Genomic DNA, 54,025 nt, shown 5'->3' on the forward strand with positions numbered 1-54,025 from the left:
GCAGGTGCCACGGCGCCGTCATCCGACCGTCACCGCCCGGGGGCGCGCTGCGGGCTGGTCGTAGCGCGCCATCACCGCTGCGGCGCTCTCGGCGATCAGCGCTTCCGTCATCGCCAACCGACGCCGCAGGTGCCCCGGGTCGTCGAAGAGGTTGTGCTGCTCGTGCGGGTCGTTCACGAGGTCGAACAGCTCTCCGTATGCCTGGTCGCAGAAGATCGTCAGGCGCCACCCATCCGCAGTGATCAGGGTGCGAACCTGGTCTCGCTCCGGTGCGACGTAGGAGGTGTTCGTCTCCACGACCAACCGCTCTCGAGCGGTCGGATCGAGGAGCTCGGCCGTCCGCCGGGGCAGGGCCGAGCCCTCTCCGAGGCCCGCGTCGATGCCCGCTGCCTCCAGGATGGTCGGGCGCAGGTCGAGGTGGCTGGTCAGGGTCCCGACGACCGCTCCGACGGTGGTCTCAGCGCCTGCGACGATCATCGGGCACCGGATGGCCTTGTCGTAGTGCCACGGCCCCTTCATGAGCAGCCCGTGGTCGCCGATGAGGTCGCCGTGATCGGTCGTGAAGAGCACCAGGGTCTCCCGGCCCGACTCCTCGACGGCCTGCAGGATCCTGCCGATCTGGTCGTCGACGAACGCTGCGGACGCGTAGAAGGCGGCTCGCAGCCTGGCCCAGGTCTCGTCGTCGAAGGTGTCGAGCTCGAACTTCGAGTCCTGGAACGCGCCGTACTCCCACGCCGCCCCAGCGCGCGCCCACTCCTGCGGGACCGGCGCCGGCATCGCGCGCCAGTCGAACCGCGCCGCCCAGCTCGGCGGCGGGTCGTAGGGGTCGTGCGGGTCCACGAAGGAGACGTAGTGGAAGGCGGGCGTCGTCGGCGCGGCCTCGCAGGCGCGGATGTCCGCGATCGTGCGGTCCGCTATCCAGGTCGACTGGTGCACCTCCTCCGGGAGCGGCGAGGGGTGCGCGATCCGCCGGTGCGGCGGGCGCGTCAGCGGCTCCACGTGCCGTGCGCGGGCAGCGGCCCACTCCGGCCGGGCGTCCCGCCCGTCCGGAGGCAACGAGGCGAGGTACGGCGTCGGCCACGCCGTGGCGAAGGCGGCCTCGTAGTGCTGCGGGTGTTCGGCCGCCACCCAGTCCAGCCACGGGCCGTGCCGGGTGTCCTCGGTCACCTGGACGTCGTCGAAGCCCAGGTGGTCGAGGTCGCTCGGCGGGTAGTTCGTGTGCGGCGTGAAGTGGAACTTGCCCACGCCCGCGGTCCGGTAGCCGGCCTCGCGCAGCTCCTGGGTGAAGAACGGGATGTCTGCTCGTGGCTCGATGTCGTTGGCGACCACCCCGGTGACCGAGGGCGAGCGCCCGGTGAGCATCGCGTTGCGCGACGGGCCGCAGATGGGGGTCGGGGTGTAGTGCCGGTCGTACCGGACGCCCCGGGCGGCGAGCGCGTCGAGGTGCGGGGTGACGCCGTCGACGTCGCAGCCGTAGGCGCCCACGCTTGCGGCGCCCCATTGGTCGGCGAGGATCAGCAGGATGTCTGGTTGCTGGGTCATCCCTTGATCGACCCCGCGATGCCGTCCACGAAGTACTTCTGCAACCACAGGAACACCGCGATCACCGGCACGACCGCGATCACCGAGGCCGCGGCGAGCCCGCCCCAGTCGATCGAGTTCTCGCCGAAGAAGGCGTAGATCCCGACACCCAGCGTGCGCAGCTCCGGCGCACTGAGAGTGAACACCAGCGGGACGAGGAACGCGTTCCACGCGCCGATGAACGAGAAGATCGCCACGGTCGCGGTCACCGGGCGCGCCATCGGGAACATGACGGACCAGAACGTGCGCACGTAGCCGGCGCCGTCGACCGTGGCCGCCTCCTGCAGGTCCCGCGGGATCGAGGCGAAGTACCCGATGTACAGCAGGATCGGCATGATGTGGGCCGGCCCCGCCTCGGCGAGGATCACGGCCCAGAGCGAGTTGTTGATGCCGAGCGAGTCGATCAGCAGGAACACCGGGATGATCGTGAAGCCCTTGGGCAGGAACATCGTGACGATCAGCGTCCCGATGATGATCTTCTTCCCCGGCATGTTCCCGCGGCCCAGGGCGTAGCCCGCGAGCGCGGAGATCGCGATGGTGAGGATCACGACCGCGATCGTGACGATCACGGTGTTCGTGGTGTAGGTCTCGAACCTCGCCTGCTCCCACGCGCGCTCGAAGTTGCTGAAAGTCAGCTCGTCCGGGATCAGGCTGGCGCCGCCGAGCAGCGTCTCCGCCTGCGGCCGGATGCTCGAGACCATCGACCAGGCGTACGGGTAGACCCAGAGGAAGACCAGCGGCAGCAGGATCGCGTGGGTCACGGCTCGGCCGGCTCGACCCATCGAGCGCTGGCGGCGCAGGCCGCCACCGCGGCGGGGCGGCCGGGCCGCCGTCGGGGTGGTGTCAGCACTGGTGCGGGTGAGCGTCGCGGTCATCGCGCCGCCTCCAGCCCTGCGGCACGTCGCCGAGCGCGGCGCACCACGAGGATCTGGACGAGCGTGATGACCATGACCACCATCCCGAAGAGCAGGGCCGCCGCGGAGGCGAAGCCGAAGCGCGGTATGAACTGGGTGGGTGCGAACGCGTACCTGAAGATGTAGGTCTGCACGATGTCGCTGGCACCGTTCGGTCCGCCGGCGGTCATCGTCTGCACGATGTCGAAGGCATTGAAGCTGGTGATGAACGTCAGCAGCAGGATGATGGCCGCGAAAGGCGCGAGCAACGGCACCGTGATGGAGCGGAACATCCGCCACTTGCCGGCACCGTCGATCTTCGCCGCCTCGTAGAGCTCGGCCGGGATGGTCTGCAGCGCGGCGAGCCAGTAGATCATCGTGATGCCGAGGCCACGCCAGGTCTCGACGGCGATGACCGTCGCCAGGGCGGTCGTCGAGTCGCCGAGGAAGTTCACCGGGTCCAGCCCGAGCTGCGTCAGCACCACGTTGATGGGACCGCGGTTCGTGTCCAGCAGCACGGAGAAGACCAGTCCAACCACCGCCGTCGTGCTCACGACGGGGATGAAGATCAGCACCCGATAGACGTTGCGGCCGAACAGCCGCGGGTTGTTGAGCAGCAGCGCGAACAGCAGCGCCAGCGGCGCCTGCACGAACAAGGAGGCGGCAGCGAACCAGAACGTGTTGCCGAACGCGCGCCAGAAGGCGGGGTCACCCGCCGCTTCGCGGTAGTTGTCCAGACCGATGAAGTCCTCGAGCGGGCCGAAGCCGTCCCAGTCGAAGAACCCGTAGGCCCAGCTCGCCACGATCGGCCAGATGGTGAACATGACCAGCAGCACGACCATGGGCGCCACGAAGACGTAGTTCCACCGGTGCTTCTTGATCTGCGACCAGAGGCCGTCCTTGCCGCTCCGAGACGGTCCTGGGTCGCGCTGCTGCAGGGCCGCGTCCGGGTTCGCGATGACTGCCATGCGTCAGCCTGCGTACCCCTCGAGCGGGTCCCAGTCGGGGAACGCCAGATCGGCGCGGTCCACGTCGAGACCGTCGGCCTGGAGCTTCGTCACGGTCTCGTCGATGACCGTGTCGAAGGCCGCGTCGAACTCGGCCGCCGGGCCCGCGTAGTCCGCACCCTCGGTGATCGACCGGGTGTAGAGCTCCGTGGCGTTCGGGGTGGGGGCCGCACCGGTGGCAGCCGAGAGCAGCTGATCGGCGTCCAGGCCGTTCTCGAGCACGTTGGGCGCCGTGCGGATGGACTCGTCCATGATCTCCAGCAGCCGCTGGGTGTCCTCGGAGATCTCGACGCCGTCGAGCGCGTCCGTGAGCGCGGGGATCAGCGCCAGCGCCGAGTACGCGGCGCTCTGGAACTCGGGGGTGCTCATGAAGTCCATCAGGGCCCACGCAGCCTCGGGCGCCTGCGCCGTCTTGGCCATGCCCCAGTACGGCTGGTTCAGCCCGGTGACCCGCTGGTACCCACCGCGACCAGAGTCCGGGACCGGGATGATCGCCATGTCGAACTCGAGATCGGGGTTGGTCTCCCGGATCCGGGCCGCGTGAAAGTTGGCTCCCACGTACATGCCGAGGGTGCCGAGAGCGAACTCCTGGATCGGTCGCTGGGCGTCCCAAGACTCGAAGCCGGGCGTGATGTAGCCGTCGGCGTTGAGGCCACTGATCAGGTCGACGACGCTCACGTAGCTCTCGTGCGAAGCGCCTGCTGTGCCGTTGGTGTAGTTGATGGGTGCGATGCCGGCCATGCCGGGCCCGGCGACGTTCTGCATGGCGTCGACCGTCACCACGGTGTTCTGCCCGGAGATGCCGAAGCCGTACGCACCGTCGGCCGAGCCGGTGATCGCCGCTGCGGCCTCCCGCAGCTCGCCCCAGCTCGCAGGGGGCGCGTCGAACCCGGCGTCCGCGAGCAGCTGGCGGTTGCAGTAGAGGATCCGGAGCTGGGTGTAGCGCATCGACTCGAACGGCAGGCCGTAGACGTCCTCGCCGACGTACAGGCCGCTGATCGCAGGGTTGTCCCAGGTGCCGGGCTCGAAGGCGCGAGCCTTGAACTCGTCGGTGATGAACGGCGTCAGCGGCTGCAGCCAGTCGTTGCGGTAGGAGTTGACCATGTTCGTGGCCGGCGACGGTCCCGTGAGCCGGTACACGTCGGGCCCCTCACCCGAGGTGAACGCCAGGTTGATCGCGTTGGCGTACTCGGGCGGCGGGTAGAAGAGCAGCTCAACCTCGACATCGGGGTAGGACTGGTTGAAGATCCCAACCTGCTCGGTGAGGAACGCCTCGTAGTCCGGGTTCGGCGCCCCGAGAGCGAGCCGGACCGATCCCGCAGCTGACGACCCCGAGGTCGATCCGCCAGCCGTGGGCTCGTTGTCGGGACGTTCACGGCCGCACGCCGCCAGGGCAGTCGCGGTTGTCGCCGCCCCAAGCAGACCGAGCGCACGGCGGCGGGTGACTGGGTGGTTCTGGATCATGACTTCTCTCCTTCGAGACATCGACCGGCCCCAGTAGATCGCATCCCTAGGTCGAAAGTCAACCGGTTTCCTCCAACCCTGTGGCAGAGCCACACTCACTGCTCGTGAACGTTGTGAAAACAACGAAAGCGCTCCACGAAGTGCGCGCGCAACCGCTTAGCCGCGACTGCGCCACGATTCGTGTCGCGGGCCGCCGCCCGAGGCGCAGGGTCAGGGACTGTCAGCAGCGGCCTGCGGGTCTACGCCCAGCAGACGTCGCGGTTCTGCCGGACCGCTGCCTCGGCGACGTCGAGCAGCTGGACCAGCCGGTCGTCCGTGTCGGCGAGCGCGAGGGCGAGCAGCAGCGCCCCCTTGAACGCGGTGGCGTTCATGCTGCCGGTACTTGTATCGCGCTCTGCGGGCGAGACACCGATGGCCGCGAGGATGGCGGCTGCGCTGCTCGCGGGCATCGTGACCACGGTCGCGAGGTCGGGGTGCACGTAGGCCACCTCGCGAGCGGGACCTGCTGTGCGGCACCCGCTCTCGGTGCACGCGGCCCTGTGCACGACACTGATCAGGTTCGCCTCGCGATAGCTCACGGGGTTCCCGTTGAGGCGGCCCTCGGCTCCGCACACCAGGTGCCAGCCGGCCACATCCGCGTCCTGGGCGGCGAGGCTGAAGGCGACGCTCATGCTGGCCTCCCCGCTGCCGACGTGTCTCGGCCCAGGATACGACCGGGGCTCGTGTCGCGTCGGTGGCGAAAGCGTGGAACGATCGAGAGCGTCGCCAACGCTCCCACCACCCGACAGGTATGCGCTTCACGATCCAGGGCCGCTCGCACCACATCGACGCCGACCAGGTCCGCGCTGTGCTGACCGGCCGCCGACCCGAGCCGGTCCAGGCTCACTGGGTCGCCGTGCTCGGCCACCGCTGGCCGGTCAAGCAGGCTCTCGAGCTCTGTCTCGGCATCTATCGAGCCGAGTTCACCAGCGACACCGCTCGACGCATCTTCCAGCGGCTCGGCTTCGAGGTCTCACCCCCTCGGCAACGGCACGTGCCTCCGCTGCGGCATCCACCCGCGGCACCGACACAGCCGCAGGGCCTGGGCGCCGACACACCCGCCGACGACCCCGCCTACGCCGCGTGGCGGCAGATCGCGAACTTCCTCGTCAGCAGCTCCCCGACGCAAGCCATCCGCGACGTGCAGGAGGGCCTGCGCGGTGCCACCGGCGCCTCGCTCGGCGAGCTCCCCCCTGCCGACGTCGGCGAGGCGACGATCGGATGGACGGCGCTCCTGCACCAACGCGCTGATCGCGTGCACCTCCTCAACAACATCACCGCCGTCGTCCACATCGTGCGAACCGTGCTGGGACCGGACGAGAAGATCCTCGGTACGCCCAACATCTCGGGCAGACGGACCCACGGGGTGGACCTCGACACCACGCATCGGCACGCCCAGTTCGTGCTCGGCCGGCACTCGCCGGCCAACACGGTGCGACAACGGGCCGCTGCCGCCAGCCTCGTCCACCTCGTGCTGACGCCGCCGGTGACGAAGGTCAAGCAGCTCTGGGTCTCCGACCCCGCCCTGCTGACGTTCCTGCAGACCACGGACAAGACGATGCGGTGGGGGCTGTCACGGTCGGCGGAGGCGATCCGTGAGCGGTTCGAGGACACCCACGAGACCCTCGACCAGACGATCCGGTCGTTCCTGGCGCGCACCGACATCGAGCTGTGCGACATCGCCGACGTGCTCCCGCACCCTCAGTCGATCATCTAGACCGCGTAGGGCAACGGTTCGCCGAGGGGATGGCGCAACGGCCACCGCTCCTGGCCGAGGATCAGCTGCGACGCCCTCGCCGCGGTGCGGTGCAGCAGCACCGGAGCCATCAGGTTCACCGTCAGACCACCGTCGCCGGCCGGGTTCGCCACGACGAGCAGCTGCAGCTCCTCGGGTCGCTCCGCGCCCACGCGCGCACGATCCTGCGCCGACAGGCTCGGGGTGTAGTCGGCGAGATGCACCCCGGCGTCCACCAGGAACAGCCGCACCCCGGCACGCTCCAGCGAGGTGAGGGAGAGCAGCCCGTCAGCACCGTCGACCGGAGACAGGTCGAAGCTGACCAGGCCACCCAGACCCGGCATCGGCTCGACGAAGGTCACGGCGCTCATCGGATGAAGTCCATCAGAGAGCTCTGCAGAACGCGAGAGGTGACGCCGAGTGCCGACTGGTAGGCGACCTCCTGCGACTTGAGGTCGATGAGCATCCTCGCCAGGTCCACGTCCTCCACCTCGCTCAGGCTCCCCTCCAGTCGGCCCATCCGTTGCTCGCCCGCCACCTTCGCGGCCTCCAGCCTGTTGTACCTCACACCGACCTGGGACAGCTGACCCAGCATCGCTTCGCGGCGGTCGTCGATCGCGTTGATCGAGCCGGCGACGTCGGCGCCCGCGCGCAGGTCGGCTGCCAGCGTCTCCAGGACCGCGAACGCCGAGCCCGGCCCGGAACCGAACACCGCTGCGCCGTCGACATCGACGCGGATCTGCTCCCCGGGGCCGACGAGCCGCAGCACGCTGCTGCCAGGGATCCCCTGGGACACGCCGTCCTGATCGAACGCGATCCCGCCGTCGGAGGTGCCCGCGAACACCGAGCGCCCGTTGTAGGAGGCGTTCGCCTCCGTCAGCAACGCCTCGCGGATACCGTCGATCTCCTCGGCCAGCGCCTCGCGCGCCTGCGGGGATGCCGTCCCGGTCGCGCCTTGCAGCGCGAGGTCGCGCGCGCGCAGGAGCAGGTCCACCGAGGTCTGGACAGCGGAATCGGCGACCGTCAGCCAGCCCAGACCGTCCGTGGTGTTGCGTGCGTGCTGCTCGGACGCCCGGTGCTCGGACCGGAGTCGCAGCGAGTCGCCGGTGCCGACCGGGTCGTCGGAGGGCCGCAGGATGCGCGACTGCGTGGATGCCCGTTCCGTGAGGTCGTGCATGCGCTGCAGGTTCGACTGCAGGTTCGCACTCGCGGTGCGGGCCATCATCCCGCTGGTGACACGGCTGATCATGTCCTCACCGCCCGACGACGCCGGTGCGGTTGATCAGCACGTCCAGCATCTCGTCGATCGCGGTCATGACACGAGCGGCGCCCTCATAGGCGCGTTGGTAGGTCAGCATGGTCATCGTCTCCTCGTCCAGGTCGACACCCGCAGAGCTGAGCTGAAGGTCCTCGGCGCTCCGGGCGGACAAGCCCGCGAGCGCGGCCCGGTCGGCCGCGGTCCGTGCCGTCACGCCGGTGGTCGTCACGAACGAGGTCCAGCGGGCGGCGGGCGAGTCGGCCGCTGCACCGATGCTGCCGATCGCGTTCGCGACGGACCCGTCCAGGGCGCCGGCACCCGGTGCGCCGGTGGCCAGCCCACCCGCGGTGGCGAGCACCCGCAGTCCAGCCCCGGCAGAGACCCCCGGGGCAAGCTCGAAGAAGTTCCCTGCCGGCGTGCCCGAGGTGGTCACGCCGCCGCTGTGGACGGCGTTGACCGTGTCGGCCAGATCGGTCGCGATGGCGTCGTAGGTGGCGGCGGCCTCCGCGAGCGCACCGCCCGTTCCCGTCGGCTGGGCGGGAGCCAGCAACGACAGCTGGGCTGCGACCTCGCCGCCCCCGACACCGGCGGACCGACCGGGGCGGTGCGCCCACTCCACCCGCACCGGGTCGGTGCCGGCATCCTGCAGGCGTGCGCCACCGGCCACCTGGAGCGTGCTCGACGCGGTCCCCTGCACGAGCGGGTTGCCGCCGATGAGGACGTCGATGGTGCCGTCGTCGCGGTGGCGGACCTCCGCGCCGGTGAGAGCCGCCAGTGTGGCGGCGATGCCGGCACGCTGGTCGATCAGCTCGTTCACCGACCCACCTGCGGCCGCGCCGCTCCGGATCCGGGCATTGAGGTCGGCCACCTGGGCGGCGGCCGAGCCCACGTCGGCGACGAGTCCGTCGAGCTCCGCCCGAGCCTTCGCCCACTGGTCCACGACGTCCTGATGGCCGGTCGTGATCGCCGCCGCGACGGCATCGGCGCCCTCGAGGACGACGGCCTCGGCGGCCGGGTCGCGGGGGCGGTTCGCCAGGTCCTCCCAGCCCGCCCAGAACGCGTCGAGCTTGGCGGACAGACCACGCTCGCCCGGCTCGCGCAGTGACGTCTCGAGCGCCGTCAGGGCTGAGGAGCGGACCGCTGCGAAGCCATAGGAGGACGCCGTGGCGCGGACCCTGTTGTCGAGGTAGACATCCCCGAGCCGGGAGATGGCGTCCACGCTCACGCCGCGCCCGGGGGTCACCTGAGTCGTCGTGAACAGGCTCGCGCCCGCCGTCCCCGGCAGCGGCGACAGCTCCACGCGCTGCCGGGTGTACCCGGGGGTGTTGAGGTTGGCGATGTTCTGGCCGACGACGTCCAGGCCACGCCGTTGCGCGGCGACGCCGAGATAGGCGGTCTGCAGTCCAGCGAAGCTGCTCATCGGATCTCAGAGCTCCCTGTCGACGAGCTGGGCCGCCGGCGCACGGGGGGCGGTGGACGCGCCGCGGGCGTCGTAGGTGCCGCCCGAGGCGTCCAGGCCGGCCAGCGTCTCCTGCGTGGCGCGCAGACCTTCCCGCAAGAACGTCCCGTTCGCGTCCCGGACGGTCCGGATCTGGGTGGTCAGCGCCGTCAGCGCCTCCAGGTGCCCCCGGAGCACCTCGTCCCAGGGTGGCGGCGCGTGGGGGATGAGGTCCCGCAGAGTGGTCGCGTCGGCTGCGTCCCAGTCAGCCGCCACCTGCGCCGCCTGCACATCCCGCAGGAGCTCGACGTCGTATAGACGTGTGACTACCTCTTCAACCTCGCGTGTGGCATGTGAGAGCCACGCGGTGCGCCCTGAGGTCAGGAGGAGCTGCTCCTCGGTCAGCTTGAACACCAACAGCTCCAACAATTGTCGTTGGCGCCAGATGATGGTCGACAGCTCCTGCACTCCCATCGCTTTCCCACTCCCCATCCGGGTGTCCTCCCTGCTCACCTCACACTGTCGGCACGGTTCGCTCTTGTGTTAGGTCTAGGCGATCGTCTATACATTGCTCGAGCAGTGCATCGCTGGCCACATATCGTCTCGGGGGAGATAAACGTGGATCGTGCAACACGCAACGCCATCGTCGAGGAGAACCTCCCGTTGGTGGGCTACCTCGTCTCGGACGCCATCCGCAGAGCGACTCACCTCAGCCGTGAGGACCTGGTCTCCGTCGGGACGCTGGCTCTCATCTCCGCCGTCGAGGCGTTCAACCCCGACCTCGGGGTCCCGTTCGGCGCCTACGCACGCCAGCGGATCGTGGGAGCGCTGCTGGACGACATGCGAGCCTCCGACTGGGCCACCCGGGGCGTGCGCAGCCGGATCCGCCAGACCACCGCCGCACAGGACGCACTCGCCATGGATCTGGGCCGCACCCCGAGCCGCGCGGAGCTGGCCGCAGCGCTCGACGTCGACGCTGCCACGGTCGACGCCACGCTCGCCGAGGCGGCACGCAGCGTGCAGCCGCTCGACGACCTGCTGACCGACACCCTCGCCGATGGCTCGAGCTCCCCCCAGGAGCAGGTCCTGACCCGGGAGCAGTCCGAGTACGTCCGCGCGGGTGTCCGGCTGCTCCCGGAACGGATGCGTTACATCACCGAGCAGATCTACTTCCATGACCGCTCGGTCAACGACCTCGCCGCCGAGCTCGGGATCTCCCACTCCGCCGTCTCCCAGCAGCGTTCGGAGGCGGTCCAGATGCTCCGGCAGGCGATGGCGGTCCACTACGGCGACCAGCTCCCCACCGAGGCGCACGCCGCACCCGGGTCCGCGCGTCGGCGCGCATTCATGACCGAGTTCGCCGCGCTCACCGCCGGCGGGTTCACCCGCCCGGACACGGTGGTCGCAGCCTCCTGAGAGGGCACCTAACATCCGGGCCGTCGTCGCCGACAGGTACCGGTGAGCGGCCCACGGACGGGCCGTGACAGCACAAGCCCACTCACGGAGGAAAGATCATGGGTTTCGCCATCAACACGAACGTGTCGGCCAACAACACCTACCGGCAGCTCTCCATCACCCAGGACCAGCAGGCCAAGAGCCTGGAGAAGCTCTCCTCGGGCCTGCGCATCAACCGCGCGGGTGACGACGCGGCCGGCCTGTCGATCGCCGAGGGCCTCAAGGCCCAGGTGAACGGCTACAACGTCGCGGCGCGCAACGCGCAGGACGGCATCAGCGTCGCGCAGACGGCCGAGGGTGCTCTCGGCGAGGTGCAGTCGATCCTGCAGCGCATGCGTGACCTCGCGGTGCAGGGTGCGAACGACACCAACAACGCCGAGTCCCGCGCGGCGATCAAGGCCGAGGCCGACCAGCTCGGCAACGAGCTCTGGCGCATCCAGGAGTCGACCAACTTCAACGGCATCAACCTGCTCCAGGGCGGCACCGCGCTGAGCATCCAGGTCGGTGCGGACGGTGACGCCGCCCCGGGTGGCGCCAACACCATCAGCATCAACCTGGGGGATGTGGCCACCGCTGCGGGCACCCTCGCGTCCACCGACGGTGCCGACGGTGCCGCCGCGTTCGACGTGACGGATGCCACCACCGCAGCCACCACGATCGAGGCCATCGACACCGCACTGGTGGCGGTGTCCGAGCAGCGCTCCGACCTCGGCGCGGTGCAGAACCGCCTCGAGTACGCGGTGAAGAACATCAACGTCTCGATCGAGAACCTGACCGCGTCGGAGTCGCGCATCCGCGACGTCGACATGGCGGCGGAGATGGTGAAGTTCACCCGCTCGCAGGTGCTGTCGCAGGCGGGTACGGCCATGCTCGCCCAGGCCAACCAGTCCGGCCAGGGCGTGCTGCAGCTGCTGCGCTGATCGTGACGAGCGGCCGCCAGGCCGCACATCGTCACACCCGTCACGCCCGAGACCGGGCAGGGACCCACGGATCCCTCCCGGTCCCGGGCGTGACCCGCATCGATCACCGGAAGGAGCTCACGATGAGCTTCGGCATCGACGGCATCATCAGCGGCCTCGACACCACGTCACTGATCAACGCCCTCGTCAGCGCCGAGGGCGGCACCCAGCGGCAGCTGGTGGCGAAGCGGACCTCCGCCGAGAGCCTGATCGCCGCCTGGCAGTCGCTGAACAGCAAGGTGGCCGGGCTGACGAAGCAGGCGCAGGACCTCACCGGGTCCGCGCTCGAGCCACGGACCGCGACCGCGACCAGCACGGCCGTGACGGCTGTCGCCGCACCCGGTGCCGCCACCGGCGAGGTCAGCCTCACCGTCACCCGGCTCGCCCAGACCCAGTCCTCCGTCACCGCGGCGATGAGCGCCTGGCCCGCTGACCCACCGGTGCTGACCGTACGGGCCGCCGACGGCACCCTGACCGAGATCACCGCCGCCACCACCAGCCTCGACGACGTCCTGACGGCCGTGAACGAGGCCGACGCGGGCGTGGCCGCCTCGAAGATCGCCACCGGCACCGACCCCACGACCGGCGAACCGCTCTTCCGGCTGCAGCTCACCGCCGCCGACACCGGCGCGGCGGGTGCGTTCGACATCTTCACCGGGACCGCAGCCGAGGTGGCCGCGGGGACGGCCGCGGACCTCTTCACCCAGCCGGGCGCAGCACACGTGCGGACCGCGCAGGACGCCGCGGTGTCGCTGTGGGCCGGGACCGCGGCCGAGCAGCAGGTCACCTCCGCCACCAACACGTTCACCGACCTCATCACCGGTGTCGACATCACCGTCACCGCCACCGGTGACGAGCCGGTGACCGTCACCGTCGGCGACGACGCCGAGGCACTCGAGGAGTCCGCGAAGGGCCTGGTCGACTCCCTGTCGGCGATCTTCGCGGAGATCGCCGCCCGCTCCAGGTTGACGACGAGCACCGACGCGGAGGGCAAGACCGTGGTCAGTGGCGGCCTGTTCGCCGGCGACTCCGCATCACGTGACGTCTCGGCGCGGTTGATCGGTGCAGCCACGGCACCGGTCGAGGGCCGCTCACCGGCCGAGATCGGGATCGTCATCACCCGGTACGGCACGGTCGAGTTCGACGCCGAGAGGTTCCGGGAAGCGCTGGCTGCCGACCCGGGACACGTGTCCGCCACCCTCACCACCATCACCGGGCGCGTCGCCGCGGCCGGTGAGGTGATCTCCGACGCCCGCGACGGGACCCTGTCCCAGCGCATCACCGGCCATGAGCAGCAGGTCAAGGTCATCGGCACCCAGATCTCCGAGTGGGACAGCCGCCTGGAGACCAAGCGGACCACGCTGATGCGGCAGTTCACCGCCATGGAGGTCGCCCTCTCGAAGCTGCAGGCCCAGCAGTCGTACCTGACATCCCAGCTCGCCTCCCTTGCGGCACAGACGACGAGCTGACCCGGAAGGACCCGCACCCACCATGTCGACACTGACGAACGCCCGCGCCTCGTACCTGGCCGATCAGGTCATGTCCGCCTCCCCGCCGCGGCTGCTGACGATGCTGTACGACCGGTTGCTGCTCGACCTCGCGCGCGCCGCGAAGGCCCAGGCCGACCAGGACTGGCCAGCTGCCTCGGCGCAGCTCATCCACGCCCAGCAGATCGTGACCGAGCTCATGACCAGCCTCGACCTCGACGCCTGGGACGGCGCCCAGAACCTCCACGCGATCTACGCCTACGCACTCACCCAGCTCGTCGAGGCGAACACCGGCCGTGACCGTGCGATCACGTCCGCCCTCATCGAGATCCTGGAGCCGCTGCGGCAGACGTGGCACGAGGCCGCCCAGCTCGCCTCAGCAGGCGCCCCCGGATCGGCACCCACGGGCGCCCTCGGGATCGGCTGATGACCGACCCCGCGGGCCGCCACGACGCGTGGGTGAGGCTCCTCGACGACCTCGCCGCCGAGGCCTCCGGGCTGCGGGAGCAAGCCACCACCACCGACGCCGCGACGACGGTCGCGCCGTGGCAGGAGCCGGCGGCGCTCGGACCGCTGCCGGGCACCTTGGCGGCCCGGGCACAGGAGGTGCTCGCTGCGCAGGAGGACGCGATCACGGTCATCAGCGCCGCCATGGAGCGCGCCCGCCGCCACCACGACGCCGTGGCCGCCGTGCCTCGCCCGCACCCGGCAGGCCCGGTGTACATCGACCTGCGCGGCTGAGACCGTCTAGACAGCTGGCTCGGTTCGCTTACAGAAACCGCGGACCTGCCGACAGAGACTCTCGAGCACGGATCGCTCACGACGCAAGGCCACGGATGGGCTGACGACGACGCGAAGTGGACCTTGTCGTGCTCTCATCGGTGACCTCGCTGGCGATCGCCAGTGCACTCGACGGCCTGGCCGGGCGCCAGCGCGCCGTCGCCTCCAACATCGCCAACGTCAACACACCTGGCTATACCGCCCGCCGGGTCGCGTTCGAGGACGCCATCGTCCGCTCCGTGGCCACCGGCGATGGTCGCGCCACTGCGACCGAGTCCCGCTCGCTCGAGCCGACCCGGCTCGACGGCAACAACGTCAACCTCGACACCGAGACGATCTCCAGCATCGACACCGTGCTCCGGTTCCAGTTCGCGGCACGTGCCGCCGACGGGCCGTTCACCGCGCTCCGGACCGCGATGAGGACGAGCTGATGACCTTCGACGCGATCGGTGTCGCGGGCACGGGTCTGACCGTGCACCGCAAGTGGCTGGACGCCATCTCCGACAACATCGCCAACGTCAACACCGCCACCTCGACCGACGGCGAGGCGTTCCGTGCCCGGTACGTGATCGCCACCGAGGGCACCGATGGCGGCGTGTTCGTGCAGGGCGCGGCATGGGGCGACCCCGACGGTCGCCTGGTGCACGAGCCCGACCACCCGTTGGCCGACGAGGACGGGTACGTGCGCTATCCCGACGTCGACATGGGTGCGCAGATGTCCCAGCTCATCCTCGCCCAGCGTGGCTACCAGGCGAATGCTGCCGTGGTCGACCGCGCCAAGGACACCTACACCGCTGCCCTGCAGATCGGACGGAACTGATGCCCATCACCCCCATCGGCGGTGTGAGCGCCGTGACCGGCGCGAGCCCGACGGCCGCCGTCGCGAGCGCCCAGAGCACCGGCGAGTCGTTCGGTGCGTCACTGACCGGCGCCCTCGAGGAGCTGCAGGCGTTGCAGGGCACCTCCGACGACCTGGCGATCCGCGCCGTCACCGGTGACCTGACCGACATCCACCAGGCGACCCTGGCCGCCACCCGCGCCCAGGTGACCCTCGAGCTCGTCGCGACGCTGCGGAACAAGGGCGTCGACGCGTTCAACGAGATCATGAGGATGCAGGCCTGATGGCGGCGCGCCTCGGCTCGTGGTGGGGCCGGTTCAGCGAGTTCGTCGGCAGCTTCAGCCTGGCGCAGCGCACCCTCGCGCTCATCGGCGTCGCCGTGCTCGTGCTCGGGTCGGTGGCACTGTCGTCCTGGCTGGCGCGGCCCTCGTTCGCCCCGCTGTTCACCGGGCTGTCGGCAGCCGACGCCAACAGCATCGTCGACCAGCTCCGCACCAACGGGGTCGACTACGAGCTCACCGAAGGGGGCTCGACGGTGCTGGTGCCCGAAGCGGACGTCTACGATCAGCGGCTGCAGGCGGCCGCCTCGGGGCTGCCGTCGGCCACGACCAGCGGGTACTCCCTCCTGGACGACATGGGCGTGACCACGAGCGAGTTCCAGCAGCAGGTCACCTACCAGCGCGCGCTGGAGGGCGAGCTCGCCGCCACCATCAGCGCGATGTCCGGGGTACGGACCGCGTCCGTGCGGCTCGCGATCCCCGAGGAGACCGTGTTCGTCTCCGAGAAGGTGGCACCGACGGCGTCGGTCTTCATCGAGACCGAGAACGGGGTGTCGCTGTCGACCGACCAGGTCCAGGCCATCGTGCACCTGACCTCGGCAGCGATCGACGGCATGGCGCCGACCGGCGTGGCCGTCGTCGACGCCGGCGGCAACGTGCTGTCGGCGGTCGGGCAGGGGGCGGTGGGCACCCCGGACCAGCAGGCCACCGACTACGAGCAGCGGGTCGCCGCCCAGGTGCAGACGATGCTGGACCGGGTGCTCGGCCCGGGACACTCCACGGTGATCGTGAACGCGCAGGTCTCCACCGAGTCAGCCGAGCGTGTCGACGAGACGTTCGAGTCTCCCGAGGATGCGCCCGCGCACTCGTCCTCGACGACCACCGAGACCTACACGGGCGGCGGGGGTACGGCGGCCGGTGTGCTCGGCCCGGACAACATCGCCGTCCCCGACGAGGACCAGGAGGCCAGCGAGTACAGCTCGGAGACCGAGGTCCTCAACAACGCGGTCAACTCCTCGACCCAGACCACGGTGATCCCAGCCGGCTCGCTCACGCGGCAGTCGGTCTCTGTCGCCGTGGACGCCGCTGCCGCAGCCGGGCTGGACATGGGTGAGCTGACCACCCTCGTGGCGACCGCCGCCGGCGTCGACGCCGAGCGTGGCGACGTCGTCACGGTCAACGCCGTCCAGTTCGACACCTCCTCGGCCGAGGCCGCTCAGGAGGCGCTCGCGGCGGCAGCCGCGGCGGAGGAGGCCGCCCAGCAGGCCGAGCTCGTGCGCACCGCGCTCATCGTCGGCGCGGGCGTGCTGGTCGGCGTGCTCGGGCTCATCGTCTACGCCCGCCGCAATCGCCGTCAGGCCCGCGAAGAGCTTGATCTCGGTCCGGCTGTCATCGACAGCCTCGAGGACGACCCGGACCCCGAGCTCTCACCGGGCGAGAGCCTGCTGCAGCTCCCGCCACCGCCGTTCCTCGACTCCGCGCCGGAAGACCTCGATCGCAAGCGCACCGAGCTGGACGCGCTCGCCGTTCGTGAGCCCGACCGGATGACCGAGACGCTCCGTGGTCTGCTCAAGGAGCGGACACCGCTGTGACCGCCGCTGCCTCCCTGACCAAGGGACGCCTGACCGGCGTGCAGAAGGTCGCGCTGACCCTGATGCAGCTCGACAAGGAGAACGCCGCCGCCTTGCTGGCGAGGTTCACGGAGTCCGAAGCCGCCGAGATCACCGCTGCCATCCTGCAGATGCAGCGGGTCGACGCCGAGGTGGCCGACGACGCGATCTCCGAGGTCCACGACGCCGCCGTGACCGGCCGGTACCGCACCCGGGGTGGCAAGGATGTCGCGCTGGGGCTGCTCGAGGCATCGCTGGGATCCGAGCGCGCGGCCGGGGTGCTCTCCCGGGCCGAGACGACGATGGCGGGCCAGCAGTTCGACTTCCTGGATGCCGTCGAGAACCATCACATCGTCCAGATCCTCGAGGGGGAGCACCCGCAGACGGTCGCCCTGGTGCTGGCACACCTGCGGCCGGCGCGCGCCTCCCGCCTGCTGGCGGCTCTCCCGGAGCAGAGTCAGCCCGACATCGCTCGGCGGATCGCCACCACCCAGTCACCCTCGCCCGATGCGGTCGCGCTGGTCGCCGATGCGATCCAGCAGCGCAGCGGTGCCGCGCTGGCGGCCAAGGATCCCTCCGAGGTGGTGGGGGGTCTGCCGCCGCTGGTGGACATCATCAACCACAGCGACAAGCGCACCGAGACCTCGGTCCTCGAGGGCCTCGACCGGATCGACCCGGAGCTCGCCGAGCAGATCCGCGCCCAGCTGCTGACGTTCGTCGACGTCGTCTACGTCGACGACCTAGACCTGCAGCAGGTCCTGCGAGGCATCGACCCGACCGTGCTGGCGGTGGCGCTCAAGGGCGCCGCCCAGCCGGTGATCGACAAGGTCCGGCGCAACATCTCGGCGCGCAACGGCGAGGTGCTCGAGGAGGAGCTCGCCCGGTCGATCCGGCTGCGGACCTCCCAGGTCGAGGACGCGCGCGCCGAGATCGTCTCGCTGATGCGCGAGATGGAAGCGGCCGGGGAGCTCGTGGTGCATCGCGACGACGAGGACGGCTATGTCGAGTAGGGCGTTCGCCCCGGCGCTGCCGGTGATCGTCACCGGCGAAGCGGCTGCGGCCGCGGCCAACGCGACGCGACGGGGTCATGCAGCCGGCTACGCCGCCGGTCTGCGTGCGGCGTCCGAGAGCATCGCGGCGCAGCTGGCGCAGCACGACGCCGAGCACGCCCAGCTGCTGGAGCGCACCCGCGCCGAGGCGGCGCGCGCGCAGGCGGCGATGGCCGCGGCGGCGCGCGAGTTGCGAGCGCGCGAGGTCGGGGTCGTCGCCGATGCGCAGGACTGCCTCCTGGCGGCTGCGATCGACCTGGCCGAGGCGATCCTGGGGGTCGAGCTCACGGACGGACCGCTGTCGGCGCGGGCAGCGGTGACGCGCGCGCTGTCCACGGTCGGGGAGGCGTCGGTGCGGCTGATCCGCGTCAACCCGGCGGATCTCCGTCACCTGGACCTGGACACGACAGCCGGTGTGCAGGTCGTCGCCGACCAGGACGTGCCGGCAGGCGATGCCGTCGCCGAGCTCGACGACGGCTACCTCGACGCCGCGATCGGCAGCGCCCTGCACCGCGCGAGGGCGGCCCTCGAGAGCGGCGGGTCACGATGAGCACGACCACCGCGTTCCGCCCGCACCCGGAGCGGTTCGCCCGCGCCCTCCGGCTCGCCCGGCCCGAGCGCGTCGGCGTGGTCACCTCCGTCGTGGGGCTCGGCGTCGAGATCGCCGGGCTGAACGCCCCCGTCGGCGACCTCGTCACGGTCGGCGACGGGAACACCGCCGTCGACGTCGAGGTCATGGCGGCCACTGCCGGCGGGATCCGGTGCATGCCGTTGGCACCGACACCGGGGCTGCGGGCCGGTGCGCCCGCGCGCTCCCGGCATGCCGGGGTTCTCGTGCCCACAGGCAACGGCCTGCTCGGTCGCGTCCTCGACGGGATCGGCCGCCCGATCGACGGCGGTCCGCTGCCGCCGATCGCCGCTCGTGTGCCGATCGCGAACCGGCCGCCATCCGCCCTGGAACGGACCAGGATCAGCGAGCCGCTGCAGACGGGGGTGCGCGTCCTGGACACCCTGACCACCATCGGCCGCGGGCAACGGCTCGGCCTGTTCGCAGGCTCCGGCGTCGGCAAGTCCTCGCTGCTGTCGATGATCGCCCGAGGTACCGAGGCGCCCGTGTCGGTGATCGCGCTCGTGGGCGAGCGCGGCCGGGAGGTACGCGAGTTCCTCGAGGACGACCTGGGCGAGGCTGGTCTCGCGCGCTCCGTCGTCGTCGTCGCGACCGGTGACGAGCCGGCGCTGATGCGGCTGCGTGCGGCGTTCACGGCGACGCGCATCGCGGAGGCGTTCCGGGACGAGGGCGCCGACGTGGTGCTGATGATGGACTCACTGACCCGGGTGGCGATGGCTCAGCGTGAGATCGGGCTGTCGGTCGGTGAGCCGCCCGCGACCCGCGGCTACCCGCCGTCGACGTTCTCGCTGCTCGCCCAGCTGCTCGAGCGGGCCGGGACGGCGGCGCGCGGGTCGGTCACCGGCCTGTACACCGTGCTCGTCGAGGGCGACGACCACAACGAACCGGTCGCTGACGCGGCCCGGTCCATCCTCGACGGGCACGTCGTGCTGGATCGCAAGCTCGCAGTCGCCGGGCACTTCCCGGCGATCGATGCGCTCGGGTCGATCTCGCGGGTCGCGAACCGGGTGACCACGCCACAGCAGCTGGCGGTGGCGACGCTGCTGCGGCGGGCCCTGGCGGCACGCCACGCCGCTCAGGACCTCATCGACGTGGGCGCCTACAAGAGCGGCACCAACCCGCTGGTGGACGCCGCGCTCGAGCACGCGGATGCGATCACCACCTTCCTGACCCAGCCCATGGACGAGCAGGCATCCGCTCGCGAGTCCTGGGAGCTGCTGTCCGGCCTGAGCCAACGCCTCGGAGGCACCCCATGACCTCGTTCCCGCTCGCAGGACTGCTGCGGCTACGACACCTGGAAGAAGATCAGGCTGCCGCGAACCTCTCCCGCGCGCACTCACGCCGCCGCGAGCTCGCCGAGCGCGCGGACGCCGTCATGATGGACCTGACGGCGACCTCGCAGGCACCGGTGGGACGCAGCACCCTGCTCGCGCTCGCGGCCTCGCGAGCCTCGACCAGCGGGCTGCTCGGTGAGCTGGGCGCACTGCGCGACGTCGCCGATGCCGACCTGGACGCCGCGCAGGACGCGCACCGCGCGGCGAAGGCCGCGGCCACGTCCGTGGAGAAGCTCGAGGAGCGGCACGAGCTCCACGTCACCGGCGAGGCTCGACGGCGTGAGCAGCTCGTCCTCGACGAGTCCGCGACACGGGCCTGGTCGGTGCGTCACGAGGAGGCTGAGCGGTGAGCGTCGCGGCGATCACAGCGCGGATCGGGCAGATCGAGGCCGGCATCGCATCGCTGCAGTCGAGGTCCCTGCAGCACGTGGCCGCTCCCACGACGACGAGCACCAGCGGGAGCGGGGCGGTCGTCACCGCGGGCACCGATACGGCGACAACGTTCGCCTCGGCACTCACCGCAGCCAGCACCCCTGCAAGCGCCAGCAGCCTCGCGAGCGCCGTCAGCCCCGCCCCCAGCCCCGCGAGCCCCGGCACCGTGAGCGGCGGCAGCACCACGGGCGACGACGTCGTCACGGCCGCCAAGCGCTATCTCGGGGTGCCGTACGTCTGGGGTGGCGAGTCGCTGTCCGAGGGCGGGTTCGACTGCTCCGGCCTCGTGCAGCAGGTCTTCGGCGAGCTCGGCACCGACCTCCCGCGCACGGCGCGCCAGCAGATGACCGCCGGCGAACCGGTGGCCTCGCTGGCCGAGGCCCGCCCGGGCGACCTCATCGTCACCCGCGGTGGCGGCCACATCATGATCTACATCGGGAACGGCCAGGTGCTGCACGCACCGCGCCCCGGGGAGGACGTGCAGATCCGCGACCTGTTCGAGACCGATGCCGACATCACGGCCATCCGCCGCATCGTGCCCGCCGGCGGCAACGCCGATCTCGTCGCCGCCGCGGCGCGAACCGCGGTGACCGGAGCCTCCTCATGAGTATCCCGATGATGCTCCCAGCCGTGTCGGTGCCGACCCGCACCGCCGGCCAGGGGAGCGCCGGCGTGCCCGGATCCGCGGCGTTCGCATCGCTCCTGGAGACGCTGACCTCCCCGACCGGGCAGCCCGCCGCAGGCGACGGGCCGGTGGCCGATGACGGCGCGGCCGCGACGCCCCCGACGAGCCGCGAGGAAGACCCGACAGCTGTGCTGCTGCCTGCCCCGGAAGGGCTGCCGCGCATGGCTGGGCACCCGCTCGAGAGCGCGGCCGTCGCCGACCCCGGCGCTGCCGACCCCGCCGCGGAGGTGCCGGCCGCGGTGGCCACCGATGAGGTCGCCGACGGCCAGGGCGTCGACACAGCTGCTCTCGAGGCGGGCATCGACACGGCCGTCATCGGTCCTGCCCACGCGCCGGCTCGCGCAGGCAGCGAGCGGCCCGCAGCAGCGATGACCGCCGCCAGCCACGCTCCCACGCTTTCCCCGGCCGCCCTGCAACGCTCCGACGTCGAGGAGCGCGCTCCCGCCGCACACGGCACGGCCGCAGCACCCCTGGGCGGGATGGCGGCCCCAGCGTCCGCCCTCGGTCAAGCGGCACGAGCTCCGACGCCGGTCGACGAGACCGCCCAGCGCGTGCCGTCGACCCCCATCGCGGCGCTGACCGGCGACGGCCCCACGGCACCCAGCCAGCTGCAGCCCACGCCGGGCACCGCCGCAGCCGCTGCCCCGGCCGCGCCCGCACACCCGGCACCCGCAGCCCCGCTGGCTCGTCAGGTGGGCCCCGAGCTCACGGCGCTGCGCACCGCACCCGCCGGCGAGCACACCCTGACGCTCTCGATCACGCCGGACGAGCTGGGGCCGGTCACCGTGAAGGCGCACATCGGCAGCGACGGGATCCGCATCGAGCTGTTCGCGCCGGAGCTCGGCCGGGACGCCCTGCGTGCGATCCTCCCCGACCTTCGACGCGACCTCGCCGGCGGTGGCCTGCCCCACGCCACCCTCGATCTCGCGACCGACCAGCGCGAGCACGGGGGCGCGGGCGACCCGCGTGCGGGCCGGCGCCCGCACGACCAGCCGCCCGGCCGGGGCGGCACCGGCGACCGGTTCGCCGACGCCGGCGCCTCACCCCTGACCGGCCACGTGCCTGCCGGCGCGACCAGCCTCGACATCCTGCTCTGAGAGGACTCCAGCCATGCCCATCGACCCGATCGCCGGCGCGGACGCCGTCACCGGCGCCGGCGCCGTCACGCCACCCAAGCAGTCCCTGGACTCCGAGGTGTTCCTGCAGCTCCTCGTCACGCAGATGCGCAACCAGGACCCGTCGTCGCCCATGGACACGACGCAGATGATCTCCCAGACCACCCAGCTCGCGACGATGGAACAGCTCACCACGCTGACATCCCTGACCGAGGAGTCGTTCTCCCTGCAGATGCGCCAGGCCGCCGCCGAGCTCCTCGGCCGGCAGGTGACCTACACGGACGCCGACGGCCAGGAGCAGAGCGGCCTGGCCGAACGTGTCTCCTACGCCACCGCGGTACCGATGGTGACCATCGGTGCCGCCACCATCGCCCTCGACGCCGTCTCCGGCGTCACCACCACCCCCTGATCCCCAGAAAGGGACACTCTCATGCTGCGCTCACTCACCTCGGGCATCACCGGCCTGCGCGCCCACCAGCAGATGCTCGACGTCACCGGCAACAACATCGCGAACGTCAACACCACGGCGTTCAAGGCCGCCCAGACCCGGTTCCAGGACACCCTGTCCCAGCTGGTGGAGAACGCCAACAGCCCCCAGCAGCAGGCCGGTGGCACCAACCCCGCGCAGATCGGCCTGGGTGTGCAGGTCGCCGCGATCGCGACGAACTTCACCCAGGGAGCACCGCAGCCCACCGGGCGTGCCAGCGACATGATGATCAGCGGTGACGGATTCTTCGTGGTCCGCAGCGGCAACGAGACCCTGTACACGCGTGCCGGCGCCTTCGACTTCGACGCCCAGGGCAGGCTCGTCACCTCGGACGGCGCGTTCGTCCGGGGCTGGTCGGCTGTGAACGGCGTCGTGAACCCGAACGGGCCGCTGAGCGACCTCACGCTTCCCGTGGGGGCGCTCGCAGGTGCCGAGGCCACCACGAGCGTGATCCTGGGCGGAAACCTGCCCTCCGACGCCGAGGAGGGCGCGGAGGTCGTCCGCGACGTCGAGGTGTTCGACGACCTCGGCGTCGCCCGTCGCCTGACGCTGACCTTCACCCAGACGGCCGGTCAGTGGCTGGTCGAGGGCACCGACGGCGCCGCCACCGCCCCGGCGCAACCGCTCACCTTCACCGCAGGCGCGCTCACCGGCGGCGGGACGATGACCGTGGGTGGGGTGACGGTGGACCTCACGGCGTTGACCGGGTACGCGGACCTCAGCACGGTCGAGGTCACGGACTCGGACGGCCGCGCGGCCGGTGAGCTGGAGTCCTTCAGCCTCGCGCCGGACGGCACGCTCGTGGGTGCCTTCTCCAACGGCGTCAAGGAGCCGGTGGGCCGGATCGCGCTCGCGGGCTTCACCAACCCGGGCGGTCTGGAGAAGGCCGGCGGCTCCGGCTACCGGGCGTCCGCCAACTCGGGGGACGCCGTGCTCGGCGTCCCGGGCGACGGCGGGCTGGGCAGCCTGGTCGGCGGTGCGCTCGAGATGTCGAACGTGGACCTCTCGCAGGAGTTCACCAACCTCATCGTCGCCCAGCGCGGCTTCCAGGCGAACAGCCGCATCATCACGACCTCGGACCAAGTCCTCGACGAGCTGGTGAACCTCAAGCGCTGAGCAGGTGGCCGACCGCACCGCTGACCGGCTCTCCTGCCACCGAGAAGGTGGTTCTGCCCGGTTGCGGCCGTCGAGCAGGGGGTTCTGCCCGCTGACAAGCCTCTCAGCGGGCAGAACCCCCTGCTCGGCGCTGCTGAACACGGTGGTCGCACCGGGTCGCTGAGGTGGAACCGCCTTACACCGGGCGCGCGCCAGCCGACAGTGCCTGTCGAGGCAAACAGCAGACAGGACCGACGCATGATCCACCTCACGCGGCTGAACGCCACAGCATTCGTGATCAACCCGGATCTCGTAGAGCGCATCTACGCGAACCCGGACACGACGCTGACGATGGTCGACGGCACGACGTTCGTCGTCGCGGACTCCGTCGAGGAGGTCATCGAGCGCATCATCGACTTCCGTGCCGCCGTCGTCGCGCGTGCCCGGGATCTCCCGCCCACCGGTCCCGCACGCCTCGGACTGGTGACCGAACCTGGCGAGCCCGCCGCTCCCCGCGCCCTGCGCCCCCTCCCGAAGGACTCCTCGTGGACCCCGCATCCCTGATCGGCATCCTGCTGGCGTTCGGCGCGCTGTACGGGATGATCACCCTCGAGGGAACGCACCTGTCGGCGCTGCTGCTGCCGGCGCCGATCCTGCTGGTGCTGGGCGCCACCATCTTCGTCACCGTCGCCGGGGGCACCCTGCAGGATGCCAAGCGGGCGGTGCTGGGACTGGGGAAGGCGCTGAGGGGCAGGCCCACCCCGCCGCGGCGCACCATCGACTCCCTCGTGGATCTGGCGCACAAGGCGCGCGACCAAGGTCTGCTGTCGCTGGAGGCTGAGCTCGAGGACGTCGACGACCCGTTCTTGCGGGACGCGCTGCAGTCCATCGTCGACGGCGCCGACTCCGAGGACCTGCGCGTCACCCTGGAGGATCGCGTGGCGACCAAAGCCGCCCTGGACCGCCAGCAGGCCAAGTTCTACTCGGACATGGGCGGCTACGCGCCCACGATCGGCATCGTCGGCACCGTGGTGTCGCTGGTGCACGTGCTGGAGAACCTCGCCGACCCCGCCAGCCTCGGTCCTTCCATCGCTGCGGCCTTCGTGGCCACCCTCTGGGGTGTCATGACGGCCAACTTCATGTGGCTGCCGGTCGCCAACCGGCTCAAGCGGCTCTCCGGCCTGGAGGTGGACCAGATGAACCTCGTCATCGAGGGCGCGCTGGCGATGCAGTCCGGCTGCCAGCCACGGGTCCTCGACGAACGTCTCAGCGCCCTGGTGCCGGCCGAGAAGCCGAAGTCGGTCAAGGCGGCTGCATGAGCGCGCGGCGGGCCCGCTCCCGGAGCCGGAGCAGCCAGCACGGCGACGAGCACGCCGACGAACGCTGGTTGGTCTCGTACTCCGACATGATCACGGTCCTGATGGCGCTGTTCATCGTGATGTTCGCCATCTCGAGCGTCGACCAAGGCAAGTACGAAGAGCTGAGGAACGCGCTGCAGACCGGGTTCGGCACGGTCGACGAAGGCAAGATCGACACCGCCGCCGGGGTCGTCGTCGCCGCTGACGACGTCACCCAGGTGACGACGGGCGAGCCGACGAACCTGGAGCTCGCCGTGCTCGAGGTCGCCGAGCTGCGGACCCTGCAAGGGCAGATCGAGACCGCGCTGGAGGAGCACGGACTGCTGGAATCGGTCCGCGTCACCCTGAACGAGCGCGGCCTGACGATCGGGCTGGTGACCTCGGAGATGTTCTTCGAGCCGGTCGACGCCGAGCTGACCGAGCGTGCCGAGCAGGTCCTCGACGTCATCTCACCCTCCGTGGTGGCATCCCCGTTCGCGGTGTCGGTCGAAGGGCATGCCGATGCGATCACCCAGACCGCGCCCTTCCCGACGAACTGGGAGCTGTCCGCGGCGCGGGCCACGCAGGTCGTCCGGCACCTGATATCCAGTGGCGGGATCGCCCCGGAACGCATCCTCGCCATCGGGTACGGGTCGTCGCGCCCACTGGCCATGGGCACGGACGCCGATGCCTTGGCGATGAATCGGCGGGTGGACATCGTGGTGCTCTCCGACGCGCCGGACGCCGTGCGCGCGTTCATCCCGCACGTGCTCCAGTCCGAGCCCGACGTCTAGACAGCGGCCACTTACATCAGCCGACATCACGCCGATAGTGCGTGATGTGACCGCCACCATCGCCCATACGGACCTGGGCGCACGAGAAGCGGTGCCCTACGACTTCCGCCGGCCCACCGCCCTGGCGCGTGAGCAGTCCCGTGTCCTCGAGGTCGCGTTCGAGACGTTCGCTCGGCAGTGGGGTACCCAGCTCACCGCCAAGGTCCGGGTCCGCACCAGCGTCCAGCTGCGGGACGTCCGCCTGCTCACCTACGACGCCTACACCGCGGCGCTGCCGACGCTCACCACCATGGTGCTCGCCGAGCTTCCCGAGCAGGACGCCGGCGCCGTCGTGCAGTTCCCGGCGGCAGCCGCCCTCGCCTGGATCGGCCACATGCTCGGCTCCGCCCCCGAGAACGCGGACACTCCCGAACGAGAGCTCACGGGGATCGAGCAGACGCTCGTGCGCCGCCTCATGACCGACACCCTCATCGACCTGCAGTACTCGATGGGACCGACCCTGATGCCCTCGGCGCCGGTCGTGCAGGCGCTGCGGTTCAACGCCCAGTTCGCGCAGGCCGCCGGCCCAGCCGAGCAGATGATCGTCGCGAGCTTCACCGTGACCTATGGCGACCGGTCCTGCCCGGCGTCCCTCGCGCTGCCGGCGGACGCCGTGCTGCCGCTGCTCGGCGCGGACGGCGCGCTCGCGGCCGACGCCGGTACCGCCGACCGGATCACCTCGGCCGTGCTGGACGTCCCGGTCGACATCTCCGTGCGCCTCGCACCGCTCCCGGTCCTGCCGAGCGTGATCCTCGATCTTGCTGTGGGAGACACCATCCCGATCTCCCACGCCGCGACGCGTCCGCTGGACGTCGCCGTCGGCGACCAGGTCCTTGCCTCGGCAGCCCCCGGAACGGCTGGTTCCCGGCTCGCCTGCGTCATCGTCACCACCGAGGAGAAGCCATCATGACCGCCACCGCCACCGCCACGCTGATCCAGACCGCCGAAGCGGCGCTCGGGCTGCTGCCGGTCCGAGCGGCGGGCGTGCGCGAGCGCATGCCTGCGGACCCGGGCATCGACGGGACCAGCGCGTTCCTGGCCTCGTTCGTGGGGGCTCGCTCCGCCGACGTCGCGCTCGGGCTCCTCGCACCGCTGCCGACCGACGGCGCGGTCACGACGAGCGACATCCTGCGACCCGCCCTGGAGGCGGCGACCGGCGTCCTCGGCTCCGGGCTGCTGGGCGAGGTCACCGCAGGCGACGCGACCGGCCTTCTCACGGCGCCTGAGACCGTGGTCTACGACCTGCTCGATGCAGGTGGTGACGCCGTGGGCTGGTTCGCCATCTGTGTCCGACCCTCCGGAGGGCGTCGCGCGGCCGCAGGCGTGCCGCGCCTGTCCCGCATCTCCGACGTGGAGATGACGCTGACCGTAGAGATCGGCCGCACCCGGATGAGCGTGCGAGACGTGCTGAACCTGGAGCCCGGCGGCGTCATCGAGCTCGACAGGTCCGCCGGTGCGCCCGCGGACCTGCTGCTGAACGGCCGCCTGATCGCGCACGGTGAGGTCGTCGTGGTCGATCAGGACTACGCGATCCGGGTGACGCGGATCCTGGACATGAACGATGACGAGGACGACTGATGGATGGGCTGCTGCTCGGCCTGCGGGTGCTGCTGTCGCTCGCCTGCGTCCTGGGGCTGATGATGCTCGTGCATCGGCGCGTCAGCCGGGCCGGCGGCAAGCGCCGGTCGGCCGACCTGGCGGTCCTCGCCCGCCAGGGGGTCGGCGGCAAGGCGCAGATCGTGCTCCTGGAGGCCGCTGGGCAACGCTTCCTGCTCGGCGTCACCGAGCACCAGGTGAACGTGCTGCACACGAGCGAGGCCCCCGCCGTCGAGTTCGAGACCGCGCTGGCTGAAGCCGCCGGCAAGGACGAACCGGTCGATCTGCTCCCCTCCGCCTCGCCCCGCCACGAGGGGGCAGGCCCCTTGGCCGGCTCGCTGCTCGAGGTGGGCACCTGGAGGGCCGCGCTGCGCGCCGTCTCCGGTCGGAACGCATGATCCCAGCCCGGTCCACTCGCGGCGTCTGGATCCGTCGCGCGGTGCTGCTCCTGCTGGCGGTGCTGGCTGCCGCGGTGCTGCTGCTCGCGCTGACCTCCACCGGCGCGCACGCCGACACCACGGAGGGTCCCACCGACCCTGTCGTGCCCACCGACCCGGCGGCCCCGAGCGACCCTGCCGCCCCCGGCGTCTCGGTCTCGATCAACGGGCCCAACGACGCCCCCAACAACGCGATCGTCACGCTGCTGGCGGTCACAGCCCTGGCCGTCGCGCCGTCGCTGCTGCTGATGGTGACGTCCTTCACGAAGATCTTCGTCGTGCTGGCCCTGACCCGCAACGCGCTCGGCCTGACCACCGTGCCGCCGAACCAGGTGCTGGCCGGACTGGCGCTGTTCCTGTCGATCTTCATCATGGGGCCGGTGCTGGGCACCATCAACGACGTCGCGCTGCAACCGTTCCTCGCCGGCGAGGTCCCGCTCAGCGCGGCTGTCGAGCTCGGCTCGGGTCCGCTGCGCGAGTTCTTGCTCGCGCACACGCGCGAGGAGGACATCGCCCTGATGACCCGGGCGGCCGGTCTGGAGAACCCCGCCGAGGCTGCCCTGACACCGATGTCGACCCTGGTGCCGGCCTTCATGATCTCCGAGCTGCGGGCGGCGTTCGTGATCGGGTTCGTCATCTTCATCCCGTTCCTGATCATCGACCTCGTCACCTCCGCGGCGCTGATGAGCATGGGCATGATGATGCTGCCGCCGGTGATGGTGAGCCTGCCGTTCAAGATCCTGCTGTTCGTCCTGGTCGACGGCTGGGGGCTGATCATCACCGCCCTCGTGACCTCCTACCAGGGGACCTGACCGGTGGACACCACCGCCGTCCTCGACCTCGCCGTCTCCGGGCTGGTCCTCGCCGCGAAGCTGTGCCTGCCGATCCTGGTGACCGCGCTGGTGGTCGGTTTCGGGATCTCGCTGTTCCAGTCGATGACGCAGATCCAGGAGATCACGTTGTCGTTCGTGCCGAAGGCCGCCGCGGTGGCGGTGGCACTGCTGATCAGCGGGCACTGGATGGTGTCCGAGCTCATCACGTTCACGCACATGCTGTTCGCACGGCTCCCGGATCTCTTGAGCGGCGGCTGATGCCGCGTGGAGGTCTCGCTCGACCAGTCCTGGGTGGAGGCGGTGCTGCTGGCGTCGGTGCGGGTGGCGGCGTTCCTCTTCATCGCGCCGCCGTTCGCGCACACCGCCGTCCCCGCCCGGGTCAAGGCGATGCTCTCGGTCGGGCTGGGACTGGCCGTGGCACCCGTCGTCACCGCCGGCTACGCCACCTCCACCGATCTCGGCGGGTTCGTCCTCACACTCCTGGACCAGCTGTTCATCGGGGCCGCGCTGGGAGCGCTGGTGGCCGTGGTCTTCGCCGCCGTCCAGTCCGCGGGTGGGTTGATCGACCTGTTCGGCGGGTTCGCCATGGCGCAGGCGTTCGACCCGGGCATGCAGGTCTCCGGGGCCCAGTTCTCGCGTCTGTACCAGCTCACGGCCCTGGTGCTGCTGTTCGCCTCCGACGGCTACCAGCTGATCATCGCGGGCCTGACCCGGACGTTCGCCGTGCTGCCGCTGGGTGAGAGCCTGCCGGTCGTCGATCCCGCTGCGGCGCTGGTGGCCGGGGTGACCAGCATGTTCCTGGCGGCGCTGCAGATCGCCGGTCCGCTGCTCGTGGTGCTGTTTCTCGCCGATGTCGGGCTCGGTCTGCTCAATCGGGTCGCGCCCGCGCTGAACGCGTTCTCGCTGGGGTTCCCCCTGAAGATCCTGCTGACCGTCACGTTCGCCGCGACCGCGTTCCTGGCGCTGCCGCGGATCGTGGCGTCGCTGACCGATCAGGCCGCCACGATCCTGCTGGGGGTGGGCTGATGGGCGACAGCAGCAGCGAGGAGCGGTCCGAGCAGGCCACCGAAAGGCGGATGAAGAAGGTCCGCGAGGATGGCCAGCTCTCCCGATCGCAGGATCTCTCGGCCTGGTTGGGGATCGGAGCCGGGGCGCTCGCGCTGCCGCTCACGCTGCGCAACGGTTCCCAGGCCGCCCAGGACCAGCTCGTGACCGTGGAGCGCGTCATCAGCAGTCCTGAGCCGGGACTTGCGCTGGGCGCGCTCGAGAACGGGCTGACGTCGCTGATGGGCACCCTCGCACCGGTGCTGGTCGCGACCTGCGTGGCCGCGGTCGCGGGCACGGTGCTGCAGGGTCGGGTGCACCTGAAGAAGTTCAAGGTGTCCGCGGAGAGCCTCAACCTCGTGTCGGGGATGAAGCGGACCTTCGGGCCGCAGGCCCTGTGGAACGGCGCCAAGGCCGCCCTGAAGACGGCGGTCGTCGCGGCGGTGCTGGTGGCGGCGGTGCAGGCGCTGACCCCGATCCTGCTCTCCTCGGGGGGTTTGTCGGTCGCGGCGATGCTGTCCGCTGCCGGGGGTGGGGTCGCGTCCCTGCTGCAGTGGGCCGTGGTGGCCGGCCTCGGCCTCGCAGCGGTCGACGTGTTCGTCGTCGGCCGCCGCAACCGCAAGAAGACGCGCATGACGAAGAAGGAGGTGAAGGACGAGAACAAGACCAGCGAGGGCGATCCGCTGGTGAAGTCCCACCGCCGCGCTCGGCAGCTGGCGATGTCCCGCAACCGCATGATCGCTGCCATCAAGGACGCCGACGTCGTCCTCGTCAACCCCACGCATGTGGCGGTCGCCCTCAGGTACGAGCCAGGGCGATCCGCCCCCCGGGTGGTCGCGAAGGGTGCGGGGGCGATCGCCACCCGGATCCGTGAGCAAGCAGGAGACGACGGCGTCCCTCTGGTCGCTGACATCCCCCTCGCCCGGGCGCTGCACGCCGCGTGCGAGATCGGACAAGAGATCCCCGTCGAGCTGTACGACGCCGTCGCGAAGGTCCTCGCGTTCGTGATGGCGCTCGAGCGCCGCGGCGCCCGCACACCCGGCCGGACGTACACCGTGCCGACCGGTCCGACGGCGCCCCACCACCATCCCCGGACCGCCTAGGAGGCCGATGTGAACCGGAACTTCTCCCAGCTGCTCGTACCCATCGGCGTGGTGGCGATCATCATGCTGCTGGTCGTGCCCGTGCCGGCCGCCCTGCTGGACACGCTCTTCGTCGTCAACATCATCGGCGCGCTCGTGATCCTGCTGACCGCGATGTTCGCCAAGAAGCCCCTCGACTTCTCGGTGTTCCCCTCGCTGCTGCTGGTCGCGACGCTGCTGCGCCTCGGCCTGAACGTCGCCTCGACCCGGCTGGTCCTGCGTGACGGCTACGCCGGTGAGGTCATCGAGACCTTCGGTCACATCGTCGTCGGCGGGTCGATGATCATCGGTGCGGTGATCTTCCTGATCCTCGTCGTCATCCAGTTCGTCGTCATCACCAAGGGCGCGGAGCGGGTCGCGGAGGTCGGTGCCCGGTTCACCCTCGACGCGATGCCCGGCAAGCAGATGGCCATCGACGCCGATCTGAACGCGGGTCTGATCACCGATGAGGAGGCCCGTCGGCGCCGCGCCGACGTCGCCGCCGAGGCCGACTTCTACGGCGCGATGGACGGCGGGTCGAAGTTCGTCAAGGGTGACGCGATCGCGGGCGTGATCATCATCCTCATCAACCTCGTCGGCGGGTTCGCGATGGGGATGCTGCAGCGCGGCATGAGCGCGGGCGACGCACTGAGCACCTACTCGCTGCTGACCATCGGCGACGGCCTCGTCTCGCAGATCCCAGCGCTGCTGATGGCGGTGGCCACCGGTCTGATCGTCACCCGCTCCAACGCGGAGACGGACATGGGGAGCGCGGCCGGCGAACAGCTCGCCCAGTCCCGGGTCGCGCTCATGATCGCGGGCGGGACGGCGATCGCGATGGCGATCATCCCCGGCATGCCGAAGATCCCGTTCGTCCTCATCGGCGGGCTGCTGCTGCTGGCCTCGCAGCGCATCAAGGCGGGCGAGGCAGCCGCGGCGAAGGAGTCCGCGCGGGTCGCCGCGGCCGAGTCGCTGCCCATGGACGGCGACTCCCCGGAGGCGCTGATCGAGCAGATGCGGGTGCATGCCCTCGAGATCACGCTCGCCCCCGACGTCGTCGACCTGGTCGGTGACAGCGATGATCTGCTCGGTCGGGTCAAGGCGCTGCGCCGCAAGCTCGCGATGGAGCTGGGCATCGTGATCCCCCCGGTGCGCACCCGGGACAACATCGAGCTTCCCGCAGGGACCTACACGGTGCGGATCGCAGGCGTGGAGGCGGGCCGGGGCACCGCGCCGGCGGGCAAGGTGCTGGCATTGGGGGAGGACCTCGACGCCCTCCCCGGTGCAACGGTCGTCGAGCCCGTGTTCGGACTGGCCGGCAAGTGGATCCCGAGCGAGATGCGGCATGCCGCCGAGATGGCGGGCGCCACCGTGATCGATCGGGTGTCCGTCCTCGTCACCCACTTCTCCGCGATCGTGACGGACCAGGCCGACAGGTTGCTCACCCGCGAGGACGTGCGGGTACTGGTCGACGCCGTCAGGGCGGCCTCGCCTGCTGCCGTCGACGAGCTCATCCCCAACGTGCTGACGCTGGCGCAGGTGCAGCAGGTCCTGCAGGGGCTGCTCGCCGAGCGCGTCCCGATCAACGACCTCACCCGGATCCTTGAGTCCTTGAGCGTCCGGGCGAAGACCTCCACCGACATCGAAGGGCTCGTGGAGTCGGCCAGGCGAGGCATCGCACCCGCCGTGGTCGCCTCGCACGCCGACCAGGGCACGCTGCGGGTCGTCACGATCGACCCCGCTCTCGAGCAGGCGTTGCTGGAGGGCCTGCGGACCGCCGAGGGCACCTCCCAGCTGCTGCTGCCCCCGGCGCAGATCGACTCGGTGCTCACCGCGGTCACCGCACAGGTGACCGCGCTGCAGAACGAGGGCACCAGCGCCGTCCTGGTCTGCGCCCCGGCGCTGCGACCCGCGGTGACCAGGCTCATCGGCGCGCAGTCGGGTCGGATCGCCGTGCTCTCGTACGCGGAGGTGACCGCGGCCGACGTCGCCATCGAGACGGTGGGGGTGATCCGCGATGCCAAGGCGCTATCGGCTTGAGGGTGAGGACCTGGAGTCGTTGAAGGTGCTCGCCCGCGCGCGGTACCCCGAGGGGCGGATCGTGTCGGGGGATCGGGTGCGCACCGGTGGCATCGCCGGGTTCCTGGCCAGGGAGCACTACGAGCTGGTCGTCGAGGTGTCCGACCGCCGGGCCACCGTGCCGCAGGGGCCGCCGCCCGGCTCCGCGCCGACGGGCCTTGCCGCGCTGCTAGGGGCTGCCGAGGCGGCGGAGAACACCATGGCGGGAGCGTCTGCCCCGACCACCGTCTCCACGGAGTCACCGCGATTCGCCGATCTGCTCGACGCGATCACGGCAGGGACCGGGACCAGCGGAGACGACGCACCGGACCCGAGGGCTTCAGGCGTGCGGCCGCTCCACGGTGCCGGGGACCTGGTGATGGTCCTCGGCCCGCACGACGCGGCGCTCCGGGTCGTGCGGTCCATGGCCGACGCTGCCGGCGCCGCAGGTGCCGCGGTGCTCCTGGCGGGCACTCTCGACGACGGTGCGGCGCGGCCCCTGATGGAGGAGCGCAACCGCATCACCCAGGCACGCGCGCGAGGTGTCGAGCGGGGGCAGGTCACACTGGTCGCCTATGGGCTGGGCGTGTACGGGGACACGACGGCGGAGCACGCCGCCCGGGTGCAGGTGCTGGCTCCCGACCAGGTGTGGCTGGTGGTGGATGCGCGGATGAAGCCGCTGGATGTGGCGCGGTCGGTGCAGGAGATGCGGCGTCACGTGATGATCGATGCCATCGCGGTGGAGGCCGCGGCGATGACCAGCACACCGAGCACGGTGCACGACCTCGGGCTGCCCGTGGGCTGGATCGACGGCGAGGCAGCCAAGCACCAGCCCGCCTAGAAGCCTCTGCGTCTATACGCTGTAGGGTCGTTGTTGTGCTGGTACTGACACGCAAGGTGGGAGAGCGGATCGTCATCGGTGACGACATCACCCTCACGGTGCTCGAGGTCCGACCCGGCGGCGACATCCGCATCGGTGTCGACGCACCCTCTTCCGTGCGTGTCCATCGAGCCGAGGTCCTCGACGCGATCTCCGCCGCGAACACGGCGGCGGCCCAGGCGGGTGACGACACCGCTGCGATCCTCAGGGCCGCACTCGCGCCGCCGGCCCAGCAGCGAGAACAGGGTGGCGCGAGCGAGCCTCCTGCGACCGGGCCGAATCCCTAGCCTGATCGCCGCGGCGCCTTGTAGGTGACCGTGGCGCCGGGAGCGGAGGCGGCATAGGCCGTCAGCGCCTGCGAGACGACATCGGTGACGGTCACGCCCTCCATGTCGGCCTTGGCACGCACGAAGGCGAGCAGGCGTGGGGGTAGCCGGCAGGCCCACGGGACGAGCAGCTCATCGGTGCCAGGGAGGTGGTCGGGGATCTGGGCGTTCTTGCGGCCCTGAGCCACCTGGGCGCGAGCGATCCGGCGAGCGACCCCGAGCGCCTCCTCCGGTGTGATCGGCTCGCCGCCGTACCGCATCGGCAGCTGCTCCGACTCGCCCGGGAGCGTCACCTTCGTGCTCGTCATGTCACACCTCTCGGTCTGTGGGAGCCCGTGGCCCAACAGGCACGCTCGTCTTGACATGAGTCTACCTGTTGCGCGCGCCCAGGACCGGGCGGAGGACCGCCTGTGCCGGCCGGATCGTTGACAACGCTGGAAACGGGCGCGACCACGGACGCCGCCGCGGATCCTGACATCTACACGCCTGCGCTGACATGCGCTACTCTCCACGCGAAGGCCTGCCCGGCCTCATCAGCACCACGGTTCACACATCCTGCCGTGCCGCGATCGCGGTTCAGCAGGTGGGCGTCGTCGTCATCGGGGGGTGACAAGACGGCGCCTGCTGCCGCATCAACGACGACCTCCCCCGCCGCCCGGGAGAGGGCGCACGAATGCCGACTCGACGCGAACAGCTGCTGCGTGCGTATGCGCACATCGATGACGTCACCGAGGCCACGCTGCCCGACCCGCTCGCCGGGCAGCTCCAGCAACAGGCGCTCTACGACATGGCCGCGATCGAGCTCGAGCACGTAGCGGCGCGTCTGCCGGTGACCAGCCAGATCCCTTCGTGGGCCGCTGCCGTCGCGGACGAGCTGATCAGGCTCCGGGAGAAGCGGCCCGTGCTCGTCAGCCAGGCGATGCCGTGGTTCGCGACCTGGTTCGACAGCCCGCCGCAGAGCAGGAAGCCGTTCCTGACGGCCTTCGCCGAGCAGGTGGCGGCCATCTGGCGCACACGCAAGGCGTTGCGGTCGGCGCCACTCGGACTGTTCCTCAACGACTGCGTCGCGAGTGTGCTGCGGCGCCGCAGGGCGTTCTACTCGGTGTTCGTGGACGACACCCCAGCCGTGCTCAGCGCTCAAGCGGTCGCCACGCGCCTGCGGGTCGCGGTGCCGACGCTGGAGCCACTGACGATGGACCTGTTGTGGCACTGGCGTGACCAGGTGCAGCTCGAGGCGGCGCGCGCGGGCATCACCACCGTGCGCATGTTCCGGCTCGTGCACGTCAGCGGCTCCGCCGGGCAATGGGCCGCGACGGAGGGACAACGCCGGCTCGCCGAGGGAGACGACGGCCCCTTCACCCAGGCTCAGCAGTACCTGGTGTTTCATCCCCTGTCGCGATGGACGATGTCACGCTGGGACATCGCCAAGTCCGCGATGCGCCAACCGGGTTCCGCCCTGCTGCTCGAGGCAGACCTGCCCGTGCGCTCGCTCTGGGCCGGTGCGTCGGCCCAGCCGATCTCGTTCGTGGCGTCGCCGGTGCCGCCACGTCCGGCTGACCCGACCTTCCCGCTGGTCTCCACGCAGGAGACCTGGAGGCTGGTCGGGCTGGAAGCGCTCTGAGCCGCTCAGGCAGCCTCAGGCGCGTTCCACTGCAGCAGTGCCGCAGCGATGTCGCCACTCGGCTCGTCCATCTCGACAAGCTCAAGAGCGCTGAGACCGCCGGCGTGGATCGCGGCGACCATGGACTCGAGGAGCTCTCGCTCAAGGAGGTACTCCTCGACGACCGGGGTCATCACCGGCCCGCTCGGTGTGAGCGGTCGGTACGCCGGCGGGGCGACCGTGGCGATGGTGTCCTCGGCGGAGATGGTTGCGGTCATGTGGCTCCCCTGGTGTGCTCGCGACCGCCGTCGGCTGCGGGTCGTACCGGACGTCCCGCCCGCCGAGCCCCCATGTCGGGTGGGTGCTGGTGGTCGATGGTGGAACTCTGGCCTGCGGCCGGAGGGCCTCACAACCTCGCACAGTCCGTTCCGTGACCTTTCTGTTATCAAGGCGTCGACGACGGCGTGCCGGCGCCGGCGCCTCGCGCGATCGCTGGCAGTGGGACGCGCTGGTCAGCGCGCGTACCGCAGACCGTCCAGCAACAGCCCGATCATTCGGTCCGTGTAACCCTCGTCGAGGCCGTAGGCGTTCATGCTCAGCTGGGCGACGGCGCTGAGGAGCTCGGCGGCATCGACGTCGGAGCGGATCTCGCCGGCGGCCGCTGCGTTCTCGAGCAGCGTGCTGAGCGCGGCCACGAACCGGGTCCGGAAGTAGTCGGGCAGCTTCTCGTAGGCGCTGTCGCCGGAGTGCAGCGCGGCCGAGAGCCCACGCTTGGTAGCGAAGAAACCCTGCAGGCGCTCGAGCCAGCGGCTCAGTGCCGCCATCGGTGGGTGCTCCTCGATCAGCGCTGGGGCTGCGTCGGCACAGGCGTCGATCTCGTTGCGGAACACGGCAGCGACCAGATCGGCGCGCAGCGGGTAGTGGCGGTAGAGCGTCCCTGTCCCCACCCCGGCCTTGGCCGTGATCTCGCGTACGGGGGCGTCGACACCCGAGGTCGCGAACACCTCGGCCGCGGCCGTCAGCAGCGCGTCGACGTTGCGCTGCGCGTCGGCTCGCATGCGGCGATCGGTCCCGGTGGGTGCATCGGGAGCCCGCTCGGCGGACGTTCCTGACGTTGCCACTGACACACACCCCTTGCGTAATCGGAACCATGTTCCGTATAGTCCTACCCGGAACGTTGTTCCGGTAATCATGGTAGCGCTGATGCGTCGCAGTGTCAGCCTACGGAAGGACTCACACTCATGCCTCACCGTCAGCACCCCGTCGGCACCGGGTTCACCGCCTTCTCCACCGCCGCCGACGTCATGGCCGGCATCGACCTCACCGACATGAACGCCGTCGTCACCGGCGGCCATTCCGGCCTTGGACTCGTCACCACCCGCGCGCTCAGCGCGGCCGGCGCCTGGGTCACGGTCCTCGCTCGCGACCCCCAGCGGGCCAAGCGCGCGCTGCAAGGGATCAGGCGGGTGGAGGTCGAGCAGCTCGACCTCCTCGTGCCCGAGTCGATCGAGGCGTACACCGCCCGGTCCCTCCGAGAGGGTCGCCCCCTCGACATCCTCGTCAACAACGCCGGGCTGCCCTCCGCTGGCGGGCTCCAGCACGATGCCCGCGGCTACGAGGCTCAGCTCGCCGCCAACCACCTCGGTCACTTCCAGCTGACGCTCGGGCTGATGCCCGTGCTGCTCGCGGCCGGTCACGCCCGGGTGGTCACCACGAGCTCCGGCGCGCACCGGATGTCCGACATCCTGTGGGACGACCCGCACTTCCGGAGCGGCCACCACCACCCGGACCTCGCCTATTCGCAGTCGAAGACGGCGAACGTGCTGTTCACCGTCGAGCTCGACCGGCGGTGGGCCGATGCCGGCATCCGCGCCTATGCACCGCATCCAGGCATCATCGCGGCGACGGGGTTCAACCGGAGCGCCGGTGAGGATGCCCGCCGGGCCATGGGGCTCATCGACGAGCGGGGCGAGCCGATCATCGACCCGACGCGGGGCCTCAAGACCCCTGAGCAAGGAGCCGCCACGATTCTCGTGGCAGCGGCGCACCCGCTGCTCGCGAGCACCGGCGGCGTCTATCTCAACAACGGCGATGTAGCCCCGCTCGATCCCAGCTCCGGCCCGATCGACATGTCCAACCCACCGGCCGACGCCGCTCCGCACGCGATCGACCCCGACTCCGCGCGCCGGCTCTGGGAGCTCAGCGCGCGGCTCATCACCGCCTCGCGGCACGAGACCTTCTCGCTCGCCGTCTGACCTGCACGACCACCCTCGAAGGAGAACACCCCATGACCACCACCACCCTGTCCGCCCAGTCCGCCGGAACCTGGCAGCTCGGCGACCGCACGGTCAACCGCATCGGGTTCGGCGCGATGCGACTGACCGGCATGCCGTGGGACCCGGCCCCACGCAGCCGCGAGAGCGCCATCGCGGTGCTGCGCCGCGCCGTCGAGCTGGGCGTCAACCACATCGACACCGCAGCGTTCTACTTCCTCCCGACCCGCTCCTCCAACGAGCTCATCGCCACCGCATTGCAGCCGTACCCGGACGATCTGGTGATCGCCACCAAGGTCGGCGCGAGCCGGTCCCGCGCGGGCGAGTTCGAGTCCTATGCGCGCCCGGAGCAGCTCCGCGCCCAGGTCGAGCAGAACATTCGCGAGCTCGGGCGCGACCACATGGACGTCGTCAACCTCCGCTGGGGTTCCGGCCTCGGGAAGGAGGGCGGTTCGGTCGCCGAGCACGTCGGCGCGCTCGTCGAGCTCCGCGAGGCCGGCCTGCTCAGGCATATCGGCATCTCCAACGTGAACGCCGATCAGCTGCTCGAGGCGCTGGCGATCACCCCGATCGTCGAGGTCCAGAACCGGTACGGGCTCACCGAGCGCACGGACGACGACGTGCTGGCCATCACCGCCGAGCGCGGGATCGCGTTCGTGCCGTTCTTCGCGATGGGTGCGGCGATCGCCGGCGCGGTGCCGGGCGGCTCGGTCGACACCACCGGTGCGGACGTGGTCGCCCGGATCGCCGCGGCGCACGACGCCTCGCCGTCGCAGGTGCGGCTGGCCTGGACCCTGCACCGTGGGCCGCACGTGCTCGCGATCCCGGGGACCGGCAGCCTCGACCACCTCGAGGAGAACATCGCCGCCGGCTCGCTGCAGCTCTCCGAGGAAGAGCTCGCTCAGCTCGACGGCATCGCGGCCGGCTGACGGGCGCATGCTCGGGACAGATGCGGAGCTGGTGCACGGCACAGACCAGTTCCGCGTCTGTCCCTCACGGGTGGCTCAGACCCTCGGTACCCAGGGGTGGGGCCTCGGCGCTCTCACGTGGCGGCTCGCCGCGCGGCAGATCGAGGGCCTGGAGGAGGCTGGGAACGCGACGGACCAGCGCTGTCCACATCAGGTCGTGGTTGACCTTGTCATAGTGGTGCGCCACCAAGTTGCGCATCCTCATGATGGCGACCCAGTCGACATCGGCATGTGCGGCTCGGTAGTCCTCGCTGAGCCGCTCCACGACCGTCGCGATCTTGATCAGCACTCGCTCGCCGGCATTGCGCAGCAACGCACCGGCGGGGGTGTCGGCCACATAGGCAGCGCGCCCATGGTCGGTGATGTACCGCGCCTCTGCTGCGAAGCCGACCAGATCCTGCAGCCGACGCTCGGTGCGCTCGTCGGTCACAGCGGTACCGCCGTCAGGCGTGCGCTCTCGATCACGCGACCGTCGGACCCGGTCGACACCACATCCACCGGAATGGTCAGCATCTGAGAAAGCTCCTCTTCCAGCGCGAGCAGATCCAAGATGTCCCGGTCGGGGCCGAACTGGACCAACAGATCGAGGTCGGAGCCGGGACCGTCCGTCCCCAGCGCCGTCGAGCCCATCACCATCACGGAGAGGCCGCCGTGCCGGCGAACGGCTTGGGCGATGTCGTCCCGTCGCCGCCGCAGGGCCGCCGACGGTTGGAGTGCCAGTGCCTGCTCGATCGCAACCCGAAGCTGCGGCGTCGGAGCTCGACGACCCGCCTCGATCGCCGAGATCATCGGTTGTGTGACCCCGACGCGAGCGGCCAGCTCACGTTGTGACAGGTCGAGCAGCTCGCGTCGGTTTCGCACCCACTCGCCCAGGCCTCGGTTCATCGACCCAGGATATAACTGATGGGTTATCACGTGGAAGCGTCGTCCGTCCCGGATGCGTCGGTGCGGTTCCCGCAGGATCACTCGGCGGCCGATCGCCACCCCGCGCCTCGCTCAGCTCACCAACCCCCGGATCTCGTCAGCGGTGAGGTTCCAGGCTGAGCCGAGCCTGCAGCGCCGCCGTCGAGCACATTGGCGAACAACGTCCCCTTGCGGGCCGACAGACCGAGGACCTCGGCCTCGATGGTGTGGGCGGCGACGAGCCGGTAGACCATCACCGATCTCGTCTGGCCGATGCGGTGCGTGCGGCGATCGCTGGCGCGGTGCCGGGTGCGAACATTCACAGCTGCCGCCGTGCTGGCTCACCACGGCGCGACGCGTGCCGCGGTCCGGTCCTCGTGCCACATCTGCAGATCGAGCACGGCCGCGCACATGTCCGCCCGCAGCTGTGCATGCTCGGGGTCGTCCCACAGGTTGACGAGCTCACGCGGGTCGGCGTTGAGGTCGTACAGCTCACCGGTCTGGGCGGTACCGGTGTCCGGGTTGCCGTGCCAGACGACGACCTTGGCGTCGGAACGACGAAGCATCGTCGTCATCGCAGGCGGGTCGAACGCGTACCCAGAGTCGCGGTACTCCGACCAGGCGTAGCTGCGCCCGCCTCGATCACCGCGGGCGACCTCGGCGAGGTCGATCCCCTGATCCCGGGCGTAGGGCGCTTCCGCGGAAGCGCCTGTCGTGAGCAGCCCGGCCGTTCGGGCGTGATCACGATCCAGCCCCGCGCCGAGCGTCGGCGCACGATGCTGTCATGGACCAAGAAGTGCTGCCGGAATGACGGCGATCCCGTCCCCTCTCCGATAGGCGGCTTCGCCCGTGGTGATGACGGCGGCATCGAGCAGGTCGTCCCCGAGCCGCTCGCGAAGCCACAGCAGATTCCGGACGTCGCTCTCGCGCACGGTTCGAGCGAGCTTGACCTCGAGCGCGAGGATGCGCCCGTCGTCGCGCACCACGATCAGGTCCACCTCTCGCTGGCCACCCCGCATCCGCAGGTGTGCGAGCGAGGCGCTCGCAGCACCGGCGTACACCCTGACGCTCAGCGTCACCAATGACTCGAACAGCGCTCCGAGGAGCGTGCCGTCGCGTGGTGTCTCGCCGGCCGGCCACGGCGAGTCGACAAGCGCGCCAGCGCTGACGCCCAGCAAGCGAGCGGCGAGCGCTGGGTCGGCCAGGTGATGCTTGGGTGCCTGCGTGAGACTCGCGAGATGACGGCGGGGTCCTCCCCAGGCGGGCAGCTCGTCGAGGATCCACAGCCGCTCCAGGGTGTCGCGGTACCCGATCGTGGTGGTCTTCGCCGGCTTGTTCGCGAGACCTGGGGTCGCCGCGTCCAACAGTCCGCTGTATGCCGTGGTGCTCGACGTCGCAGCACCGAAGGCCCGCAGCCATGCGCGCAGGGCGGCAGGCCGCCGAACCACATGACCGAGCTCAGCAAACTCATGCTCCACGATCGCGTCGATGTAGCCGTCGAGGAGGTCGACCCGATCACGCGGCGCCCGATCGCGGATACCCGGGAAGCCGGACCGCACCACCTCGTCGGCATAGTCACCCAGGGTCACCGAGGCGGTGCCCTCGATCGCTGGCCGCCTGCCTGTCAGCAATGAGCCGAGCGAGACCGTCGGCGGGACGAGGGCGCGTTCAGCGATCGACATGGGGCGCATCCGAAGCCGGACGATGCGCCCGGCTCCTGTGTGGATGTCTGCCCGGGGCGTGGCCGACCCTGTGAGCACAAAGCTGCCGGATGGAGCGCCACCATCGACGGCCCGACGAACCAGATCCCACGCAGGCGGGTACTTCTGCCACTCATCGAGAAGAACCGGGGACTGCATCTTTCCCAGCCGCTGTGGATCCGCCCGGAGCAGCTCGATCTCCGCCTCGTCGTCGAGCAAGATCGACGACCGCGCGAGCCGCTGGGCCGATGCTGTCTTGCCGACAGCCTTGGCGCCGTCGACAGCGACGGCCGGCAGTCGCTCGAGCAGGTCAGCCAGCAGCGAGTCGGCCACTCTGGAGCGATATCCCACCACCGAACGCTACCAAGCGTAATAATCAAACGCTACCATTCGTACTCCTCAAACACTACCTTCGCGGGGCGAAGCACCTTGCCACCTGTCAGCTCACCAACCCCCGGATCTCGTCAGCGGTGAGGTTCCCGGCCGAGCCGGCCGCACCGCCGTCGAGCACATCGGCGAACAGCTTCGCCTTACGGGCCGACAGCCCGAGGACCTTGGCCTCGATGGTGTCGGCGGCGACGAGCCGGTACACCATCACCGATCTCGTCTGGCCGATGCGGTGGGTGCGATCGATGGCCTGGGCCTCGGCGGCGGGGTTCCACCACGGGTCGAGGAGCACCACGTAATCGGCCTCGGTGAGGTTGAGCCCGAACCCGCCGGCCTTGAGCGACACGAAGAAGGCGGGCGCATCACCGGCGCGGAACCGTTCGATCTCCGCCTCCCGGTGGCGGGTGCGGCCGTCGAGGTAGGCGGTGCCGACACCTGCCGCCTCCGCACGGTCGCGTGCCTTGGAGAGGAACCGGGTGAACTGGCTGAACACCAGCACCCGGTGCCCCTCCGCGGCCGCCTCGTTGAGCAGGTCGGTCAGCGCCTCCAGCTTCGCCGACGGCGGAGGCGAGCCTTCAGCGATGGCCGCACCATCGCCGTCGGGCGCCTCGTCCCAGTCGACCAGCTCGGCATCGAGGGCGAGCTGACGCAGCAGCGTCAGCGAGCGGAACACCTGGAACCGGTTCGCCTCCATGTCCTCGATGAGGCCCAGCACCTTCTGCCGTTCCCGCTGCAGACGCAGCTCGTACAGGCGGCGATGCTTGGGGTGCAGCTCGAGCTCGCGCACCTGCTCCTGCTTGGGTGGCAGCTCGGTAGCCACCTCCTCCTTGCGGCGGCGCAGCAGGAACGGCGCCAGCCGCCGCTGCAGGCGCGCGAGCTTCTTGGTGTCGTGGTCCTTCTCGATCGGGGCCCGGTAGAGATCGGCGAACTGCTTCTCGCCACCCAGCAGCCCCGGGCACACCAGCGCCGACAGCGCCCACAGCTCGGTGAGGTTGTTCTCCAGTGGGGTCCCGGTGATCGCCAGCTTGAAGGGTGCGGGCAGCAGCTTCGCGCTGCGGTACCCGCGAGCGCGGTGGTTCTTGATCATCTGCGCCTCGTCGAAGATCGCACCCGACCACGGCAGCGCCTGGTAGGCCTCCTCCTCCAGTCGCAGCAGCGTGTAGGAGGTCACCACCACGTGCGTGCCCGCGACCGCCTCCACCAGCGGCGTGCCCCGGCGGCGCTCGGTGGCGTCGATCGCCACCACCCGCAGCTCCGGTGCGAACCGGCGGCACTCGCGCACCCAGTTGCCCACCACGCTCGTGGGCGCGACCACCACGAACGGCGCCATCGCCGGGTTCTCCGCGCGCGCCGCCTCCATCATCGCGATCGCCTGCAGGGTCTTGCCCAGGCCCATGTCGTCGGCGAGGATCCCGCCGAGCGCGTGCGTGCGAAGGAAGTGCAGCCACGACAGCCCGGTCTGCTGGTAGTGCCGCAGCTCCGCGCGCACCCCCGCCGGCACCGGCAGCTGCTCCATCACCACCGAGTCGGTGAGCCCGCGCGCCGCCTGCAGCCACGCCTGCTCCTGGGCGTGCACGATCCCCAGGTCCACCAGCTCCTGCCACAGGTCCACCTGGTAGCGGCTGATCCGCAGCCCCTCGGCCAGCGGCTTGTCGCTGAGCGCGCGCGCCTCCTCGATGATGGCGCGCAGCCGATCGAACTCGGGTCCGGTGAGCGAGAAGTAGCGACCATCGGGAAGCACGAAGATCGGCTCACCCCGCGCCAGCGCCACGAACATGTCCCCGAACGGGACCTGCTCGCCGTCGACCTCGACCTTCACCCGCAGGTCGAACCAGTCGTTCTCGCCCGGCTCCGCCGCGATCGAGACCACCGGCCCGCTCGCCGTGGGGCTGTAGCTGGGCAGATCCTCACCCTCGACGACCCGCACCCCCTCGACCTCCCGCAGCCGCGGCAGCACCTCGGCGAGGAAGATCACGCCCTTCGTGCCGAGCAGCGTCCTGCTCCGGGGTTCTGTGCCCGACGGCGCAGCCTCGGCCAGGTGGGCGTGCTCCCCGACCGCGTCCCGCACCCGGGCGAGGATCTCCTGCTCGCGGACCTGGTCTCGCCGTCGACCCGGTGGGGTGCCGGTCCAGGCCCAGGTCAGGTGCACCTGGTCACGGTGGGCACGCAGGTCGAGCTCGAGCGCCAGCTGGGGCTCGGCGGGGATCTCGTAGCTGTGGTCGGGGGACTCCAGGGGTGCCAACGTGCGCAGCCCGGGCAGGTAGTCGCGCTCGAAGGCGTCGCGATCGTGCTCGCCGATGCTCACGGGTTCGTCGGCGGTCAGCAGGGTCCACAGCGGCTCCGCGACCGGGGAGTCGAGCCGGACCAGCGTGGTCTGCTCGTTGTCCAGGCCCGGGTTGCTGACCTGCGCGACGGCGATCGCGGGCGATCCGACGCGGTGCACGCTGGTCGGGTCCACCAGCTCGTCGCCGATCAGCAGCTCGGCCCGCACGTGCAGGTGCGCGTCGTGCTCCTCGACGACCACACGCGCGCGGGCCGTGACCTCCGAGAGCCGCACCGGGTGCTGCGCCTTGCCCGGGGAGATCATCTCGACGCCCGCCTCCCGCAGCTCGAGCAGCAGCTGCCACAGCCCGCGGGAGCCGACATCCGCGAGCGGCAGCCACTCGGGGGTGCCGTACATGTAGCTGCGGGAGAGCATGTCGTGCCGGCCGGCGAGCTCCTCGAGCAGGCCGATGACATGAGCCCCTGCCCGGTGCATCGAGAGCGCGTGCCACTCGGTGCTGCCCTTGATCCATCGGCCGCGCGCGCCCATGAGGGCGGGGCGTACGGCCAGGGAGGACTCCCGGTCGACGCCGTAGCTCCACCGGTCGCGTGCGGTCCGCCGTGGCACGACCACGCCCATGAACAGGGCGAGCCGAGCACCCTGCTCGGGTTCCGCCGTCGCCGGCACCACGGCGGACAGGGTCCGCTGCCACGCGGGCGTCTGGGGCGCTGGGGCGACCTCGGCTGGGATGCCCGCGAGCAGCACGGCGATCGTATGCTCGCAGCCGTCGCTGCCGTGCTCGGTGCAGAACTCGCCGAAGACCTCACCGTCGGTCTCGTCGAGGCGCACGGTGACCTCGACCGGATAGCCGCCATCGCGGATCACGCCCTCGACCTCGACCGTGTACCCGACCCGCACCACGCTGCCGACCGTGACCGCGCCACCCTGCACCAGCATGAGCGCGCGCGTAGCGGCCCGCGGCCCGAACTGGCGTGCGAGCGACACGAACCGGTCGGGGTGGAAGTCCATCGCCGTCATCCTCGCACCGGCCGGTGACAGCGAAGTCCGCGCCCCGCGGCGGCGGTCCAGCCCCGCCCGCGCGACCCGCCCACCCGGGCGCGGCCGTGCCCACGCACCGAGTTCGTTCCACATCGGCCAGTTCGGTTGGTGCTCCCGACGAACTCGCCGATGTGCAGCGAACTCGGGGGGAGCGGAGGGTGGACGGCGTTGCTAGCGTCGACCCGTGAGCACCGACGCCACCACCCCAGCCCTGCCGGTCACCGACGGTCCGTTCGTCCGCCCCGCTGCTAGCCACCCTGCCGAGCCGCGCTGGGGACACGCCGACGGCTTGCAGGTCGGGCTCGACCCGCTGCCCGGGCCGCGCGGGCTGCTGCGGATCTACACGCCCTACCTCGACCAGCCGCGCGAGCGGATGATGAACTTCATCGCCGTCGAGCCGATCCCGGCCGGCGAGACCGCGCGCGGGTTCTCCGAGCTCGAACTCTCCGCCCTCGACGGCGCGCGCGGCAAGCGGTTCTGGTCCGCCGACGAGCCCGCCGACCCCACACCGCGGCCGTCGACCGAACCTGCTCGGGGTGTCGTCGAGATGCTCGACGGCGTCGCTCACCTCCGCGTGTTCGTGCTCGTCGAGCCGTTCGACAACGGTGCCGAGGTATACCTGCGGCTCACTTTCCGCGCCGACAGGCCGCACGAGGTGGCGATCGCCGCCTACGCCCGCGAGCGCTCGGTGTCGCTCGAGCACCTGATCGTCACGGCGACCATGGGGAACTACGCCCGGCTCCGGGAGCTGCACCTCGCGGATCGCGTCGTCACGCCGGCGGAGCTGTGGCCGGACTTCACGGGACATGCGTTCGCCGCGCACGCCCGGTTCGGGCTCGGTGAGCTGACCCGAGAGGCGAGCGGCGCCGTCGTCGTCTCGGCTGCGCCCGACGAGGCCGACCCGGTCAACGTCGGCTACGCCGACGACGTCGTGCCGGGCTGGCACTTCCAGGGCGGCCGCGCTCGCCAGTACTGGCGGGCAGCCGATCCGGACCCAGCGATCGAGTGCCTCGTCAACGCGCGGGCCTCGTACTGGGCGAGCGAGTCGCCCATCCCCGGCGGTGCGGCGTACGAGAACATCGAGCTGGTGGAGCCGTTCCGGCAGGGCCGCGAGCTCGTCCTCGGCATCGACCCGCTGGACTGAGGCTCAGCCTGCGAACGGATCGAGCACCGGCACGCCCGCGGCGATGAAATGCGCGGTGTCGCGCGTCGCGACCGTGAGGTCGTTCGACCTCGCGATCGCGGCGACCATGGCGTCCATCTCCGGAAGCGTCTCGCCCCGGCGGCGCGCGTTGGCCCGCATCCCGGCGTAGGACGCGCTGGCGCGGTCATCAAAGCTCAGGATGCGGCGCGCGAACAACGGGACGACCTCGTCCTCGAACCGCTCGTGGAGAGTCTCGCGCCGCTTGCCTTCCGGCAACGCCCCGATCCCGAACCGGATCTCGGCGAGGAGGATCGTCGTGAGGTACAGCGTCTCCACGGCTTGGGCGTCCAACCAGGCGATCACACGTGGATCCGGCGTCGCTCGCAACGGCTCGGACACGACATTGGTGTCGAGGACGATCATCCGAGATCGATGGGCTCGGCGGCTGTGCCCGAGCGCTGGATGTCGAGATCGACTCCGTGCTCATTCGGTGCCAGTCCGGCCAGCACCGAGCCCAGCCGCACCCTCCCCGGAGGCACCACGGCGAGCTCCAGGATCGCTCGGACCTCGGCCTCGGTGCTGCGAGCGTTTGACGCCGCGCGCACCTTCAAGGCGCGGTGCGTCTCCTCGGACAGGTTCCTCACGACGATCGCCGGCATGGCCGCCTCCTGATATCACTCGTTACTCGACGATATCAGCACCATCGCGAGCAGTCGCGTGCGGATCGCTGGTTGCGCTTCACAATCAGTGAGGCGTACGGTGGTGACCACTTGTGGAGTGCAACTAGTCGAGGGGTGGTCTGGATGATCCGAGGTGTGCTCGCCCACTGCACCGTGACCGACCTATCCCGAGCCGAGGACTGGTACACCCGCCTCCTCGGCCGCGGGCCCGACGCACGCCCCATGACTGGGCTGCTCGAGTGGCACCTCGGTGAGGGCTTCGGCCTCCAGGTGTGGTCCGAGCCCGAGCGCGCGGGTGACTCCTGCGCCGTGCTCGACGACACGGATCTCGACGCGACGGCAGCGCAGCTCACAGCCGTCGGCATCGGCAACGACGGCCCTCAGCCCGGCGGTTCCGGGCGGATCGTTCAGCTCGCGGACTCGGACGGGAACCGCATCGTCCTGCTGGGGGACTGAGGCGCTCAGCCCACCTGGGTGATCAGTCCAGTCGGCCGGCTCTGTTCCGCACGAACTCGTCGAGGCCCCGACCGAGTTTCGCCGATCGCGCTCGACGCCACCCCGACCCGTGGGCAGTGCGCGTGTTTTCCACAGGTCTGTGGATGGGCCGAGCGGGCGGGGAGCCATCGTCATTAGCGTCCTGACAGCACCGGACGAAGGGGGACACGATGACGCGGTGGGAGCTCGATCCCGAGCGTGTGCGAGGGGCACTGCACCAGGTCGAGGACAAGCGAGCGGAGCTGGAGGACGCGCTGGCGGAGACCCGGGCGTCGGCACTGGTGCTCGACGTCTCGGGAGGCGGCTGGCCGGTGGCGGCCGTGCCGAGGGCGATCGACGGGCTGCTCGCCGACCAGGTCGAGCGGCTGACCCGGATCCGGCAGCACATCGACGCCGGCATCATCAGGACCGGGCTCGCCGTCGCGGCGTACGAGGTCGGCCACGAGGAGATGGCGTCGTCGCTGCAAGCCGCCGCCGTGGCGGCCGCGCAGTCCGGTGACCTGACCGCGTTCCAGCCGTACCTCGAGCCCTGACGTGGGGCTCGCTCCGGTCCTCGAGACCGCCGGCACCGACCGGCGGCTGGAGTGCGAGGACAGCGACGGCCTGATCGACCCGGCAGGGTTCGCCTGCCGCGCGTCGGCCCTGCAGCCTTCGCGGATCGAGATCGCGGCCGCCGACCTGAGCAAGCTCGGTCAGGCGGTGCGCTGGCAGGTGACCGGCATCGCCGCCGACTGGCACTCGATGCGCCCCTGGTACGTGGCGCCCGAGCAGGAGGCGCTGCTCGGTCTGATGGACGCGCCCGCCACCGATGCCCGCGAGATGGAGGAGAGCCTCGGCAACGCGAGGCGGATCCTCGAGGCCTACGCGAGCGAGCTGCAGGACATCCGGCACACCCTCGCCGAGCTGGAGTGGCGAGCGGAGGCGTTCCGGGCGCGCGTACGTGACGGCGTCATGGTTCCCGCCTCGGAAGCGCGGCGCCCTACGGTGCTGCAGTCCGCCGTCGGGCTCCTGCAGGGGTACGAGCCGGAGGTCCTGGTGCCCTGGTTCCAGGACACGAAGACGTGTGCGGAGAACGCGGCACTGCTGGCCGAGTACTGGCAGGTCATCGAGCGGCTGAGCACGGCTGCTGACGACGTCGAGAACGGCATCCGCGGCCTACTCACCGAGACCGCGCTCGTGGAGGACACCACCCCGATCCCCGCGGCGGTGTTCGACGCCTCCTACATCGAGATGCCGTGGGGGTGGCCGGTCGAGGAGGACAGGAACGTGCTGGAGTCGCTCGCCGACGGTGGCGGTCGGATCGGGCAGACCCTCCTCGACCTCCTCCCGCTGCTGAGCGCTGATCCGAAGACGGCGTCGCAGGCGTGGGGGGCCATGGCGGACCTGGCCGTGTCGGTGGTGGTGGCCGCCGCCTACCCCGAGTCGAGGTGGGCGCGCTACGGGCTCGACCGGGTCCCGTGGATGCACGATCGGTACCGAACCGCGGAGACGCTCGGCCTGGCGGTTGGCTACGACGCCGCCGCGGCCGACCACGGCGCCTCGCCCTGGCACGCCTGGGACGACGACGCGATCGCTACCGGCATCGAAGCCGGCTTCAACGTGGCGTCCATCTTCGTGCCGAGCGCGGGCATCTCTCGGTTCGCTGCCCTGTCGGCGCGCGCTGCCCGGGCGACACGGTGGACCGCGCTGGCGGCTGACGTCGCCGTCCCCGGCGGATCGTTCCTCGTCGCGGGGACCAGCCGCTTCGCGGGCAGTCTCGGCGATGCCGCCGGCATCACCAGTCACCTACGTGTCGGCGTCGCCCCGGTGAACCTCAGCGCCCTGATCGACGGCGCCGCCGACACCATCCGCCACCCGCCGGCCCTCGATCGACTCGTGGCGACGAGGGGGGTGCGCCCTGAGCTCCTCTCGCCCTGGCACCCCGGGCTGGTGTCGACGGTCGAGCCGCTGCAGCCCGACCTCGCCCGGGCGCAGACCTATGCCTCGGGCGATGTCCGACTGCCGGGCTGGGAGACGCCGTGGTCGCCTGAGAACACCTTCACCCCGGGCTCGGGCGGCGAGGGTTGGTACGCCGAGGCCCGGCGGGTGGAGAAGCCGGCGTTCCAGTACCAGATCCAGGTCTCCGGGATCCTCCCCGACGCCAACGGGATGCTGCCCGAGTACTACCGCACCACTCCCGACGGGCGGGAGATCAGCTATGACGGCATGGTCATGCGCGACGACATCCCCGTCCATCAGGAGATGAAGAACGGGTGGGACGACTTGGCGTTCCGTCCTGATTCCGCCAGGTCGAGAACCACGCTCGCGAAGTGGATCGCGCAGGCGCGGGACCAGCTCGACGCGCTCCCGCCTGACGGCGTCCTCGAGTGGCACTGCTCCAACCCCCACACGGCCGCCGCCGTCGAAGCAGCCTTTGCGGACCCCAGGCACGGACTCGCCGATGTCGTCGTTCTCTACACTCCGGGACTGTGATGGCTGAGCTCTCCACCTCCGCAGTCGCGTGGGATCGCGACCGCGTCGCCGTGCGTGCGATCTGGGTGCGCGCCAATGAGTCGGTCGAGTGGATCGCCGCTGCGACCGACACCTTCGTCAAAGGGCTCCGGGACCTCCTCGACGTGCCCGAGTGGATCGACGTCACGTCCAGTCCGTGGCCGGGCGAGGTTGACGCCCAGCAGCAGCACGTGCGCGAGAATCTCGTCGCCTACGAAGGGCGCGTCGCCGTCGGGAGTGGTTGCGACATCTCGCTGTACGGGGCCACGCCTCCGAGTCCGCAGCTGACCATTCACGCCGGTGCGATCACTCCCGGCAACCGGATCCCACTGCACTACGCGGGCCTCGGCTTCCACCCACAGTCCACGCCCCTATCGCGGCGCGAGGTCGTTGACGACCTGATCGCGCTCGCTGTGCGTGCCTGCCAGCCGGCGGTGGTCACGTTCACGACCACCGCGGTGAACAAGGAGTCGGGGCGAACCGGCTGGCAGGTGCCCGCCGGCTACCGCGTCTGGATCGGCCCCGAGGTGGGGGGCATCTCCACCACAGCCGACGGCGTCACGGCCCGGCCGCTCGAAGGCGGGACCCTGCTGTCGGCTCCGGACGACTGGGAGGCGAGCGCCGTCGCCGAAGCCATGAACGCAACCCTCGAAGCCAACCACCTGGACGAGATCCCGCACGGGGCAGCGTGAGCGGTAGGCGCCCGTGAGGGCGTGCCGCGGGTCGAGGCGACGATCGTCAGGCTCGCGCCGTGACTCGATCGCCAACTAGGCGATCCAGTCCCGCCGACCCGCGCTGTCGCGTGATCCGGGTGCCGACATGGCAATCGAGTCACGGGGCGGGGCAGGGGTCGGGCACCACGTGCAGCTTCGCCACTCCCCGCGGTGACCGGGCCGGACAGGGCGGCTGAGAGACTGGCGCACATGGTGGATGCGCGGCTGATCGGTGCGCTCACCGCCGCGTGGGGCCTGACCATCACGGGCCCGAGCGTGCAGGGCCCGTGCTCCACGCTGGTCCCGGTGGCGGGAGCTCACGGGGAGGCCGTGCTGAAGATCGAGCCGCCGGGCTCGCCGATCCGTGACGAGCTCCGTGCTCTGACGGCGTGGGGTGGCGAGGGCGCGGTCCGGCTGCTCGCCGCGGACCCCTCGAGATCGGCGCTGCTGCTGGAGCGGCTGGAGCCGCGTGACCTGGGCCCGCCGGTCGGCATGATCGATGCCTGCGAGGAGATCGGCCGCCTCGCGCGGACCCTCGACCGCCCGGCACCGAGCTGGCTCAAGGATCGTGCGAGCGACCGCCTGCGCGCGCTGGCGGACACGATCGACGCCATCCGCACGACCACGCACGCCCTGCCCCGCCGCCTGCTGGAACGCGGCCGATCGCTGGCGCTCGACCTGGCCGGTGAGCCCGACGTCGATGCGCGGCTCGTCCATGCCCAGCTCCACCAGCGCAACGTGCTCTGGCGCCCCGACCCGGGCGAGTGGGTGGCGATCTCACCCCACCCGGTCGCGGCCGAGCCGGCGTGGGTGGTCGCGCCGGTGCTGTGGCACCGCTGGGACGCCGTCGTCAGCGCCTACGACGTCCGCGCCCACCTCAACTTCCGCCTCGACCTGGTCAGCGACGCCGCCGGGATCGATACCGACCGAGCCCGCGTGGTGAGCGAGCTGCGGGTCCTGAGCAACGCCGTCGAGCAGGTGCAGCGGGGCGGTGCTGACCTGGCCGAGCAGCTCACGCGACACGTCACGATCATCAAGGCGCTGCAGCCGGCCTGAGGCTCACATCCTCGAGTAGCGCGCCCGCGCGAACGAGTACAGCCCGTACGCGGCCAGCCCGGCAGCCACGACCAGCAGCAGCACCACACCGAGCGGCTGGTCGCGTAGCGCCTTGAGGGCCGCGTCGAGCCCGGTGGGCTGGTTCGGGTCGGCCTGCACCGCGGCGGTGAGGAACAACCCGCCCATGACGGCGAGCGCGACGCCCTTGGCCACGTAGCCGACCACCCCGAGCACAGTCACCGCGCGGCTGATCTCGCGGTTGCCGGTGCCGCTCAGGTCCTCGCGGAACTTCCGCTTCGCGCCCTTGTACACGTGGTAGGCACCCACGCCCAGCACCACCAGCCCCACGACGCCCACCAGGATCCGCCCCGCCGGCGCGGCCATCAGGCTGCTGGTGGCCTCCGAGCTCGCCTCGCCGCCGGATCCCGAACCCGTGACGACCCGGAACGCCGTGACCGCGAGCCCGCCGTACACGAGCGCCTTGCCGACCGCCTTCACCCGATCGCCGAGCTGCTCGCGCTTGGAACCACGGTGCGGGACGACAGCCTCCACCAGCTGCCACAGGGCCAGCGCCGCAAACCCGGCCGCGCACACCCACAGCAGGATGTTGCCGCCACCCGTGGAACCGAGCTGCTCGAGAGCACCGGTCTGGTCGGCCTCGCCGGAGGACCCGAGCGCCACCCGGCCCGCGATCCAGGCGATCAGCAGGTGCACGACCCCGCTCCCCACGTACCCGACCCGCGCGACCCATTCGAAGGACCGGCTGCGACTCGCCCGCTCGGCCATGCCCTGCACGTCGTTGCTCATGTGCCGATCTCACCAGAGCGCGGCGGACTTGGCTGCCAAATGCGCGCCCTCCCGCGGCATAGCCTGGTGGGATGCCGATCGATCTCGACAGCCTTCGCGTGGAGGTCCTGCGCACCGAGGAGACCGACCCGAGCACGGAGCTCACCAGCGATCTCGGGGGCGGCATGGTCGTGCGGCTGGTGAGCGCCACGGAGGCAGGTCCGCAGGCGCTGGTGCGCTCCGCCGTCGACCTCCCGGCGGAGCGCCTGCTGACGATCGGGGTGGGCAGCACGGTCAGGGCGGAGCTCGACGGAATCGCGGTGCGTCCGCACAACGTGGGGGAGCACCGGTTCCTGGGCGCGGTGCTCGACGGCTCGCCGTACGTGTCCTCCATGCTGATCTCGCCCGGTGTGCACTTCGGGCTCGAGGGCGTGCAGGACCTGCTGGTCGCTGCGCCGCGGCGCTCGCTCACGATCTGCCGTCCGATGGAACGCAGCTTCCCCGAGCCGTGCGCCACCCTGGCCACCCTCGCCGCGAAGGTGTTCCGCGATGCGGCGGACCCCTGCACACCCGATGTGTTCTGGTGGCGCGCCGGCGTGCTGCATCGCATCGACGTGGACCATCAGGCGAAGTACGTGGGCGTGCCGCCCGCCGTCACCGGCTTCATCGAGACGTTGCCGAAGCAGATCTGAGCGCGGAGCGCCCGCCTACGAGAAGTGCACCCCGCCATTGAGGTCGAGCACGGTGCCGGTGGTGAACCCGGAGTCGAGGCGAGCGAAGTACTCGACCGCGGCGGCGACGTCGGCGGGGTAGCCCGGCCGCGTGACCGGGATGCTGGCGATCGTCTTCTCCTGATCGGCCTTGGGGGTGAAGGTCTCGTGGAACGGGGTGTCGAGGATCAGCCCCGGCGCGATCGAGTTGACGGTGATGCCTCGCCCGGCGACCTCCTTGGCGAGGGCGCGGGTGAAGCCGTCGAGCGCGGCCTTCGAGGTGGCATATGCGCCGGCACCCGCACCGCCGCCGTTCTCGCCCGCGAGCGAGGAGATGTTGACGACCCGGCCGCCCTCGCCCAGGTGCCGCAGCGCCGCCCGGCTCACGTAGAAGGCGGAGGACAGGTTGACCTTGAGCACGAGGTCCCAGTGCTCGTCGCTCATCTCGGCCAGCGGGTGCCGGGCGATGAGCCCACCCGCGTTGTTCACCACGATGTCGAGCCCGCCCAGGCGGGAGGCGAAGTCATCGACGACGGCGGTCACCGCGGCCGAGTCCGTCGCGTCCAGGTTCGCACCGATCACCTCGATGCCCTCGCCCGCGAGCGCAGCCACCGCCTCGTCGGCCGACCGGCTGTGCGTGGTGAGCGCCACCTGCGCACCCGCGGCGGCGAGGTGCTTGACCACCC

General features: G+C 70.8%; 64 protein-coding genes (2 of these 64 running past the window's edge). 41 read left to right on the forward strand and 23 right to left on the reverse strand.

Annotation, left to right across the window (positions count from 1 at the left end; all coding sequences use genetic code 11):
• From GPA03_RS19220 to GPA03_RS19245, 6 genes are all read right to left on the reverse strand, one after another.
• Positions 1–22, reverse strand: the 5' portion of a protein-coding gene (locus GPA03_RS19220; RefSeq protein WP_156253678.1) for a trehalase family glycosidase. It extends 1,217 nt beyond the left edge of the window; 22 of the gene's 1,239 nt are visible here — the first part of the coding sequence; the start codon lies at positions 20–22; its stop codon lies beyond the left edge, outside the window.
• Positions 19–1,542 carry a sulfatase family protein gene (locus GPA03_RS19225; protein ID WP_156253679.1) on the reverse strand — a complete coding sequence of 508 codons (1,524 nt, stop codon included), beginning with the start codon at positions 1,540–1,542 and terminating at the stop codon, positions 19–21. The genes GPA03_RS19220 and GPA03_RS19225 overlap by 4 nt, the downstream gene beginning before the upstream one ends.
• The gene (locus GPA03_RS19230) at positions 1,539–2,456 is read right to left on the reverse strand and encodes a carbohydrate ABC transporter permease (protein WP_206673651.1); all 918 of its coding nucleotides are present in this window, start codon (positions 2,454–2,456) and stop codon (positions 1,539–1,541) included. Before GPA03_RS19230 ends, GPA03_RS19225 begins: the two co-directional genes overlap by 4 nt.
• On the reverse strand, positions 2,453–3,442 hold the full coding sequence (locus GPA03_RS19235; protein WP_156253680.1) for a carbohydrate ABC transporter permease: 990 nt from the start codon (positions 3,440–3,442) through the stop codon (positions 2,453–2,455). Before GPA03_RS19235 ends, GPA03_RS19230 begins: the two co-directional genes overlap by 4 nt.
• A 3-nt stretch (positions 3,443–3,445) precedes the next feature.
• Positions 3,446–4,945 (reverse strand): ABC transporter substrate-binding protein, encoded by a 1,500-nt coding sequence (locus GPA03_RS19240; RefSeq protein ID WP_162458437.1) that lies wholly within the window; start codon positions 4,943–4,945, stop codon positions 3,446–3,448.
• Between the two features lie 239 nt (positions 4,946–5,184).
• Entirely contained in the window at positions 5,185–5,616 is a 432-nt protein-coding gene (locus tag GPA03_RS19245; RefSeq protein WP_156253682.1) for a hypothetical protein, read from the reverse strand.
• Positions 5,617–5,735: 119 nt separating this feature from the next.
• Between GPA03_RS19245 and GPA03_RS19250 the strand changes: the two genes are divergently transcribed.
• Positions 5,736–6,701 carry a hypothetical protein gene (locus GPA03_RS19250; protein WP_156253683.1) on the forward strand — a complete coding sequence of 322 codons (966 nt, stop codon included), beginning with the start codon at positions 5,736–5,738 and terminating at the stop codon, positions 6,699–6,701.
• Here GPA03_RS19250 and GPA03_RS19255 read toward each other — a convergent pair.
• Genes GPA03_RS19255 through GPA03_RS19270 form a run of 4 tightly spaced genes read right to left on the reverse strand, consistent with a single transcriptional unit; the run spans position 6,698 to position 9,889 of the window.
• Positions 6,698–7,090 carry a flagellar assembly protein FliW gene (locus GPA03_RS19255; RefSeq protein ID WP_156253684.1) on the reverse strand — a complete coding sequence of 131 codons (393 nt, stop codon included), beginning with the start codon at positions 7,088–7,090 and terminating at the stop codon, positions 6,698–6,700. The genes GPA03_RS19250 and GPA03_RS19255 overlap by 4 nt on opposite strands.
• On the reverse strand, positions 7,087–7,968 hold the full coding sequence (gene flgL / locus GPA03_RS19260) for a flagellar hook-associated protein FlgL (protein WP_156253685.1): 882 nt from the start codon (positions 7,966–7,968) through the stop codon (positions 7,087–7,089). The genes GPA03_RS19255 and flgL overlap by 4 nt, the downstream gene beginning before the upstream one ends.
• A 4-nt stretch (positions 7,969–7,972) precedes the next feature.
• Positions 7,973–9,397: a flagellar hook-associated protein FlgK gene (gene flgK / locus GPA03_RS19265; RefSeq protein ID WP_156253686.1), complete on the reverse strand. Its 1,425-nt coding sequence runs from the start codon at positions 9,395–9,397 to the stop codon at positions 7,973–7,975.
• Positions 9,398–9,403: 6 nt separating this feature from the next.
• Positions 9,404–9,889: a flagellar protein FlgN gene (locus GPA03_RS19270; RefSeq protein WP_156253687.1), complete on the reverse strand. Its 486-nt coding sequence runs from the start codon at positions 9,887–9,889 to the stop codon at positions 9,404–9,406.
• A gap of 144 nt (positions 9,890–10,033) precedes the next feature.
• On the opposite strand from GPA03_RS19270, the gene GPA03_RS19275 reads away from it, so the two are divergent.
• The 30 genes from GPA03_RS19275 (at position 10,034) to csrA (ending at position 34,073) form a co-directional block, all read left to right on the forward strand.
• Positions 10,034–10,831: a sigma-70 family RNA polymerase sigma factor gene (locus GPA03_RS19275; RefSeq protein WP_156253688.1), complete on the forward strand. Its 798-nt coding sequence runs from the start codon at positions 10,034–10,036 to the stop codon at positions 10,829–10,831.
• A 98-nt stretch (positions 10,832–10,929) separates the two neighbouring features.
• Positions 10,930–11,790, forward strand: a complete 861-nt coding sequence (locus tag GPA03_RS19280) for a flagellin N-terminal helical domain-containing protein (RefSeq protein ID WP_156253689.1) — start codon at positions 10,930–10,932, stop codon at positions 11,788–11,790.
• A gap of 122 nt (positions 11,791–11,912) precedes the next feature.
• Positions 11,913–13,298 carry a flagellar filament capping protein FliD gene (gene fliD / locus GPA03_RS19285; RefSeq protein WP_156253690.1) on the forward strand — a complete coding sequence of 462 codons (1,386 nt, stop codon included), beginning with the start codon at positions 11,913–11,915 and terminating at the stop codon, positions 13,296–13,298.
• A 22-nt stretch (positions 13,299–13,320) separates the two neighbouring features.
• Entirely contained in the window at positions 13,321–13,743 is a 423-nt protein-coding gene (gene fliS, locus GPA03_RS19290; protein WP_156253691.1) for a flagellar export chaperone FliS, read from the forward strand.
• Entirely contained in the window at positions 13,743–14,057 is a 315-nt protein-coding gene (locus GPA03_RS19295) for a hypothetical protein (protein WP_156253692.1), read from the forward strand. Before fliS ends, GPA03_RS19295 begins: the two co-directional genes overlap by 1 nt.
• A 128-nt stretch (positions 14,058–14,185) precedes the next feature.
• Positions 14,186–14,527: a flagellar basal body rod protein FlgB gene (locus GPA03_RS19300; protein WP_156253693.1), complete on the forward strand. Its 342-nt coding sequence runs from the start codon at positions 14,186–14,188 to the stop codon at positions 14,525–14,527.
• Entirely contained in the window at positions 14,527–14,916 is a 390-nt protein-coding gene (locus tag GPA03_RS19305; RefSeq protein WP_156253694.1) for a flagellar basal body rod protein FlgC, read from the forward strand. Before GPA03_RS19300 ends, GPA03_RS19305 begins: the two co-directional genes overlap by 1 nt.
• Positions 14,916–15,218, forward strand: coding sequence for a flagellar hook-basal body complex protein FliE (gene fliE / locus GPA03_RS19310; RefSeq protein WP_156253695.1), 303 nt, complete (start codon positions 14,916–14,918; stop codon positions 15,216–15,218). Before GPA03_RS19305 ends, fliE begins: the two co-directional genes overlap by 1 nt.
• On the forward strand, positions 15,218–16,804 hold the full coding sequence (fliF, locus tag GPA03_RS19315) for a flagellar basal-body MS-ring/collar protein FliF (RefSeq protein ID WP_156253696.1): 1,587 nt from the start codon (positions 15,218–15,220) through the stop codon (positions 16,802–16,804). Before fliE ends, fliF begins: the two co-directional genes overlap by 1 nt.
• A complete protein-coding gene (gene fliG, locus GPA03_RS19320) occupies positions 16,801–17,832 on the forward strand; it encodes a flagellar motor switch protein FliG (RefSeq protein WP_241681386.1) in 1,032 nt (343 codons plus the stop codon). Before fliF ends, fliG begins: the two co-directional genes overlap by 4 nt.
• Positions 17,822–18,421, forward strand: coding sequence for a FliH/SctL family protein (locus GPA03_RS19325; RefSeq protein WP_156253697.1), 600 nt, complete (start codon positions 17,822–17,824; stop codon positions 18,419–18,421). The genes fliG and GPA03_RS19325 overlap by 11 nt, the downstream gene beginning before the upstream one ends.
• Entirely contained in the window at positions 18,418–19,755 is a 1,338-nt protein-coding gene (locus tag GPA03_RS19330; protein ID WP_156253698.1) for a FliI/YscN family ATPase, read from the forward strand. The genes GPA03_RS19325 and GPA03_RS19330 overlap by 4 nt, the downstream gene beginning before the upstream one ends.
• A complete protein-coding gene (locus tag GPA03_RS19335; protein WP_156253699.1) occupies positions 19,752–20,183 on the forward strand; it encodes a flagellar export protein FliJ in 432 nt (143 codons plus the stop codon). Before GPA03_RS19330 ends, GPA03_RS19335 begins: the two co-directional genes overlap by 4 nt.
• Positions 20,180–20,872: a C40 family peptidase gene (locus GPA03_RS19340; protein WP_156253700.1), complete on the forward strand. Its 693-nt coding sequence runs from the start codon at positions 20,180–20,182 to the stop codon at positions 20,870–20,872. The genes GPA03_RS19335 and GPA03_RS19340 overlap by 4 nt, the downstream gene beginning before the upstream one ends.
• On the forward strand, positions 20,869–22,047 hold the full coding sequence (locus tag GPA03_RS19345; protein WP_156253701.1) for a flagellar hook-length control protein FliK: 1,179 nt from the start codon (positions 20,869–20,871) through the stop codon (positions 22,045–22,047). The genes GPA03_RS19340 and GPA03_RS19345 overlap by 4 nt, the downstream gene beginning before the upstream one ends.
• 13 nt (positions 22,048–22,060) lie before the next feature.
• Positions 22,061–22,474, forward strand: coding sequence for a flagellar hook assembly protein FlgD (locus GPA03_RS19350; protein ID WP_156253702.1), 414 nt, complete (start codon positions 22,061–22,063; stop codon positions 22,472–22,474).
• A gap of 21 nt (positions 22,475–22,495) precedes the next feature.
• Entirely contained in the window at positions 22,496–23,668 is a 1,173-nt protein-coding gene (locus GPA03_RS19355; RefSeq protein WP_156253703.1) for a flagellar hook protein FlgE, read from the forward strand.
• Between the two features lie 237 nt (positions 23,669–23,905).
• Entirely contained in the window at positions 23,906–24,211 is a 306-nt protein-coding gene (locus tag GPA03_RS19360; RefSeq protein ID WP_156253704.1) for a flagellar FlbD family protein, read from the forward strand.
• On the forward strand, positions 24,193–24,966 hold the full coding sequence (locus tag GPA03_RS19365) for a motility protein A (protein WP_156253705.1): 774 nt from the start codon (positions 24,193–24,195) through the stop codon (positions 24,964–24,966). Before GPA03_RS19360 ends, GPA03_RS19365 begins: the two co-directional genes overlap by 19 nt.
• On the forward strand, positions 24,963–25,778 hold the full coding sequence (locus tag GPA03_RS19370) for a flagellar motor protein MotB (protein ID WP_156253706.1): 816 nt from the start codon (positions 24,963–24,965) through the stop codon (positions 25,776–25,778). The genes GPA03_RS19365 and GPA03_RS19370 overlap by 4 nt, the downstream gene beginning before the upstream one ends.
• 46 nt (positions 25,779–25,824) lie before the next feature.
• A complete protein-coding gene (locus GPA03_RS19375; RefSeq protein WP_241681387.1) occupies positions 25,825–26,727 on the forward strand; it encodes a flagellar motor switch protein FliM in 903 nt (300 codons plus the stop codon).
• Positions 26,724–27,395, forward strand: a complete 672-nt coding sequence (fliN, locus tag GPA03_RS19380; protein ID WP_156253707.1) for a flagellar motor switch protein FliN — start codon at positions 26,724–26,726, stop codon at positions 27,393–27,395. The genes GPA03_RS19375 and fliN overlap by 4 nt, the downstream gene beginning before the upstream one ends.
• Positions 27,395–27,811 carry a FliO/MopB family protein gene (locus GPA03_RS19385; protein ID WP_156253708.1) on the forward strand — a complete coding sequence of 139 codons (417 nt, stop codon included), beginning with the start codon at positions 27,395–27,397 and terminating at the stop codon, positions 27,809–27,811. Before fliN ends, GPA03_RS19385 begins: the two co-directional genes overlap by 1 nt.
• A complete protein-coding gene (gene fliP, locus GPA03_RS19390) occupies positions 27,808–28,662 on the forward strand; it encodes a flagellar type III secretion system pore protein FliP (RefSeq protein ID WP_156253709.1) in 855 nt (284 codons plus the stop codon). The genes GPA03_RS19385 and fliP overlap by 4 nt, the downstream gene beginning before the upstream one ends.
• 3 nt (positions 28,663–28,665) lie before the next feature.
• The gene (gene fliQ, locus GPA03_RS19395; RefSeq protein WP_156253710.1) at positions 28,666–28,941 is read left to right on the forward strand and encodes a flagellar biosynthesis protein FliQ; all 276 of its coding nucleotides are present in this window, start codon (positions 28,666–28,668) and stop codon (positions 28,939–28,941) included.
• A gap of 6 nt (positions 28,942–28,947) precedes the next feature.
• A complete protein-coding gene (locus tag GPA03_RS19400) occupies positions 28,948–29,709 on the forward strand; it encodes a flagellar biosynthetic protein FliR (RefSeq protein ID WP_156253711.1) in 762 nt (253 codons plus the stop codon).
• A complete protein-coding gene (locus GPA03_RS19405; protein ID WP_156253712.1) occupies positions 29,709–30,830 on the forward strand; it encodes an EscU/YscU/HrcU family type III secretion system export apparatus switch protein in 1,122 nt (373 codons plus the stop codon). Before GPA03_RS19400 ends, GPA03_RS19405 begins: the two co-directional genes overlap by 1 nt.
• Before the next feature lie 63 nt (positions 30,831–30,893).
• Positions 30,894–32,888 (forward strand): flagellar biosynthesis protein FlhA, encoded by a 1,995-nt coding sequence (locus tag GPA03_RS19410; protein WP_241681402.1) that lies wholly within the window; start codon positions 30,894–30,896, stop codon positions 32,886–32,888.
• Entirely contained in the window at positions 32,866–33,747 is an 882-nt protein-coding gene (locus GPA03_RS19415; RefSeq protein WP_156253714.1) for a hypothetical protein, read from the forward strand. The genes GPA03_RS19410 and GPA03_RS19415 overlap by 23 nt, the downstream gene beginning before the upstream one ends.
• A 35-nt stretch (positions 33,748–33,782) precedes the next feature.
• Positions 33,783–34,073, forward strand: a complete 291-nt coding sequence (gene csrA / locus GPA03_RS19420; RefSeq protein WP_156253715.1) for a carbon storage regulator CsrA — start codon at positions 33,783–33,785, stop codon at positions 34,071–34,073.
• Here csrA and GPA03_RS19425 read toward each other — a convergent pair.
• Positions 34,070–34,420, reverse strand: a complete 351-nt coding sequence (locus GPA03_RS19425; RefSeq protein WP_156253716.1) for a hypothetical protein — start codon at positions 34,418–34,420, stop codon at positions 34,070–34,072. The two genes, csrA and GPA03_RS19425, sit on opposite strands and share 4 nt — an antisense overlap.
• A 365-nt stretch (positions 34,421–34,785) precedes the next feature.
• Here GPA03_RS19425 and GPA03_RS19430 point away from each other — a divergent pair, with 365 nt between their 5' ends.
• Positions 34,786–35,733: a hypothetical protein gene (locus tag GPA03_RS19430; RefSeq protein WP_156253717.1), complete on the forward strand. Its 948-nt coding sequence runs from the start codon at positions 34,786–34,788 to the stop codon at positions 35,731–35,733.
• 5 nt (positions 35,734–35,738) lie between these two features.
• Here the strand turns inward: GPA03_RS19430 and GPA03_RS19435 are convergent, their stop codons facing one another.
• Positions 35,739–35,990 (reverse strand): hypothetical protein, encoded by a 252-nt coding sequence (locus tag GPA03_RS19435; RefSeq protein ID WP_156253718.1) that lies wholly within the window; start codon positions 35,988–35,990, stop codon positions 35,739–35,741.
• A gap of 234 nt (positions 35,991–36,224) precedes the next feature.
• Entirely contained in the window at positions 36,225–36,770 is a 546-nt protein-coding gene (locus GPA03_RS19440) for a TetR/AcrR family transcriptional regulator (RefSeq protein ID WP_206673652.1), read from the reverse strand.
• 183 nt (positions 36,771–36,953) lie between these two features.
• Here GPA03_RS19440 and GPA03_RS19445 point away from each other — a divergent pair, with 183 nt between their 5' ends.
• On the forward strand, positions 36,954–37,967 hold the full coding sequence (locus tag GPA03_RS19445) for an SDR family NAD(P)-dependent oxidoreductase (RefSeq protein ID WP_156253720.1): 1,014 nt from the start codon (positions 36,954–36,956) through the stop codon (positions 37,965–37,967).
• A gap of 32 nt (positions 37,968–37,999) precedes the next feature.
• On the forward strand, positions 38,000–38,914 hold the full coding sequence (locus GPA03_RS19450; protein WP_156253721.1) for an oxidoreductase: 915 nt from the start codon (positions 38,000–38,002) through the stop codon (positions 38,912–38,914).
• A 64-nt stretch (positions 38,915–38,978) separates the two neighbouring features.
• Here the strand turns inward: GPA03_RS19450 and GPA03_RS19455 are convergent, their stop codons facing one another.
• From GPA03_RS19455 to GPA03_RS19480, 6 genes are all read right to left on the reverse strand, one after another.
• Positions 38,979–39,383 (reverse strand): HepT-like ribonuclease domain-containing protein, encoded by a 405-nt coding sequence (locus tag GPA03_RS19455; RefSeq protein WP_206673653.1) that lies wholly within the window; start codon positions 39,381–39,383, stop codon positions 38,979–38,981.
• Positions 39,380–39,937 carry an XRE family transcriptional regulator gene (locus GPA03_RS19460; RefSeq protein WP_206673654.1) on the reverse strand — a complete coding sequence of 186 codons (558 nt, stop codon included), beginning with the start codon at positions 39,935–39,937 and terminating at the stop codon, positions 39,380–39,382. Before GPA03_RS19460 ends, GPA03_RS19455 begins: the two co-directional genes overlap by 4 nt.
• A 17-nt stretch (positions 39,938–39,954) precedes the next feature.
• Positions 39,955–40,179, reverse strand: coding sequence for a hypothetical protein (locus tag GPA03_RS19465; protein ID WP_156253723.1), 225 nt, complete (start codon positions 40,177–40,179; stop codon positions 39,955–39,957).
• Between the two features lie 18 nt (positions 40,180–40,197).
• The gene (locus tag GPA03_RS19470) at positions 40,198–40,431 is read right to left on the reverse strand and encodes a sulfatase/phosphatase domain-containing protein (protein ID WP_156253724.1); all 234 of its coding nucleotides are present in this window, start codon (positions 40,429–40,431) and stop codon (positions 40,198–40,200) included.
• Between the two features lie 207 nt (positions 40,432–40,638).
• Positions 40,639–41,907, reverse strand: a complete 1,269-nt coding sequence (locus GPA03_RS19475) for an ATP-binding protein (protein ID WP_206673655.1) — start codon at positions 41,905–41,907, stop codon at positions 40,639–40,641.
• 88 nt (positions 41,908–41,995) lie between these two features.
• Positions 41,996–45,244 (reverse strand): DEAD/DEAH box helicase, encoded by a 3,249-nt coding sequence (locus GPA03_RS19480; RefSeq protein WP_206673656.1) that lies wholly within the window; start codon positions 45,242–45,244, stop codon positions 41,996–41,998.
• Between the two features lie 205 nt (positions 45,245–45,449).
• On the opposite strand from GPA03_RS19480, the gene GPA03_RS19485 reads away from it, so the two are divergent.
• Positions 45,450–46,409 (forward strand): hypothetical protein, encoded by a 960-nt coding sequence (locus tag GPA03_RS19485; RefSeq protein ID WP_156253726.1) that lies wholly within the window; start codon positions 45,450–45,452, stop codon positions 46,407–46,409.
• Between the two features lie 3 nt (positions 46,410–46,412).
• Here GPA03_RS19485 and GPA03_RS19490 read toward each other — a convergent pair whose 3' ends face one another.
• Entirely contained in the window at positions 46,413–46,832 is a 420-nt protein-coding gene (locus tag GPA03_RS19490) for a type II toxin-antitoxin system VapC family toxin (protein ID WP_156253727.1), read from the reverse strand.
• Entirely contained in the window at positions 46,829–47,068 is a 240-nt protein-coding gene (locus GPA03_RS19495; protein ID WP_156253728.1) for a FitA-like ribbon-helix-helix domain-containing protein, read from the reverse strand. The genes GPA03_RS19490 and GPA03_RS19495 overlap by 4 nt, the downstream gene beginning before the upstream one ends.
• Positions 47,069–47,212: 144 nt before the next feature.
• On the opposite strand from GPA03_RS19495, the gene GPA03_RS19500 reads away from it, so the two are divergent.
• The 5 genes from GPA03_RS19500 (at position 47,213) to GPA03_RS19520 (ending at position 51,843) form a co-directional block, all read left to right on the forward strand.
• Complete coding sequence (locus GPA03_RS19500; protein ID WP_156253729.1) at positions 47,213–47,545, forward strand: VOC family protein; 333 nt, start codon at positions 47,213–47,215, stop codon at positions 47,543–47,545.
• A gap of 209 nt (positions 47,546–47,754) precedes the next feature.
• Positions 47,755–48,117, forward strand: a complete 363-nt coding sequence (locus tag GPA03_RS19505) for a DUF6507 family protein (RefSeq protein ID WP_156253730.1) — start codon at positions 47,755–47,757, stop codon at positions 48,115–48,117.
• A gap of 1 nt (position 48,118) precedes the next feature.
• On the forward strand, positions 48,119–50,056 hold the full coding sequence (locus GPA03_RS19510; RefSeq protein ID WP_156253731.1) for a hypothetical protein: 1,938 nt from the start codon (positions 48,119–48,121) through the stop codon (positions 50,054–50,056).
• Positions 50,056–50,766 carry a hypothetical protein gene (locus tag GPA03_RS22710; RefSeq protein ID WP_206673657.1) on the forward strand — a complete coding sequence of 237 codons (711 nt, stop codon included), beginning with the start codon at positions 50,056–50,058 and terminating at the stop codon, positions 50,764–50,766. Before GPA03_RS19510 ends, GPA03_RS22710 begins: the two co-directional genes overlap by 1 nt.
• Before the next feature lie 231 nt (positions 50,767–50,997).
• Entirely contained in the window at positions 50,998–51,843 is an 846-nt protein-coding gene (locus GPA03_RS19520; RefSeq protein WP_156253732.1) for an aminoglycoside phosphotransferase family protein, read from the forward strand.
• 3 nt (positions 51,844–51,846) lie between these two features.
• Here GPA03_RS19520 and GPA03_RS19525 read toward each other — a convergent pair whose 3' ends face one another.
• The gene (locus tag GPA03_RS19525) at positions 51,847–52,650 is read right to left on the reverse strand and encodes a DUF1206 domain-containing protein (RefSeq protein ID WP_241681388.1); all 804 of its coding nucleotides are present in this window, start codon (positions 52,648–52,650) and stop codon (positions 51,847–51,849) included.
• A gap of 71 nt (positions 52,651–52,721) precedes the next feature.
• Between GPA03_RS19525 and GPA03_RS19530 the strand changes: the two genes are divergently transcribed.
• A complete protein-coding gene (locus tag GPA03_RS19530) occupies positions 52,722–53,321 on the forward strand; it encodes a hypothetical protein (protein ID WP_156253733.1) in 600 nt (199 codons plus the stop codon).
• Between the two features lie 15 nt (positions 53,322–53,336).
• Here GPA03_RS19530 and GPA03_RS19535 read toward each other — a convergent pair whose 3' ends face one another.
• Positions 53,337–54,025, reverse strand: partial view of an SDR family NAD(P)-dependent oxidoreductase gene (locus GPA03_RS19535; RefSeq protein WP_156253734.1) — the 3' portion only. Its footprint extends 70 nt past the window's final position; only the last 689 of its 759 coding nucleotides appear in the window; its start codon lies off the right edge, out of view; the stop codon is at positions 53,337–53,339.

The organism is Pseudactinotalea terrae (genome assembly GCF_009733845.1).
Taxonomy (GTDB): domain Bacteria; phylum Actinomycetota; class Actinomycetes; order Actinomycetales; family Beutenbergiaceae; genus Pseudactinotalea; species Pseudactinotalea terrae.

Coding starts and splice junctions, on each gene's coding strand:
- GPA03_RS19225 (WP_156253679.1), bottom strand. CDS start 1,542: ATGACCCAGCAACCAGACATCCTGCTGATCCTCGCCGACCAATGGGGC.
- GPA03_RS19230 (WP_206673651.1), bottom strand. CDS start 2,456: ATGACCGCGACGCTCACCCGCACCAGTGCTGACACCACCCCGACGGCG.
- GPA03_RS19235 (WP_156253680.1), bottom strand. CDS start 3,442: ATGGCAGTCATCGCGAACCCGGACGCGGCCCTGCAGCAGCGCGACCCA.
- GPA03_RS19240 (WP_162458437.1), bottom strand. CDS start 4,945: ATGATCCAGAACCACCCAGTCACCCGCCGCCGTGCGCTCGGTCTGCTT.
- GPA03_RS19245 (WP_156253682.1), bottom strand. CDS start 5,616: ATGAGCGTCGCCTTCAGCCTCGCCGCCCAGGACGCGGATGTGGCCGGC.
- GPA03_RS19250 (WP_156253683.1), top strand. CDS start 5,736: ATGCGCTTCACGATCCAGGGCCGCTCGCACCACATCGACGCCGACCAG.
- GPA03_RS19255 (WP_156253684.1), bottom strand. CDS start 7,090: ATGAGCGCCGTGACCTTCGTCGAGCCGATGCCGGGTCTGGGTGGCCTG.
- flgL (WP_156253685.1), bottom strand. CDS start 7,968: ATGATCAGCCGTGTCACCAGCGGGATGATGGCCCGCACCGCGAGTGCG.
- flgK (WP_156253686.1), bottom strand. CDS start 9,397: ATGAGCAGCTTCGCTGGACTGCAGACCGCCTATCTCGGCGTCGCCGCG.
- GPA03_RS19270 (WP_156253687.1), bottom strand. CDS start 9,889: ATGGGAGTGCAGGAGCTGTCGACCATCATCTGGCGCCAACGACAATTG.
- GPA03_RS19280 (WP_156253689.1), top strand. CDS start 10,930: ATGGGTTTCGCCATCAACACGAACGTGTCGGCCAACAACACCTACCGG.
- fliD (WP_156253690.1), top strand. CDS start 11,913: ATGAGCTTCGGCATCGACGGCATCATCAGCGGCCTCGACACCACGTCA.
- fliS (WP_156253691.1), top strand. CDS start 13,321: ATGTCGACACTGACGAACGCCCGCGCCTCGTACCTGGCCGATCAGGTC.
- GPA03_RS19295 (WP_156253692.1), top strand. CDS start 13,743: ATGACCGACCCCGCGGGCCGCCACGACGCGTGGGTGAGGCTCCTCGAC.
- GPA03_RS19305 (WP_156253694.1), top strand. CDS start 14,527: ATGACCTTCGACGCGATCGGTGTCGCGGGCACGGGTCTGACCGTGCAC.
- fliE (WP_156253695.1), top strand. CDS start 14,916: ATGCCCATCACCCCCATCGGCGGTGTGAGCGCCGTGACCGGCGCGAGC.
- fliF (WP_156253696.1), top strand. CDS start 15,218: ATGGCGGCGCGCCTCGGCTCGTGGTGGGGCCGGTTCAGCGAGTTCGTC.
- GPA03_RS19325 (WP_156253697.1), top strand. CDS start 17,822: ATGTCGAGTAGGGCGTTCGCCCCGGCGCTGCCGGTGATCGTCACCGGC.
- GPA03_RS19330 (WP_156253698.1), top strand. CDS start 18,418: ATGAGCACGACCACCGCGTTCCGCCCGCACCCGGAGCGGTTCGCCCGC.
- GPA03_RS19335 (WP_156253699.1), top strand. CDS start 19,752: ATGACCTCGTTCCCGCTCGCAGGACTGCTGCGGCTACGACACCTGGAA.
- GPA03_RS19345 (WP_156253701.1), top strand. CDS start 20,869: ATGAGTATCCCGATGATGCTCCCAGCCGTGTCGGTGCCGACCCGCACC.
- GPA03_RS19350 (WP_156253702.1), top strand. CDS start 22,061: ATGCCCATCGACCCGATCGCCGGCGCGGACGCCGTCACCGGCGCCGGC.
- GPA03_RS19355 (WP_156253703.1), top strand. CDS start 22,496: ATGCTGCGCTCACTCACCTCGGGCATCACCGGCCTGCGCGCCCACCAG.
- GPA03_RS19360 (WP_156253704.1), top strand. CDS start 23,906: ATGATCCACCTCACGCGGCTGAACGCCACAGCATTCGTGATCAACCCG.
- GPA03_RS19370 (WP_156253706.1), top strand. CDS start 24,963: ATGAGCGCGCGGCGGGCCCGCTCCCGGAGCCGGAGCAGCCAGCACGGC.
- fliN (WP_156253707.1), top strand. CDS start 26,724: ATGACCGCCACCGCCACCGCCACGCTGATCCAGACCGCCGAAGCGGCG.
- GPA03_RS19385 (WP_156253708.1), top strand. CDS start 27,395: ATGGATGGGCTGCTGCTCGGCCTGCGGGTGCTGCTGTCGCTCGCCTGC.
- fliP (WP_156253709.1), top strand. CDS start 27,808: ATGATCCCAGCCCGGTCCACTCGCGGCGTCTGGATCCGTCGCGCGGTG.
- GPA03_RS19405 (WP_156253712.1), top strand. CDS start 29,709: ATGGGCGACAGCAGCAGCGAGGAGCGGTCCGAGCAGGCCACCGAAAGG.
- GPA03_RS19410 (WP_241681402.1), top strand. CDS start 30,894: ATGCTGCTGGTCGTGCCCGTGCCGGCCGCCCTGCTGGACACGCTCTTC.
- GPA03_RS19415 (WP_156253714.1), top strand. CDS start 32,866: ATGCCAAGGCGCTATCGGCTTGAGGGTGAGGACCTGGAGTCGTTGAAG.
- GPA03_RS19425 (WP_156253716.1), bottom strand. CDS start 34,420: ATGACGAGCACGAAGGTGACGCTCCCGGGCGAGTCGGAGCAGCTGCCG.
- GPA03_RS19430 (WP_156253717.1), top strand. CDS start 34,786: ATGCCGACTCGACGCGAACAGCTGCTGCGTGCGTATGCGCACATCGAT.
- GPA03_RS19435 (WP_156253718.1), bottom strand. CDS start 35,990: ATGACCGCAACCATCTCCGCCGAGGACACCATCGCCACGGTCGCCCCG.
- GPA03_RS19440 (WP_206673652.1), bottom strand. CDS start 36,770: ATGCGAGCCGACGCGCAGCGCAACGTCGACGCGCTGCTGACGGCCGCG.
- GPA03_RS19445 (WP_156253720.1), top strand. CDS start 36,954: ATGCCTCACCGTCAGCACCCCGTCGGCACCGGGTTCACCGCCTTCTCC.
- GPA03_RS19450 (WP_156253721.1), top strand. CDS start 38,000: ATGACCACCACCACCCTGTCCGCCCAGTCCGCCGGAACCTGGCAGCTC.
- GPA03_RS19470 (WP_156253724.1), bottom strand. CDS start 40,431: ATGACGACGATGCTTCGTCGTTCCGACGCCAAGGTCGTCGTCTGGCAC.
- GPA03_RS19480 (WP_206673656.1), bottom strand. CDS start 45,244: ATGACGGCGATGGACTTCCACCCCGACCGGTTCGTGTCGCTCGCACGC.
- GPA03_RS19490 (WP_156253727.1), bottom strand. CDS start 46,832: ATGATCGTCCTCGACACCAATGTCGTGTCCGAGCCGTTGCGAGCGACG.
- GPA03_RS19495 (WP_156253728.1), bottom strand. CDS start 47,068: ATGCCGGCGATCGTCGTGAGGAACCTGTCCGAGGAGACGCACCGCGCC.
- GPA03_RS19500 (WP_156253729.1), top strand. CDS start 47,213: ATGATCCGAGGTGTGCTCGCCCACTGCACCGTGACCGACCTATCCCGA.
- GPA03_RS19505 (WP_156253730.1), top strand. CDS start 47,755: ATGACGCGGTGGGAGCTCGATCCCGAGCGTGTGCGAGGGGCACTGCAC.
- GPA03_RS22710 (WP_206673657.1), top strand. CDS start 50,056: ATGGCTGAGCTCTCCACCTCCGCAGTCGCGTGGGATCGCGACCGCGTC.
- GPA03_RS19520 (WP_156253732.1), top strand. CDS start 50,998: ATGGTGGATGCGCGGCTGATCGGTGCGCTCACCGCCGCGTGGGGCCTG.
- GPA03_RS19525 (WP_241681388.1), bottom strand. CDS start 52,650: ATGAGCAACGACGTGCAGGGCATGGCCGAGCGGGCGAGTCGCAGCCGG.
- GPA03_RS19530 (WP_156253733.1), top strand. CDS start 52,722: ATGCCGATCGATCTCGACAGCCTTCGCGTGGAGGTCCTGCGCACCGAG.